At 47.0% G+C, this 50,977-nt stretch carries 44 protein-coding genes and 2 pseudogenes (1 of these 46 only partly in view); 20 read left to right on the top strand and 26 right to left on the bottom strand.

The genetic code is table 11. The features are described 5' to 3' along the window. On the bottom strand, positions 1–774 hold the 5' portion of the coding sequence (locus QGP82_RS05010; RefSeq protein ID WP_499057423.1) for an alpha/beta fold hydrolase. 30 nt of this gene lie to the left of the window's left edge; only the first 774 of its 804 coding nucleotides appear in the window; the start codon lies at positions 772–774; its stop codon lies beyond the left edge, outside the window. 58 nt (positions 775–832) lie between these two features. After that, the gene (locus QGP82_RS05015; RefSeq protein WP_499057425.1) at positions 833–964 is read right to left on the bottom strand and encodes a hypothetical protein; all 132 of its coding nucleotides are present in this window, start codon (positions 962–964) and stop codon (positions 833–835) included. Positions 965–1,103: 139 nt separating this feature from the next. Here QGP82_RS05015 and QGP82_RS05020 point away from each other — a divergent pair, with 139 nt between their 5' ends. The 6 genes from QGP82_RS05020 to QGP82_RS05045 all read left to right on the top strand — a co-directional run bounded on the left by QGP82_RS05020 (position 1,104) and on the right by QGP82_RS05045 (position 5,712). Beyond that, complete coding sequence (locus QGP82_RS05020) at positions 1,104–1,838, top strand: DUF5673 domain-containing protein (RefSeq protein ID WP_499057427.1); 735 nt, start codon at positions 1,104–1,106, stop codon at positions 1,836–1,838. 65 nt (positions 1,839–1,903) lie between these two features. Beyond that, positions 1,904–3,190, top strand: a complete 1,287-nt coding sequence (locus QGP82_RS05025; protein WP_499057429.1) for a S41 family peptidase — start codon at positions 1,904–1,906, stop codon at positions 3,188–3,190. A 60-nt stretch (positions 3,191–3,250) separates the two neighbouring features. Continuing rightward, on the top strand, positions 3,251–4,396 hold the full coding sequence (locus QGP82_RS05030; protein ID WP_499057430.1) for an acyltransferase family protein: 1,146 nt from the start codon (positions 3,251–3,253) through the stop codon (positions 4,394–4,396). Positions 4,397–4,424: 28 nt separating this feature from the next. Then, complete coding sequence (locus tag QGP82_RS05035; protein ID WP_499057431.1) at positions 4,425–4,676, top strand: hypothetical protein; 252 nt, start codon at positions 4,425–4,427, stop codon at positions 4,674–4,676. A gap of 98 nt (positions 4,677–4,774) precedes the next feature. Beyond that, positions 4,775–5,173 (top strand): hypothetical protein, encoded by a 399-nt coding sequence (locus QGP82_RS05040; RefSeq protein ID WP_499057433.1) that lies wholly within the window; start codon positions 4,775–4,777, stop codon positions 5,171–5,173. A 119-nt stretch (positions 5,174–5,292) separates the two neighbouring features. After that, positions 5,293–5,712, top strand: coding sequence for a nuclear transport factor 2 family protein (locus tag QGP82_RS05045; protein ID WP_499057434.1), 420 nt, complete (start codon positions 5,293–5,295; stop codon positions 5,710–5,712). A 59-nt stretch (positions 5,713–5,771) separates the two neighbouring features. Here the strand turns inward: QGP82_RS05045 and blaOXA are convergent, their stop codons facing one another. Beyond that, positions 5,772–6,620, bottom strand: coding sequence for a class D beta-lactamase (gene blaOXA / locus QGP82_RS05050; RefSeq protein ID WP_499057436.1), 849 nt, complete (start codon positions 6,618–6,620; stop codon positions 5,772–5,774). A 201-nt stretch (positions 6,621–6,821) separates the two neighbouring features. Between blaOXA and QGP82_RS05055 the strand changes: the two genes are divergently transcribed. Continuing rightward, a complete protein-coding gene (locus QGP82_RS05055) occupies positions 6,822–10,901 on the top strand; it encodes an NB-ARC domain-containing protein (protein ID WP_499057437.1) in 4,080 nt (1,359 codons plus the stop codon). Between the two features lie 130 nt (positions 10,902–11,031). Here the strand turns inward: QGP82_RS05055 and QGP82_RS05060 are convergent, their stop codons facing one another. Next, entirely contained in the window at positions 11,032–12,339 is a 1,308-nt protein-coding gene (locus tag QGP82_RS05060) for a hypothetical protein (protein WP_499057439.1), read from the bottom strand. 248 nt (positions 12,340–12,587) lie between these two features. On the opposite strand from QGP82_RS05060, the gene metG reads away from it, so the two are divergent. Together metG and QGP82_RS05070 are read left to right on the top strand one after the other, a co-directional pair. Beyond that, the gene (gene metG / locus QGP82_RS05065) at positions 12,588–14,264 is read left to right on the top strand and encodes a methionine--tRNA ligase (RefSeq protein ID WP_499057441.1); all 1,677 of its coding nucleotides are present in this window, start codon (positions 12,588–12,590) and stop codon (positions 14,262–14,264) included. Between the two features lie 121 nt (positions 14,265–14,385). Then, positions 14,386–15,405, top strand: a complete 1,020-nt coding sequence (locus QGP82_RS05070; protein WP_163671440.1) for an ABC transporter substrate-binding protein — start codon at positions 14,386–14,388, stop codon at positions 15,403–15,405. Here the strand turns inward: QGP82_RS05070 and QGP82_RS05075 are convergent. Beyond that, a complete protein-coding gene (locus tag QGP82_RS05075; RefSeq protein WP_499057443.1) occupies positions 15,374–15,685 on the bottom strand; it encodes a hypothetical protein in 312 nt (103 codons plus the stop codon). The two genes, QGP82_RS05070 and QGP82_RS05075, sit on opposite strands and share 32 nt — an antisense overlap. A 90-nt stretch (positions 15,686–15,775) precedes the next feature. Between QGP82_RS05075 and QGP82_RS05080 the strand changes: the two genes are divergently transcribed. The 4 genes from QGP82_RS05080 to QGP82_RS05095 all read left to right on the top strand — a co-directional run bounded on the left by QGP82_RS05080 (position 15,776) and on the right by QGP82_RS05095 (position 20,385). Continuing rightward, positions 15,776–16,645, top strand: coding sequence for an ABC transporter permease (locus QGP82_RS05080; RefSeq protein WP_490794857.1), 870 nt, complete (start codon positions 15,776–15,778; stop codon positions 16,643–16,645). A gap of 70 nt (positions 16,646–16,715) precedes the next feature. Next, complete coding sequence (locus tag QGP82_RS05085; RefSeq protein ID WP_163671442.1) at positions 16,716–17,501, top strand: ABC transporter ATP-binding protein; 786 nt, start codon at positions 16,716–16,718, stop codon at positions 17,499–17,501. Positions 17,502–18,350: 849 nt separating this feature from the next. Beyond that, complete coding sequence (locus tag QGP82_RS05090; RefSeq protein ID WP_163671443.1) at positions 18,351–19,307, top strand: RNA polymerase sigma factor, RpoD/SigA family; 957 nt, start codon at positions 18,351–18,353, stop codon at positions 19,305–19,307. Between the two features lie 136 nt (positions 19,308–19,443). Then, positions 19,444–20,385, top strand: coding sequence for an aldo/keto reductase (locus tag QGP82_RS05095; RefSeq protein WP_163671444.1), 942 nt, complete (start codon positions 19,444–19,446; stop codon positions 20,383–20,385). A 13-nt stretch (positions 20,386–20,398) separates the two neighbouring features. Here the strand turns inward: QGP82_RS05095 and QGP82_RS05100 are convergent, their stop codons facing one another. Further along, positions 20,399–24,049: a PAS domain S-box protein gene (locus QGP82_RS05100; RefSeq protein ID WP_499057445.1), complete on the bottom strand. Its 3,651-nt coding sequence runs from the start codon at positions 24,047–24,049 to the stop codon at positions 20,399–20,401. A 317-nt stretch (positions 24,050–24,366) separates the two neighbouring features. Between QGP82_RS05100 and QGP82_RS05105 the strand changes: the two genes are divergently transcribed. Then, the gene (locus tag QGP82_RS05105; RefSeq protein WP_499057448.1) at positions 24,367–25,179 is read left to right on the top strand and encodes a peroxiredoxin-like family protein; all 813 of its coding nucleotides are present in this window, start codon (positions 24,367–24,369) and stop codon (positions 25,177–25,179) included. A 6-nt stretch (positions 25,180–25,185) separates the two neighbouring features. Here QGP82_RS05105 and QGP82_RS05110 read toward each other — a convergent pair whose 3' ends face one another. From QGP82_RS05110 to QGP82_RS05120, 3 genes are all read right to left on the bottom strand, one after another. Further along, the gene (locus QGP82_RS05110; RefSeq protein WP_163671447.1) at positions 25,186–26,244 is read right to left on the bottom strand and encodes an aldo/keto reductase; all 1,059 of its coding nucleotides are present in this window, start codon (positions 26,242–26,244) and stop codon (positions 25,186–25,188) included. A gap of 474 nt (positions 26,245–26,718) precedes the next feature. Further along, entirely contained in the window at positions 26,719–28,104 is a 1,386-nt protein-coding gene (locus QGP82_RS05115; protein ID WP_499057451.1) for an aminoglycoside phosphotransferase family protein, read from the bottom strand. Beyond that, positions 28,091–29,125: an alpha/beta fold hydrolase gene (locus QGP82_RS05120; RefSeq protein ID WP_499057454.1), complete on the bottom strand. Its 1,035-nt coding sequence runs from the start codon at positions 29,123–29,125 to the stop codon at positions 28,091–28,093. The genes QGP82_RS05115 and QGP82_RS05120 overlap by 14 nt, the downstream gene beginning before the upstream one ends. A gap of 317 nt (positions 29,126–29,442) precedes the next feature. On the opposite strand from QGP82_RS05120, the gene QGP82_RS05125 reads away from it, so the two are divergent. Beyond that, positions 29,443–30,828, top strand: a complete 1,386-nt coding sequence (locus QGP82_RS05125; RefSeq protein WP_499057455.1) for a hypothetical protein — start codon at positions 29,443–29,445, stop codon at positions 30,826–30,828. Here the strand turns inward: QGP82_RS05125 and QGP82_RS05130 are convergent. The 11 genes and pseudogenes from QGP82_RS05130 to QGP82_RS05180 all read right to left on the bottom strand — a co-directional run bounded on the left by QGP82_RS05130 (position 30,794) and on the right by QGP82_RS05180 (position 37,927). Next, positions 30,794–31,714, bottom strand: a complete 921-nt coding sequence (locus tag QGP82_RS05130) for a sugar phosphate nucleotidyltransferase (RefSeq protein ID WP_499057483.1) — start codon at positions 31,712–31,714, stop codon at positions 30,794–30,796. The two genes, QGP82_RS05125 and QGP82_RS05130, sit on opposite strands and share 35 nt — an antisense overlap. 507 nt (positions 31,715–32,221) lie before the next feature. Further along, positions 32,222–32,731, bottom strand: a pseudogene (locus QGP82_RS05135) (GHMP family kinase ATP-binding protein); the annotation flags it as partial. 165 nt (positions 32,732–32,896) lie between these two features. After that, positions 32,897–33,355 (bottom strand): hypothetical protein, encoded by a 459-nt coding sequence (locus QGP82_RS05140; protein ID WP_499057458.1) that lies wholly within the window; start codon positions 33,353–33,355, stop codon positions 32,897–32,899. A 126-nt stretch (positions 33,356–33,481) separates the two neighbouring features. Beyond that, positions 33,482–33,766 (bottom strand): type II toxin-antitoxin system PemK/MazF family toxin, encoded by a 285-nt coding sequence (locus QGP82_RS05145; RefSeq protein ID WP_499057460.1) that lies wholly within the window; start codon positions 33,764–33,766, stop codon positions 33,482–33,484. Next, positions 33,763–34,002 (bottom strand): hypothetical protein, encoded by a 240-nt coding sequence (locus QGP82_RS05150; RefSeq protein WP_250565244.1) that lies wholly within the window; start codon positions 34,000–34,002, stop codon positions 33,763–33,765. Before QGP82_RS05150 ends, QGP82_RS05145 begins: the two co-directional genes overlap by 4 nt. Before the next feature lie 270 nt (positions 34,003–34,272). Beyond that, complete coding sequence (locus QGP82_RS05155; RefSeq protein WP_348918285.1) at positions 34,273–34,920, bottom strand: GNAT family N-acetyltransferase; 648 nt, start codon at positions 34,918–34,920, stop codon at positions 34,273–34,275. Positions 34,921–35,118: 198 nt separating this feature from the next. Beyond that, positions 35,119–36,039, bottom strand: a complete 921-nt coding sequence (locus tag QGP82_RS05160; protein WP_163671454.1) for an alpha/beta fold hydrolase — start codon at positions 36,037–36,039, stop codon at positions 35,119–35,121. A gap of 147 nt (positions 36,040–36,186) precedes the next feature. Then, the gene (locus QGP82_RS05165; protein WP_163671455.1) at positions 36,187–36,537 is read right to left on the bottom strand and encodes a DUF5615 family PIN-like protein; all 351 of its coding nucleotides are present in this window, start codon (positions 36,535–36,537) and stop codon (positions 36,187–36,189) included. A gap of 8 nt (positions 36,538–36,545) precedes the next feature. Next, a complete protein-coding gene (locus QGP82_RS05170; RefSeq protein ID WP_163671456.1) occupies positions 36,546–36,875 on the bottom strand; it encodes a DUF433 domain-containing protein in 330 nt (109 codons plus the stop codon). Positions 36,876–36,984: 109 nt separating this feature from the next. Next, positions 36,985–37,326, bottom strand: a complete 342-nt coding sequence (locus tag QGP82_RS05175; RefSeq protein ID WP_499057463.1) for an IS66 family transposase — start codon at positions 37,324–37,326, stop codon at positions 36,985–36,987. A gap of 280 nt (positions 37,327–37,606) precedes the next feature. Then, positions 37,607–37,927, bottom strand: a complete 321-nt coding sequence (locus QGP82_RS05180) for a winged helix-turn-helix transcriptional regulator (protein WP_348918299.1) — start codon at positions 37,925–37,927, stop codon at positions 37,607–37,609. 533 nt (positions 37,928–38,460) lie between these two features. Here QGP82_RS05180 and QGP82_RS05185 point away from each other — a divergent pair. From QGP82_RS05185 to QGP82_RS05195, 3 genes are all read left to right on the top strand, one after another. Then, positions 38,461–39,594, top strand: a complete 1,134-nt coding sequence (locus tag QGP82_RS05185; protein WP_163700492.1) for a YhaZ family DNA alkylation repair protein — start codon at positions 38,461–38,463, stop codon at positions 39,592–39,594. A gap of 367 nt (positions 39,595–39,961) precedes the next feature. Beyond that, a complete protein-coding gene (locus tag QGP82_RS05190) occupies positions 39,962–41,632 on the top strand; it encodes a di-heme-cytochrome C peroxidase (RefSeq protein ID WP_499057465.1) in 1,671 nt (556 codons plus the stop codon). 204 nt (positions 41,633–41,836) lie between these two features. Further along, positions 41,837–43,021, top strand: coding sequence for a cytochrome P450 (locus tag QGP82_RS05195; protein WP_499057467.1), 1,185 nt, complete (start codon positions 41,837–41,839; stop codon positions 43,019–43,021). A gap of 5 nt (positions 43,022–43,026) precedes the next feature. Here the strand turns inward: QGP82_RS05195 and QGP82_RS05200 are convergent, their stop codons facing one another. From QGP82_RS05200 to QGP82_RS05210, 3 genes are all read right to left on the bottom strand, one after another. Then, positions 43,027–43,344, bottom strand: coding sequence for a hypothetical protein (locus QGP82_RS05200; RefSeq protein ID WP_163671463.1), 318 nt, complete (start codon positions 43,342–43,344; stop codon positions 43,027–43,029). A gap of 240 nt (positions 43,345–43,584) precedes the next feature. Continuing rightward, the gene (locus tag QGP82_RS05205; RefSeq protein ID WP_499057468.1) at positions 43,585–44,271 is read right to left on the bottom strand and encodes a response regulator transcription factor; all 687 of its coding nucleotides are present in this window, start codon (positions 44,269–44,271) and stop codon (positions 43,585–43,587) included. Positions 44,272–44,279: 8 nt separating this feature from the next. Continuing rightward, positions 44,280–45,458, bottom strand: a complete 1,179-nt coding sequence (locus tag QGP82_RS05210) for a sensor histidine kinase (protein WP_163671465.1) — start codon at positions 45,456–45,458, stop codon at positions 44,280–44,282. 208 nt (positions 45,459–45,666) lie between these two features. Here QGP82_RS05210 and QGP82_RS05215 point away from each other — a divergent pair, with 208 nt between their 5' ends. Continuing rightward, positions 45,667–46,203, top strand: a complete 537-nt coding sequence (locus tag QGP82_RS05215; RefSeq protein WP_499057470.1) for a hypothetical protein — start codon at positions 45,667–45,669, stop codon at positions 46,201–46,203. A gap of 159 nt (positions 46,204–46,362) precedes the next feature. Beyond that, positions 46,363–46,509, top strand: a pseudogene (locus tag QGP82_RS05220) (winged helix-turn-helix domain-containing protein); the annotation flags it as partial. Between the two features lie 23 nt (positions 46,510–46,532). Here the strand turns inward: QGP82_RS05220 and QGP82_RS05225 are convergent. The 3 genes from QGP82_RS05225 to rsgA all read right to left on the bottom strand — a co-directional run bounded on the left by QGP82_RS05225 (position 46,533) and on the right by rsgA (position 50,585). Continuing rightward, on the bottom strand, positions 46,533–47,213 hold the full coding sequence (locus QGP82_RS05225; RefSeq protein ID WP_499057472.1) for a winged helix-turn-helix transcriptional regulator: 681 nt from the start codon (positions 47,211–47,213) through the stop codon (positions 46,533–46,535). A 224-nt stretch (positions 47,214–47,437) separates the two neighbouring features. Further along, positions 47,438–48,946 (bottom strand): catalase, encoded by a 1,509-nt coding sequence (locus QGP82_RS05230; RefSeq protein WP_499057485.1) that lies wholly within the window; start codon positions 48,944–48,946, stop codon positions 47,438–47,440. Between the two features lie 553 nt (positions 48,947–49,499). Next, entirely contained in the window at positions 49,500–50,585 is a 1,086-nt protein-coding gene (gene rsgA / locus QGP82_RS05235) for a ribosome small subunit-dependent GTPase A (protein WP_499057475.1), read from the bottom strand. Positions 50,586–50,977 lie beyond the last annotated feature (392 nt).

Consider the following 50,977-nt stretch of genomic DNA (forward strand, 5'->3'; position numbering starts at 1 on the left):
CGTTAAGACTTGATGATCAAATCCAGATGGATTCACCAAATTAGAAGGATCCATAGACTGTTCTAATATGACCAACTCACTGTTAGGTAGAGCATTAGCAATCTTTTGATTGATGCTAATAAATGATTCTCCCAGGTCTTTGCCAACAATAATCAGAGCAGGAACTGTGATAGTTTGTAACCTCTGCAAGACATCAATGCGATTAATAGCCTTTCTTGCTAATATCAGCTGTTGGAGATCTGCTTTTAAACTAACCTGGCCAAAATAGTCTTGAGCTAGCCTGGCATAGCTAGCTCGATATGTTTGGCAGATGCTTTTTGCCAGGAGTTGTTTGCCCAATAGTTTGAACAGGTTAAACCCAATGATTTGAGAAAAGCCTAATAGTTTTTCTTGAGGTGTACGCAGTTCCCCAAATGAGTCAGCAACGATCAGCCTTGTCACTACGTTGGGGTAGTTAACAACAAATGATTGAGCAATGACACCTCCCATACTCACGCCAATGATGGTACATGTTTCGATGGCAAGGTGGGCTAACAGCCAGTTGATTTGATTATGCCAGCTAGATAGCTGTGGAGTTGTTAACTTAGAGGATTGGCCATGGCCAAATAGATCTGGGATAAGCACATGGAATCCCGCATCTGCATAGGTTTGCATTTGTGGCTGCCACATCCCATGATCGGCACCAATCCCATGCAACAACAGCAGAGTCTCTGACGAACGATCGCCTAGTTCTAGATAATATGTTGTACTACTGTCTGGGTTTTGGACTATCACAATACTGCTTAATGATGAACGATGAATCTTAGCGACATTGCTGATCCTGGGGATGACTTTAGTTGTGAGACACCGGGTAGGATTGAGCTGCGGCCAGGGTCCTATGCAAAACCTGTTGTGACTCATGCATAAGTGGATGTTCGTTACTGCCAGCAACCAGTACGGTTGGTAGAGTAGAGTGCTTAACCATGGTGCTCGTGCATGGGGAGACTGAAAATATTAAGTGTCCTTCATGAAGAAAGTTAGGTCCATGTCAGAAGGTCATTGGTATGAATGACTTTTGTCATGGGAATTCGAAATAGAAGCTTTTAGGGTTGAAGGTATTGCCAATGATTAAGGAGCTGTTTATGGCTTTTTTGGGGTATATCGTTGTTGTCAGTCTGGCGTTACTGGGTAGCTATTTTCTATTGGCAAACGCTGTTGGTAAAGAAGCCGCCAATCGTAATATGGGCTACGCGCTGCCCTGGATTTTAGTGGGGGTTGCGATCGCATTCACCCCCTTCCTAATAACCATCGGCGGACAGTTGGTTTGGAGCTTTTTCTACATCAGCTATATCGTTAGCATTGGTGTGTGGCTATTTAGCTGGCCCGTGCGTAAACGTAAGGCTGGCAGCCTATTGCTTGACGCTGGCCGCACCTGGCACAATAAGATGCTGTTATGGATTGGCTTAGCAGAGGTTGTCGTTGCCCTTGTTATTACCTGGATTATGGTGACCTCTCCAGCTGGGATTTCAGATACTTCAAATGTGGTTGTATACATACCTCTTAAGATAGCCTTTTGGTGGACGTTGGCTATGTTAATTATCTCTCTTGGTCTGAACAAACTTGAACTAAGAGAAAATGGCCTGTGCTTTATGTATAATGCTATCCCCTGGCAGCGAATGAAGTCTTATTGCTGGGAGGTAACCCATCCTAATACGTTGACCATTCGAGTGCGACCTCGGGTAGTCTTTTTGCCTCACACCATGAGCATTAAGGTGCCTCAAGAACATCGCGATGCCATGGATCGAGTGCTCCAGACTCATATTCCCTTTTCTCCGCCAGATACGCTGGCACTTCCTTAAGACCTGATCGATACGTTTTTGGGGCTGGTAGCGTCTAATACCACGATATGTTTGAGGGCGAACTCATGATGCTTAGGCGAAATAAAATTTGGGTTCGGGGCCTGCTGATTGTCGCCTTGATTGGCCTTTTAATCGGCATGCTCCATCGGTTGACCATACCGGCTGCGTCGCAGCAACCAGATCTATTTGATACCGTGTGGGAAACCGTTAATGACAACTTTTATGATCCTGAGTTTAACGGTATTGATTGGGCAGCCACAGGGGAAGAGTATCGCCCTCAGGTGGCGGCGGCCTCGTCTCAGCAAGAAAAGGCGACTCTGATTAATGAAATGCTCGGTGCGCTGGACACATCCCATACCCATTTTTATACGCCGGATGAACCCGCCTATTATCAGTTATTGGGGATTTTCTATCCGCGGGTATCTGACTTCCAAACCCGCTTGGAAACGCGCTTTCCTGAAGGCAAGCTGGAGTATGCCGATATCGGTATTGTGACCCGTGAGAAAGCGGGTAAAACCTTTATCACGGGAATTTTTAAGGGTAGCCCTGCTGATCAGGCTGGGTTAAAGGTGGGCGACCAGATTCTCGGTGTGGACGGTGAGCCGTTTCATCCCATTCAGTCCTTTTTAGGGAAAGCGGAACAGCCCGTTAGCTTGCAGGTGCAGTCCTCGTTAAATGCTAGCAGCCAGAAAGAGATTACCATCACCCCCAAGCTGTATGACGGCATCACCATGTTCTTAGATATCATGGATGACAGTGTGGAGGTGATTGAAAAAGCGGGCAAAAAGATTGGCTATGTTCATATTTGGTCCTATGCGGGGGACCAGTATCAGGAAAAACTAGAACAGGAGCTGTTGTACGGTCGCCTCAGCAAGGCCGATGCGCTGGTGTTGGACCTGAGAGACGGTTGGGGGGGTGCCCCCCTGACGGCGTTGAATTTGTATACGGCCAGGGGACCTAGTCTGACCAGTATTGGTCGCGATCGCGCCCGTGTGACTCACCATAGCCAATGGAAAAAGCCGGTGGTCATGCTGGTCAATGGGGGCAGTCGAAGTGCAAAAGAGGTTTTGGCCTATGGCTTTCAGCAATATGATATCGGTCCGGTGGTGGGTACGACTACCGCTGGTGCTGTGACCGCCGGGCGAGCGTTTATTATGCCCGACGATAGTTTGCTATATGTGGCGGTGGCCGATGTCTATGTGGATGAAACCGTTCGTCTAGAAGGGGTGGGCGTCACGCCGGATGACGTGGTGCCCTTTCCCATTGAATATGCCCAGGGCAGTGATCCGCAGAAAGAACGTGCGATCGCAACTGCCATCACCGTACTGAATACACCTGTGTCACAGCGGTGAGAACCATAGCAGTGAGAATCATCACTGTCTGTCAGCAGCCGTAACCCTCGTGGGTGAGTCATGCACACACTTCCTTCAGCCCGACTAGTGTTTGTCGACAATTTGCGAGTCTTTTTAACCATGCTGGTGCTAGCCCATCATGCTGCCCAGCCCTATGGTCCAACCGGAGGAGCCTGGCCCATAGTTAATTCGGAACATGCTGCGATTTTAGGATCTTTTTTTGCAATCAATGCGGCATTTTTTATGGGCCTGTTCTTTTTTATTGCCGGATACTTAACCCCTATAGCGTATGAACGTAAAGGGGCACGGCGATTTCTTTTGACCCGGTTTCAACGATTGGGGATACCTTTAATATTTTTTAGCTTGGTTGTTTTTCCGCCTGTGCTACATCACCTGACAGCACCGTCAGACTCTTTTTTGACCTTTATCCGCCAAACCTATATTCACCCCCTCAAGATAGAAGTGGCCCACCTCTGGTTTTTGTTACACTTACTGGTATATGCCCTGGGCTACATCCTATGGCAGCAGGTAATGAGACGCAGAGCCACGGCGTCAGAGGCTATGGGGGCACCTTGGCCTGTGCCCAGCCATCAAACCATTCTCGCCTATCTGCTGAGCCTGACGATGGTAACAGCCATAGTGCGGATTGACTATCCGATTGATCGATGGGTGCAATTGTGCGGATTTTTACCCACAGAGATTGCCCATTTTCCCCAGTACGTCAGTCTCTTTGTATTAGGAGTTGTTGCCTATCGCTATAACTGGCTTAAACAAATGCCCAGAAGACAGGGCTTTATCTGGCTTGCCATAGGATTGGGGGCTGTCCTGCTGCGCTATGGCTATAGCCTCAGTCGCGGCAGGCTGCTGTTGCCTGCTCTCATTGCTGGCGGTGGTTTAGACTGGCGCTCTGTTGTTTGGAGTGCCTGGGAAGCCACAATTTGTGTTGGCCTATGCATTGGACTATTAGTTTTATTTCGTGAGAAGATTAATAGTCAGAACAAGTTTTTACAGATGCTTGCTGACAATGCCTATGCGGTTTATCTCATTCATCTGTTACTGATTATCTATCTGCAAGTGGTGATGGTTGCTTTACCCATCGGCCCCCTAGCTAAATTTGGTCTGGTCACCCTGATCGGTATTCCCCTGTGTTTTTTCGTTAGCGCTACCCTGCGCAGGTTTTCGTTCGCTAGACTTGTATTTCCCTAATTATTAGTTTGGAGCTAGATTTTCCACCATGACCCCTACTGAAAAAAACTCAGAGCCTCGTACTCTAACTGATTTTGCCTATCAGTTTTTATTAGGAGCCTTACTGGGATTCGTTGTGTCCCTATTGCCGTTGGCAGTCGTTAGACCCGATTTAACCACTGGGAACATTACAGCAGTCGTCATCATTGTGGTGTTGTGTGGCACGTTGTCGGCCCTATTTGGCAAACGATTTTTGAAGCCTATGATGAATTTTTTAGAATCCCTACCTCCCATCGCCTAAGTAAGCTTAACTAAAGTATGCTCCCCGTAGGGTAAGAATTAAAGGCTAGGCTAGCTAACTTTCAGCAACTCAATCTTAAAATAGTTGGAGCCTTACAGATGCATGGACAACGCATTGACCATGGGTTAATCGTCAGTTTGAATGTGTTGCTGTTATTTACAGTGGGCTTTGCTTTGGTAGCGTATCAGGTATCTCCTCTACGCGATCCCAGCTTTGTACCTCAGGTGACTAATGCTGGTGCCAGAGTTAGCTGGCTGAATCCTGAGCGATATTGGATCACAACAATAAGGATTTTAGCCATTGCCCTGGCCACTAATATATCGTTATTAACCTGGTCTCACTGGCGTGGCCATCGAAGTGGCCTGAGTTGGATAAATCGCAACCCACTTTCTGTCTTTCTCAAGGCTGTGGGTCTCTGTGGAGTATGGCTTGTAGTCTTTTCTGTTTCTTGGTATGGCGCTTTATTTTTTCTCCTATGGCAGTACATCCTCGATTGATTGGCCAATAACAATGACAAAAGTCATGGAAATATATGACCATGGACTCTGGGTGGTCCTTATTTGATTCGCTAGGGTATGAGCATTCTGCACAAAAGTCCCCTTCAGGAGTCAGAACCATGGCTAAGGAACATGCAAATGTAACTCTTTTAAAACGCTTAGACGAGTATTTAGACAATAGCAACATTGCTGGTGCATCAGGTCTGTTCTCAAAAGAATTTGTCTGGCATTTTTTCAATTCTCAGCTGCCTGACATGCAGGGTGATTATCTTGGGGTAGAGGGGTTGCAAGCCTTCTTTGAAAAGCTGGCTGTGATGACGGGGGGAACGTTTCACGTAGAGCCCGTTGCCATTATTCCCATTGGCGATGAGTTAGTGGTGACCCATGTGCAAGACACCATGACTCTGGACGGTCAGTCCATCAAGCTAGATGCCGTTGTTGTTTGGCGAATTGTCAATGGCTACATTGCGGAAGCGTGGGATATTCCAGCGATCCATACGATTCATGCACCCGAGCCACCTATAGCGACTGCGGCATAAATTGTCGAAAGTATAAGCAATTGTTCCGGGGCGCAGCAATGTGCGCCCCGACGATACGCCTATAATAAGTTGAGCATGGCCAGGCAACGTCGTGTGACTTCTGCCCTCAGGCTAGGATCTACCCCATCAAGCATATCGATATTGGTGGCAAAGAAATATACGTTGTTGTTTTGCTCCACATAGCCGACATACCAGCCGAGTTCTTCTGCCAGGGCCCAGCCTGTTTTGGCACGAATGGTATAGTCTGGCGTTTGCTCAACAATCATAATGTCTTTGACCATGGCCACTGTTCTTTCTGAGAATGGCAGGTCGTTGTTGTACAGACGACGCAAAAACTGAATCTGTTGTTGAGGTGTGATCCGGATATCGCCCGTGAGCCAAAACGTGTCAATCTCTTCTGCACTGCCGATGGTTTGATTGCCATAGTTAACGTCGGTCACCCACTGTTGCATGCGTTCATGGCCAACCCGGCGGGCGAGCACCTGATAAAACCATACGGCTGATATCTGAAACGCTGTTCTTAAGTTCAGGTCACGGTTCCATGTGGAATAGCTTCTTTCTACTCCATCCCAGGTGAGAATTGCCAGATCGTTGGCGATAACACCAGTCTCTAATGAAATCAGAGAATTGAGGATTTTGAAGGTGGAGGCTGGTAAGAAAGGGGTGGTGTTGCGATCGCGATTATACTCAAATGCCACATCCTGATTTTGATTATAAATAATAATTGACCCTTCTATGTCCAGGTCCTCGAAATGTTGTTGAAAGTCAGGTTGCACAAATTCGCGCCGAGCCTGGGCAATGGTCGATGTTGGTGGGGAAGGTGTGGCAGCAAATGAGGGGAGGGCTATCAGGCAACTACCTAGGGTTAAACAGCCGAGCCAATGAGAAATGTGAGAAATATGCTTCATAAATGTGTCTAGCCTTAAAAGGGGCTGTTGCATACTAGACCATTTACCGGAACGCCTCCATGACAAAGGTCATTTAACTTAACCGGAAACATACCTCAGCCGTTCTACATGTAACATGGCCTGGGTTGTAGCTTTGACATCGGTTATGTTAGGGAAAACTTAGCGCTATTAGTGCATTGTCCCTGGAAAAGTCTAGACTCTATGGCTCGTTACGCATTGGTTATTGGCATTTCTGAGTATAAAAGTAAACATCTGGCAAACTTGAGTAAACCAGCTGAAGATGCTGCATCGATTGCCACAATACTACAGAAATACGGGCAATGCGACAAAGAGCCGACCGTCTTAAAGGGAAACGTCACCACGCAGCAGTTGGGGAAAGCACTGCGCACTTTTTTAACCCAACAGGCTGCTAACAGTGAAGCCATCATTTATTTTACAGGCCACGGCATTAGTGTGGTCGACACCTTAGGTAATACCGAAGGCTGTTTAACCACCTCCGATTGCGACGTCACCGTCGATAGTGATGGCCAGGTCACTGATCAGAAGAAAGCGATTTCTTTCGATAGCCTCAATAAACTGATCCAAGCAGCCAATCTGAGTAATTTGGTAATGCTGATCGACACCTGCCACAGTGGCGATTTTATTGAGCGTACTCTGGTGAAGCAAAGCTTTTCTACATTTGGAGCCAAGCAAGACCATTATTTAATTACGGCTTGTCGAGGCTTTGAGGCGGCATTGGCAAAAAAGAATGATGACCACAGTCTGTTTACAGGAGCCATCCTCAAGGCGTTAGTGCCAGAAAATGCAGATGTTAATGGCAAAATCAGTAGCGACCGTTTATTTGATGAGGTGCGGCAAACGCTCAAAGGTGGTCGTCAAGAACCTGTGCGGTTTGGGACAGGACGATCTCTATCCATTGTGCAGTTTCCGCCAGACATGTTGCCGGATAGGGTGCCATCATCAGAATCGCAACCGGCTGTCAGGCAATCTAGTTTGCCTAGAATGCCATTGCAAATGCCCCCGTTACCGGATCACTTTGTTGAGCGTCCAGAGCATCAAAAGGAGGTAAAACAACAGCTGCTGTGTGAGGAGACTAAGGTTGGCACATTAGTGGTTAGCGCTATCTATGGTCTAGGGGGTATTGGCAAGTCAGTGTTAGCCTCAAAGTTAGCCCATGACAAAGAGATTCAGTGTCGGTTTTCGGATGGCATTTTATGGGCAACGCTGGGTCAAAATCCAGATATCTTGCCCTTGCTAAGCGGCTGGATTCAGGCTTTGGGGGACCATGACTATAAACCGACTGCGATTGAATCCGCATCCAATCATTTACGCACACTGCTGTACGACAAGCATATTTTGCTCGTGGTGGATGATGTTTGGAATCCTGCGCATTTAGATCCGTTTCGGGTGGGTGGTGGTGGCTGTTGTGTTTTAGTGACCACGCGGGAGGCCAGAATCTCAGATGCCCAGCGATATGACCTGGATGTGATGAGCGCAAATCAGGCTCTGGAGCTAATGACCCAGAAGTTATCGGGGACTTTGAGCGATGCGCATCGGCAGCAGGCATTTGCCTTTGCTGAGCGGGTGGGATATTTACCCCTGGCGTTAGAGTTAGCCGCGTCTCAAATTGAAGAAGGGGTGACTTGGTCAGAATTATTAGAAGACTTACAGGATGAAGTTGCTCGCTTAGAGACGTTGGATATCTATGGTCAAGCAGAGATACCTGATGATGCGAAGCGAAAGAAGTATAGTCTGCTGGCTTGTTTTAACCTGAGTTTGAAACAACTGTCGCCAGAGCAGCTGCAACAGTTTGCTTGGTTGGGGGTGGTGCCAGAGGATGTGAACCTCACCCAGGAGATGGCAGAAACGCTATGGCAGGTTACCTCTAGACAGGCTAGAGCTATCTTACGCACGTTTCGGAGCAAAGCGCTGTTGTTACAGGGGGCACAGCTAGCCGATGATACGCCCAGCTATCGAATGCATGACCTGATGCATGATTTGGCACAGCGGTTGTTGAGGAGTCCGCAAGGGCCGGAACGCGACGGAGAATTGCCAGGATTGGGATTAACAAAATCTGAGGCCCATGGGAAATTGCTGGAGCAGTATCGAGAGAAAGCGGAGAATGGTGAGTGGTATACGCTAAAAGATGATGGCTATATTTATGCCCATCTCACCTGGCATATGGAGCAGGCGGAACAAACCGAAGAGATTCATAAGCTGTTGCAGGTAAGCAATAAAGAAGGACGTAATGGCTGGTACGCAGCCTGTGATGCCATTGGTAAACCAGCGGGGTTTGTAAATGATTTGGGGCGGGCGTGGCAGCTAGCAGTGGAGGCTTATGAGAAATCTCCTGGTAACTCTGTTGCCTTGCTGTATCGCTATGCGTTAATTCGTGGATCGTTGAATAGTTTGGCGAGCAATGTGCCAGCCGAGATGGTGGGGGGATTAGTGAAACACGGATTTTGGCAGGCGGCTCAGGGGTTGGCCTATGCACAGCAGGCCCAGGACCCATGGCATAGGGCAGCATGTATTTCGGCGATTGTGCCTTATATGCCTGAAGCGCTGTTGCCCGAGGTGTTAAAAACTGTCGGACAAATTAACGATGCTGCTTATCGTTCTTATGCTTTAAGTAAGCTGGCGGAACAGTTTCCGAGCGTTTGGCCTGATGTACTTACAGAGATTCGACAGATTCACGATCGCTATGGAAGTCATCGAGACCAAACCGAGGGTTTCTCTTATAAAGGCTTGGCACTGGGCCGAATTGTTGCTCAGTTACCCTCCATCTATTTTTCTGAGGTCATCGATATTACCCATCAAATTAGCGATCCTTCTGATCGTGTAATGGTGTGGACTGAACTGGCTCAGCGGCAAGTAATACCCTGGTCAACCGTATTGGAGACAACCCGACAGATCAAAGATGAATCATCGCGCTCGCTTGCCCTGACTGAGATGGCCCAGTATCTGCCAGAAGCATTCTGGTCAGAAGCTCTGGCGATTACGCGACAGATCAAGGATGAATCATCGCGCTCAAATGCCCTGATTAAGATGGCCCAGCATCTGCCTGAACTCTGGTCAGAAGCCCTGGAGATTATGCGACAGATCAAAGATAAATCATCGCGCTCGCTTGCCCTGATTAAGATGGCCCAATATCTGCCTGAACTCTGGCCAGAAACCCTGGAGATTACGCGACAGATCAAAGCTGAATCATCGCGCTCGCTTGCCCTGATTGAGATGGCCCAGTATCTGCCGGAAGCATTCTGGTCGGAAGCTCTGGAGATTACGCGACAGATCAAAGCTGAATCATCACGCTCGAATGTCCTGATTGAGATGGCCCAGCATCTGCCGGAGCTCTGGCCAGAAGCCCTGGCGATTACGCGACAGATCAAAGCTGAATCATCGTGCTCGAATGCCTTGATTGAGATGGCCCAGTATCTGCCAGAGCTCTGGCCGGAAGCCCTAGAGATTACGCGACAGATCAAAGATGAATCTTTGCGCTCGCGTGCCCTGATTGAGATGGTCCAGTATCTGCCGGAGGTATTCTGGCCGGAAATCCCGGAGATTACGCGACAGATCAAAGATGAATCTTTGCGCTTGAGTGCCCTGATTGCGATGGCCAAGCATCTGCCGGAGCTCTGGCCAGAAGCCCTGGCGATTACGCGACAGATCAAAGATGAATCATCGTGCTCGTTTGCCCTAAGTGGGATGGCCAAGCATCTGCCGGAGGTATTCTGGCCGGAAGTCCTGGCGATTACGCGACAGATCAAAGATGAATTTTTGCGCTCGAATGCCCTGAGTGGGATGGCCAAGCATCTGCCGGAGCTCTGGCCGGAAGTCCTGGCGATTACGCGACAAATCAAAGCTGAATCATCGTGCTCGTTTGCCCTGAGTGGGATGGCCAAGCATCTGCCGGAGGTATTCTGGCCGGAAGCCCTGGCGATTACGCGACAGATCAAAGATGAATTTTTGCGCTCGCGTGCCCTGCGTGGGATGGCTCAGCACCTGCCTGAAAACCTTCGGCCCAAAGCCCTCGAGATCGTCTGGGCCATCAAAGATAAATACTATTGTTCTATTGCTTTACAGGCGTTTTTGCCCAACTTAGAACAGCTATCCATTCCTTTTACCGATTGGGTTAATGTCCTAAACATTTTGGCCTATCAAAATCGTGAAAAGCTCTTTGACGCATTGCCAAAAAGTAAACCGACAATCATTCGCCTCGGCAACGAGCAAGCATTTTTTGACATTTTGCAAGCCATCCGCGACGTTTGCCAACAATGGCCCTGAATCCCACAGTGTCACACAGAACCCTTCTATAGCTATTTAACCGCTTAGACGCTTGCGCTTAAATAATCACCCCATTACCCCATCACCCATCCACAGCCCCAACCTGGGTCTTTATTTTTGTGCAGTCCCCTTATCCAAACAGAATCGGCTGATTTTCTTCCCGCGCCTGATCGCCAGAATAGGGATAATCTAATGCCATATTCCCTTCTGGACTGCGTAGTCGGATTGTGCCAGCCCTATTACGTAATACACCCTGGTTTGTCGGGACAATAAACTTAAACACATCCCCCGGTGCCACCTCAATATCCGCCAACTCAAAGCGAGTGCCATTAGGTGCTACAACTTGCCAACCCAGTAACGAAGCCGTCTGTTGAGACGCATTAATAATCTGGATAAATTCTCTGCCACCTTCTGGATTCTGGGGATTGACCATAGCAGCAACAACCCTGAAAGGACTAGACTCTGTGTTGCCAGGTGGTTGATCTTTATCCTTATCCTTGTCTTTTTCCTTGTCATCACCATTGCCATTGCCAATATCAATCACATCGGCGCGGCGAAACCGAGGGAAAAAGGTGCGGATGGCATTACGGTTATTGTCCAGACGGTGCAAGTCAAGCTGATACTCAGCCCCATTGATCCGGGTGATTTTATTACTCTGGGTACGACACCTGACCAAGCCTAGGGCAATTAACCCCTCAGGGCTACAGCCAACAAAAAAGCCGCCAATGGGTTTATGCAAACGCTTAGTATTGTGACTGCCATCACCTAGTGGAGCATGCCACGTTAACTCTAAGGTAACAACCTCAGGAACCAGCACTCCCTTTTCAGGTTCCTTGGCTTTTTCATATCGAGTACCCAAATACTGGATTCTATCTTGACCATCATTGCCGGGTATAACGCTCTGGCCAGCATCATCTAGGTGGTACTTATACCAAAAATGATACCCGCCAGCTTGACTCGCTTTACTGGATTGTTCCCCCACAAAAACATGCTCAAAGCCTGATGCATCTTGTTGCCCACCAGCGATGCCCATGTCAAACCAGGTCTCTTTGATCATTGCTGCCATCAAGCTTTGAGAAATGGTTAAATCCAGAGAAGATTCTAAAAACTGTTGCGCCTTTTTAATCGGTGGCGTTGGCAGAATCGCATCAATAAAGTCCAGTTCTTCCTGGGTTTCGGCTGGGCTAACCTGTTCACGGACGGCGCGCTCAAGGGCATAGTTATCAAAAATTCGCTCACACAGCTGATAGGTTTCCAACTTATCGGCAGGGATAACCACTTCCTTGAGCACCCGGTGCTCAGCATCAACCTCAGTGGCGCGTTCATCCACAACTACATACCCCTGAGTTTCATCCCTGGCTTCACCAGGTCTGAGGGCAGGCACCCCATTTCCACCCTGGTCCGCATCCCAGATTTCTTGAAAAATATTGTCTGACATGGTTATTCCTGCCTCATATAGCGGGTGTTGTCATGGAGTGATTAATAATTTCAGTATGAAATTCGCCATAAAGCTTCGTCATGCCCCTGACGGGTACTTTTCATTACCCATGCGCAATTTTCTGAGAAATCGTCATTAGAGGGAGATCTGGATTGGCCGGTCTTAAAAAGGCTCGCTACTATTGAGCCAAAGCGATTAAACCGCTAGGGTGTATAGGGCACACCGGCTTACGATAAAGCAAACCTAGAATGCGATACCTGATCACCAGCGCACTTCCCTATATCAATGGAATTAAGCACTTGGGCAACCTGGTGGGATCGATGCTGCCCGCCGATGTGTATGCTCGGTTTCTACGTCAAGAAGGCGAAGACGTCCTATATATATGTGCCACCGATGAACATGGCACCCCAGCCGAAATTGCCGCCCTGGAAGCAGAGCTAGACGTAGCCGAATTTTGCACCCGCCAGTACGAAAAGCAAAAAGACATCTACGAACGCTTTGGCCTATCTTTTGACTACTTTGGCCGTACCTCCGCCCCAGAGAATCATGAGCTCACCCAGCACTTCTATCGTCAGCTGGCCGAACACGGCTTTATTGAAGAACGGGAAATCAGCCAGATTTACTCCCTAGACGACGAACGCTTTCTACCCGATCGCTATGTTACCGGTACCTGCCCCCACTGCGGCTATGATAAAGCCCGAGGCGATCAGTGCGAAAACTGCACCAAGGTGCTGACGCCGACTGAACTGATTGACCCCCGCTCCACCATTTCTGGTAGCACTAACCTGGAAGTCCGCAGCTCTAAGCATCTATTTTTGCTGCTGGATAAACTTAGTGACGAAGTGCGTGCCTGGGTCGAAAAGCAAGAACAGTGGCCCACGCTAACTAAATCTATTGCCCTCAAGTGGCTTAATGAAGGTCTACAGAGTCGAGGCATCACCCGCGACCTCAGCTGGGGTGTGCCCGTACCCGCTGACGGCTTTGAAGGCAAAGTCTTTTATGTGTGGTTTGATGCCCCCATCGGCTACGTATCGGCCACAAAAGCCTGGGGTAATGCCACCGGCAACGATTGGGAAAGCTGGTGGAAGGGTGGCGATGATATCCACTACACCCAGTTTATGGCTAAGGACAACCTGCCGTTCCACACCATTATGTGGCCCGCAACTATCCTTGGTAGCCGTGAGCCTTGGAAGCTGGCGGACTATATCAAAGGCTTTAACTGGCTCAATTATTATGGTGGCAAATTTTCCACCAGTTCAAAGCGTGGTGTCTTTTTAGACCAGGCCCTGGAGATTGCCCCGGCTGATTACTGGCGCTATATGCTGATGGCCAGTGCCCCCGAGTCGTCTGATTCTGCGTTTACTTGGGAGCAGTTTCAGAATCGTGTCAATAAAGAACTGGCGGATAACCTGGGCAACTTTGTCAACCGCATTCTCAAGTTCACGGCGTCTCGATTTAGTAAAGAATTGCCTGACGGTGGCACCCCTGGCGAAGCGGAAGCTGAGCTGCAAAAGACCTGTGGTGGGCTGGTGGAAAAACTGCGGGGCCATCTGCGTAAGCAAGAATTCCGCCGTGCTACCGAAACCTTAAATGCCCTATGGACAGCGGGTAATCAATATATTGATGTGCGTGCACCCTGGGCGCTGTTTAAGACCGATAAAGCAGACGCTGCTGTGGTGATTCGCACCTGTATTAATTTGATTCGGCTGTATGCGATCGCAAGTGCCCCCTTCATTCCCCACACCGCCGAGGCCCTGTACGATGCCCTCCAGCTCACCGACGACGAGCGCCATAGCACCATGGCCGATGCGGTGGACCTGACCATTCTGGCCGCTGGCCGTCCATTTGATGTGCCTGCACCCCTGTTTCAAAAGCTCGATGATGATCGCGTAGCTGAGCTTAAGGCCCAATACGGTGGAGAGTAGGGACAAGGCCCCACACCATCCATCCCCGCCTGGGAGAGCAGACCCCTCCGCCTACGGCACCTCCCCTTGGTAATGGGAGGATATCCTTAAAAATTCTTTTCCTTAAAAGACCAGATTAACCATGACAAGCACCCGCTTTTTAACCAAAACCCTAATCGCCCCTGGCTTGCTTTCAGCGACACTGCTCGGCTGCGGCACCATCACCGTTCAACAAAACGAATACGGCGATCCGGTTGCCACGGCTGATGTCCCCTATGTCGCTGTTACCCAAATTGTGGAACACCCGGCCCTTGATGCGGTGCGGGATGGTCTGCAGGACAAACTCAAAGAAGAAGGCTACGACGAAGCTGATAGTTCTCTTAAGTGGGCGTGGGAAAGTGCCCAGGGTCAGGCATCTAATGCAGCCCAGATTGCCCAGAAATTTGTAGGCGATAGTCCCAATGTGATTGTGGCCATTGCCACCCCCTCAGCCCAGGCGGTTGTGGGTAACACCGATACTATTCCCGTGGTCTTTTCAGCCGTAACCGATCCCGTCGCAGCGGAATTGGTGCCCAGTCTAGAAGCATCCGGTGGTACGGTAACTGGCGTCAGCGACTTGTCCCCGGTTGATGAACATTTAGCACTGATTGCCGATATGGTGCCCGGTGCAAAAAGCGTGGGTGTGATTTATAACGCGGGAGAATCCAACTCTGTCAGCCTGGTGAATGTGCTAAACACAGAAGCAGATGAGCAGGGGTTCACGGTTGAAGCAGCAACGGTATCGAGCTCTGCCGATGTGGCGACCGCAGCAGAAAGCCTGGTGGGTAAGGTGGATGCGATTTATATTCCCACTGACAATACGGTGGTGTCGGCGTTGGAATCGGTGATTCAGGTGGGCAATGATAACCAGCTGCCGGTGTTTGCTGGCGATACAGACTCGGTGGAGCGGGGGGCGATCGCAACTGCCAGCTTTGACTACTACGAAGTTGGTCGCCAAACCGGTGATATGGTTGCCCGCATTCTGGGGGGCGAGAGTCCTGGCGATATCCCTGTCGAGCTGGCCAACACCATAGATTTAGCCATAAATCTAGCCGCTGCAGAAGCCATGGGTGTCACCGTCTCTGACGCCATCAAAGACAGCGCCAACCAGGTATTTGAATAACGCATTGTGCCGGGGTACACCATGGTGTACCCCGGCACAATGGCCCTACACGCTCCGTATATCCTTCAAAATTCCCAACAAAAATAGGGCTAATCAACAGTTCAGACCTGGCCTTTTCTGTACCGACAGCAATGGCCATTGATAGATTGCGCTCCAGTGTCTGATGCAGGTAATCACTGGGCTGTACCGGCGGAAATCCTCGCAAACATGAACTCGTCTCAACTAACTTGAGCGCAAAATCAGTTTTTACTTTACGTAGTGTAAAGTCACTGTAGGCCATGGGACTACGATATCCTCCGATAATCTAGTCTATCCTAGGGGCTCAAAATGTTACGCCCCAGCCCATCTACGTTATACCGATTGTCTTTCCATGTCCCTTGTCGCATTCCTTGGAGCTATTGAAACGGGGTTACTCTATGGCTTTCTCAGCCTGGGCGTATACCTCTCCTTTCGGGTGCTTAAGTTTCCAGACCTGACGGTGGACGGTAGTTTTCCTTTGGGAGCTGCCGTAGTGGCCACCCTGATTACCCAGGGAGTAAACCCGTGGGTCGCGACAGCAGTGGCCATGGTGGCTGGGGCTTTGGCTGGTTTATGCACCGCCATTCTGAGCGTACGGTTCAACATCCTTAATCTCCTGGCCAGTATTCTCACCATGATTGCGCTGTATTCCATTAATCTGCGCGTTATGGGGCGACCCAATGTGCCCTTGCTAAACCAGCCCACACTGTTTGATGGGCTGGAAACAGTGCTACCCATCTGGGCAATTTTGCTCATTGGTTTAGGGTTAACCAAATTGGCCATCGACTTTTTCTTGACCTCAGATATTGGCCTGGCAATGCGGGCCACTGGCATGAACCCGATTATGGCCAGTGCCCAGGGCATTTATACCAACCGGCTGATCTTATTGGGAATGGCCATGAGTAATGCGTTAGCGGCCCTGTCCGGTGCCCTGTTTGCCCAGGTGAATGGCTTTGCGGATGTAGCCCTGGGCGTGGGTACGGTCGTGGTCGGCCTGGCCACAGTAATTTTAGGTGAGGCAATTTTTCCTAGCCGTACCGTACGCTGGGCAACGCTGGCGGTTATCTTAGGCTGTCTGATTTATCGCCTGGTGATTGCCATGGCGCTCAATGCAGATTTCCTCGGTTTACGAGCCCAGGACCTTAACCTGGTGACGGCCATCATTGTCGTGTTGGCCCTGGTATTGCCTCAGGCCAATCTGTTAGCCAGGTTTAAGCGCTAGATTTTCTAGTGAGCCACCCCCTTCCCTCTTCTCCCCTGCCCTCTTCCCTCTTCCCTCTTCCCCCTGCCCCATGATTTCCCTGAACGATATCCACGTCACCTTTAACCCTGGTACTCCCCTGGCGAAACCGGCACTGTTGGGGATTAACTTGGATATTGCCGCTGGGGAATTTATTACGGTTATTGGCAGTAATGGAGCGGGGAAATCCACCCTGCTAAATATTATTAGTGGCGACATTAGCTGCGATCGCGGACGCATTGCCGTGGGTACCGACGACGTGACAGCTTGGTCCACAGCGCGTCGAGCCACACTAGTATCACGGGTATTCCAGAATCCCCTGGCTGGCTCCTGTGCTGAGCTAACCATCGAAGAGAATCTAGTATTGGCCTTTCGGCGGGGAAAGCTGCGGGGCATGCGACCGGCGCTAAACAATCGTCTGCGAGACCAGTTTCGGGCGCGGCTGGCGAGTTTAGACCTGGGATTGGAAAATCGACTTTGCGATCGCATCGGCCTCCTTTCTGGCGGCCAACGTCAGGCCCTGAGTTTGGTCATGGCCACCCTGGCCCCAGCCACTATCCTGTTGCTGGATGAACACACCGCCGCCCTCGATCCCAAAACAGCCCACTTCATCATGAAGCTGACCGAGCAACTGGTCACTGAACATAACCTCACCACTCTGATGGTGACCCATAGCATGCGCCAGGCCCTGACCGTAGGCAATCGTCTGCTGATGTTGCACGAAGGCCGCGTTGTCTATGATGCCAGTGCCTCTGAGAAAGCCCACCTATCAGTTAACGACTTGCTAAACCGCTTTGCCAGTGATGGCCTCAGCGACGATAGCCTATTGCTAAGCTAAAGCATTAACAGCTATTGCCTTCACCCACTCACCCATCCCCCCCGCTCACCCATCCACCCATCCACATCTAATAGTGAGCAAACTTACACCACAGAGTACTCATTCCTGAAAAACACCTGATCCCAGGAGACACAAACCGTGGGTATTAACCCTATTCTTGCGGAGGCTCCATATTTCAAGACCAGCTAACCTTGACCTTATCTATATCAATTATTCAAAACTAAAAATTCAAACCTCATTGAAACAGTCGACAGAACGCCCATAAGCTAAAACGCCCTTAACACACATTGCTGACTAATTTCCTGATAGGTTGGCTCAAAATCATCTAACGGATGTCTATAGGGCTGATGCGCTGCCTCAAATTCCATTGAAATTCCTTAGAAAATGATCAATGACTTAATGCCGCTTTTGTCACGATTGATGCAGCCTAGCCCATATAGATCAATTATCTTAGGATTCACCTAAGCAAGACTTGACAGCCAAGAGTCGAAATTACAACAAAGGAATAAAAAAATATTTCTAATAAAAGTTACATTACTTAAATTATGCTAACCTAGGCTTACTACAAAGCAGCATCACTACTTCAGTTGAACAGCACGTATGGTTTTACCCCTAATGTAACAATCTAAGTTGTTATCACTGTAGTCTATGTAGTTTTATCTATATCTGTAAGCGTTTTTATCGCTGCGAAACATCCTGCGGATCGATACGACTGATGTTTCAAAAGTTCTCAGATATTTTCGTTACCCATACGTCTTTGTTTGCGTCGCATTTGTGAATTATGTCTGCCATTGCTCTTATTGAAAGGGCACTTTGATTTCTCTCTGTAGTCCGTGACTTCTCGTATTTATGAAAGCTGCTCAAACATCCAGCGATTTAGTTCGCACATATCTTAAGGAAATTGGGCGAGTGCCACTGTTAACCCATGAGCAAGAAGTTGTTTATGGAAAACAGGTTCAGCGCTTTGTTGCTCTGCAGGCCTACAGGACTGAGCTTGAGGCAAGCTTGGAGCGTGAGCCCAGCAAGTTGGAATGGGCTGAGGCTGCCGGTATATCAGTGGATGAGCTGACTCAGTCCATTGATGCTGGTGACCTTGCGAAGCGCCGTATGGTGGAAGCAAATCTCCGCTTAGTGGTGTCCGTTGCTAAAAAGTATATCAAGCGCAATGTGGACCTACTGGATTTAATTCAGGAAGGCACCATTGGTATGCAGCGCGGTGTGGAAAAATTTGACCCGCTCAAGGGATACCGTTTTTCTACCTATGCCTATTGGTGGATTCGTCAGGCCATTACCCGTGCAATTGCTGAGAAAAGCCGCACAATTCGCTTACCAATTCACATTACTGAGAAGCTAAATAAGATTAAAAAAGCCCAGCGTCAGCTGTCTCAGAAGCTAGGTCGGGCGGCTACGGTGGCTGAGCTAGCTGAAGAAGTTAAGCTGACCCCAAAGCAGGTCAGGGATTATTTAGAAAAGTCTCGTTCTCCGCTATCGCTGGATTTGCGCATTGGCGATAATCAAGATACTAATCTTGGTGATTTGCTTGAAGACCCTGGTCAGTCTCCTGAGGACTATGCGACTCAGTCGTTATTGCGTAAAGATCTAGATCGCCTAATGTCAGAATTAACCCCTCAGCAACAGCGTGTTCTGAATCTGCGCTTTGGCTTGGATGATGGTAAGAATATGACGTTGGCCAAGATTGGTGAGATGTTGAGCATTAGCCGCGAGCGCGTACGTCAAATTGAGCGGGAAGCGCTGACGCGTTTGCGGAAGCGTCAGGCTGATATGCGTGAGTATTTGGCTAGCTAAAGTGGAGACGTTGCACGCAACGTCTGTACATCAAAGATTTATCGGAGGATGCGCCAACAACGCATCCTTTGTTTTTGCTCAGGATGGAGATGAGAATGGGTAAAGTGGCAACGTTGTTTCAAGCGGTAAATATCAAATGGTGAAACTTGTTCCCAATGGTCCTGACATTGCCCCCTTAGGAGTGGGCACCTGGTCCTGGGGAGATTCTTTATTTTGGCAGTATGGCAAAGACTATGGTGCCAGTGATGTGCAGCAAGCATTTGATGCATCCCTGGCCGCAGGAGTGAGCTTCTTTGATACGGCGGAAGTGTATGGCTTGGGTAAGTCAGAGGAGCTGTTGGGCCAGTTTATCCAGGGGACAGCGACTCCCGTGGTCGTAGCAACCAAGTACTTTCCATTGCCCTGGCGGTTTAATACTCAGGCGGTGGCCGATGCGTTGACGGCTAGTTTGAAGCGACTACAACTGCCCATGGTGGCTCTCTATCAAGTCCATTGGCCCTTTGACTTTTTGATGGGTCAAAAAACTCTTATGAATGCTCTGGCGGACGAAGTTAAACAAGGACGCATTCAGTCCATTGGGGTGAGTAATTATTCTGCCAGCCAGATGCATCAGGCCCATAGTTATCTAGCCGAGCGCGGCATTCCTCTGGCCGTGAACCAGGTGCAATATTCTCTTTTGCACCGCAAGATTGAGTCCAATGGTGTGCTTAGTGCGGCCAAGGAACTCGGCATGACAATTTTGGCCTACAGTCCTTTAGCCCAGGGGCTGGTGACTGGCAAGTATACCGTGGAGACCTATCAGCCACCCACTGGAGCACGGCGAATTGACCCACGATTTAATCAGAACGGTTTGCGTAAAATTGAGCCGGTGATTTCTGTTTTGAAGGAAGTGGGTCAGTGCCATGATAAAACCCCTGCCCAGGTTGCTCTTAATTGGCTCATGGGCCAGGGGGATGTGGTGCCAATTCCAGGGGCCAAGAATGCTCAACAGGCAGAACAAAATGCTGGGGCATTGGGGTGGTCGATGATGCCAGAAGAGCAGGAAAAGATTAGGGCGGTGACTACACCCTGGTTGTAGCGTTTTGCGTTACTTACTGCCTGATGGGCAATGTAATCGTAAATGTCGTTCCCTGGCCCGTTTCAGTGTTGTAGGTGATCGTACCGCCATGGGTTTCGGTAATAATTTGATAGCTGATGGAGAGACCCAGACCCGTGCCTTTGCCCACTGGCTTAGTGGTGAAGAAGGGATTGAACAGGTGTTCGATGGCATTTTTGCGGATGCCTGGGCCGTTATCGGTGATTGCGATCGCAACCGCTGGATGCTTCAACTGCCCCAGTAATTGGGTCTGAATCCGAATGATGCTCGGCTCATTTTCCATCTGTTGCCAGGTGCGTGTTTGATCCAGTTCTTCCAGGGCGTCTACCGCATTGCTCAACAGGTTCATAAACACCTGATTGAGCTGCCCGGCATAGCATTCGATCTGCGGCAAATCGTCATACTCTTTTATGACTTGAATTTCGGGCCGCCAGCTCTGCGCCCGCAGGCGGGTTTGCAAAATAGTCAGTGTACTATCGATGCCGTCGTGTAAATCCACTTGCTTAATTTCTGCCTCATCCAGCCGGGAAAATAAGCGCAGAGATTTAATAATTTCGCGGATGCGTTCAGTACCCACTTCCATGGATTGAAATAATTTAGGCAAGTCATCTTTGAGAAAATCCAGTTCGATTTCATCAATGATGTTTACAATCTTAGGGGGGATGTTGGGATAATGCTGCTGATAGCTTTCGATCAGTGTGACTAAAGCTTGAGTATAGCTCTTGGCATGGGTGAGGTTGCCATAGATAAAGCTAACCGGGTTATTAATCTCATGGGCGACGCCAGCCACCATCTGCCCAAGGCTGGACATTTTTTCACTTTGCACCAATTGAGACTGGGTTTTTTGGAGCTGAGTCAGGATCGTCTCTAGTTCCTCGGCACGGGCACGACTTTGGGCCAGTAAATCTGCCTGGTTTAGGGCAATTTTGAGTTGAGCTACCACTGACTTAAGCAGGTCTACCTCGTGATCCTGCCAGGGGCGCACAGCTTGGCTGTGGATACAGGAAATAACGCCAAACTTTCCAGATTCTGCGTACACAGGCAGCACTAACATAGACTTGTTGCCTAAGGTCGTTAAGACCGCTTTCACCTCATCATCGTCTACGGTGGAGACGTCATCTAACTGTAAAATTTCCTGTTGCAACAATCTGTCTGTGAGGGCACCAAAACTGCTGGCAGCATGTTTGCCAATAAAGCTGGACAGTCCCGCTACCTGTACTTCAGACGTAATGTGCCAGTAACCATCATTGTTATGATTAGCCTCGATATACCATGCAAAATGACACCGATCTACCTCAAGAAACCGTTGGATCTCTTGAACTGCTGTGTCCAGAATATTATCAAGATTGAGGGATATACGAATCTGGTTGGCAATCTGGTTCAGTAGCTGTTCTCGTTGGGCCTGTTGTTGAATTTGCTCAGTGGAGGCCAGTAATGCTTGCTCGAACTGCATCCGTTCCATCTCTGCTCCAACTCGGGCCGCAAAAATCTCTAAAATAAATACCTGTAGCTCCACATCTTGTTCCATGGGCTCGGTATTGATGACAGAAATGTATCCCAAGAACTTGCCACCAGGGTTTAAGACTGGAATGCCAACATAACTCTCCGCATTGAGGGTGACGAGGACATTGTCTTCAGGAAATTGTTCTTTAATCGAGTGATCGTGGCAACAGATTGCATGGTTGTGGGCAACGTTATAGCAAGGGGTGCCCGCCAGGTTGTATTGGAAGTTCTCGCCAAAATCTGAACCATTCCAGAAAGCTAAGGTTTTACCAATTTGTTGATCTCCATCCTCAATTAGCTCAGCAATTAAGGCATATTGCATATTGAGGGCTAACGCTAAATGTTTAACGCAGGTTTTGAAGAAGGCTTCACCTGTCTGGGTGGCGGTTCCCTCTACAATCCAACGCAGGGCCTGTTCCTGATGTTGTCGTTCGGCTTCCAGTTTGACTCGCTGACTAATGTCCCGCAGGACACATAGGGCATGGGGTTGTCCTTGATAATTATAGGGAAGGCCTTTAATCTCAAGCCCAATTAAACTTCCATCTCGATGAATATTGGTTGTCTGGCCGCTAAAGGTATGGCCTGCTTGTACGGTGGTCAGGAATTCTTGGTAGATAGGTTGGGAATCTGGATGGATATAGGCTCCAGGGTGTGAGGGGATAGATGCTTGATCGACATAGCCATGCATTTGATAGTAGGCCGGATTAGCCTCTAACATTTCTCCTGTTTCCAAATTGACAATGGCGAGGCCATCGATAACAGTTTCAAAAATTTGACGATATTGAGCTTCTTTCTGACGTATTCGTTCTTCAGCCTGCTTTAAATCGCTGATGTCTCGCATGACTGAAGATAAAAACTCCAGGTTGCCATCCTCATCGCGATGGGCCAGGATAACCTGGGAGACAGGAAAGTCTTGTCCACTCTGACTACGTAGATACGATTCTCCTTGCCACATGCCCGTTTGGATTGCGGTTGGCAGCGCTTCAGTTTCGATCTTTTCCAGGATTTCTGGCGGATGACAGGCCTGAATTTTGACCTGCCCAAGGTCCTCGGCGGCAATTTCTAAGGCTGTTTGGCCAGCCTGATTCAGGTAGAGGTGGTTACCCTGGGCGTCACAAATGCCCACAATATCAGGGGTGGCTTCGAGAATGGATAGTAGCCGCTGTTGTTCTTTTTCGGCTCGCTTGCGATCGCTAACCTCAATGATCAATCCATCCCACAAAATCGAGTCATCTGCCATCTGTTCAGGACGGGCGATGGTTTGTACCCACTTAAGTTTGCCACTGGGAGTCATGATCCGATGCTCGTGGTGAAAACCAGAAAGCGTTAGGGCCGACACCTGAAGTGCCTGTTCTAGGGCATCGCGATCGCAACTGTGCACTAAATCAAAACACCGCACAAAATCGTCCGGTTCCAGCTCATGGATATCACGGCAGCCCTCAGACACATAGGGAAATGACCGGGTGCCATCCGCCTCCAGCCGAAATTGAAAAATCAGCCCCGGTAGGTTGGCCGCCAACTTTTGCAAGCGGGCTTCACTACTTTGGAGCTCCTGGGTGCGTTCATCAACCCGTTGTTCCAATGCTTCATTGAGCTGTTTTAGCTGGTTTTCAGCCTCAATTCGGGCTGTAATTTCCATATAGGTTCCTAAAATGCCAACAACGACACCCTGGGAATCATGCAGTGGAATTTTATTGGTTTCCAGCCAGTATTGATTGCCATCTGCCTGCCGTTGAGGTTCGATAAGGTTCAACTCAGGTGTATTTGACTCCATGACCTGGCGATCGCAGGCTCGAAACCATTCAGCTTCTTCCCGCTTCCAGGGCAGATCAAAATCAGTTTTGCCAACAATCTCGGCGGGAGATGCTAAACCTGCCGCCTTACTAAACTGCTGATTACAACCAAGATAAACAGAATTGTGATCCTTCCAGAAAGCGGCGGCTGGCAGGTTATCCAGGACCCAATATAGCGCCTGTGCCGATGGCTGTGTCTGCAAACTTTGCAGCTCATGGCGCACTTGCTGAAGCTCCTGGGTGGTGTGCTGATGTGCCTGGTGCTCTGCAGCTAGTTGAGCTCGAAGGGTTTGGTTAGCTGCTTCTAGCTCAGCCATTCGTTGCTGATAAGTTTCCAGATCTTTATCCATCAGTGTTTTGAATGGGAGCAGGGCGTTTTGCTTGTTAGCGAATAGGCAAATGTAACACCTGATAAATTTTTCCCTATTGTAAAATTGAGTTTGAACTTCAACTCGTCGTTGTTGCTAATTCTCCGTATGGTTTTATCTTTCTCCGTATGGTTTTATCTTTCAAGTCATAAGTTAGTAACTTATGAGGTTGATCGATTCATACTCTAAGTCATCAACGGCAAACTGCGCTTATTCAGTTTCCGAATCTATAAGCCAGGTATTGAGTTCCTTTTCAATGGGTTGCGTTACCGATCAGCGATGTTGGAGCAATTATTACAATGGCTGTAGATACATTTACAAACAATAAAACTCCAGCAGCTGTTTATGAGGTTTTACATCAGACTCGACGACAACGGGTCAGTGATGGTGCAGACACTGCATTGTTAATAAATGCTACCAAGCAGTTGGTGTTGGTATGGCCCCAGCTGGGCGACTTTGATAGTTTGGAGTATGCCTGGTGGCTGCGGCGCGGCGCTGAGCAGCTGATCCAAAAAGGAGTGGTGGTCCGGGCGGTGGGCATTGGCGATCGCAACTCAGGCAAGGCATTCTGTGCCTACACTGGTTTCCCCGAAGAGTCTCTACTGCTAGACCCAGACGGTACGCTTCACCAAGAGTTAGGCCTTTACCCAGGGCTAACATTATCGGTGCCCGGCTTTAATCAGCGCCAGAATGCTTGGCTGAACCTATTGCTGATGTGCGCTGGGATTGGCAGCCCTGGCACCTTATCGGAAGTATTTCGTGGCTATCTGGGCGATCGCAACGCCCCCCAGCTGATTGCAGACGATGACGTGGTGCAAGCAACACCCCTGCCACCCATCAAAGGAGAGTTTTTTAAACGGGCTGGCGGTAAAGGGTTTCAGCGGCCTTTTGAGTTGGCTACCCTGCGGTTACGAAATATGGCAGAGGTGCTGGGTAAATGGACTACCTATGTGCCGGATGTGAGCCACATTACCCAGCGGGGAGCAACCTACGTAATTGCTGATGGTGGGGTAATTTATCAACATTGCGATCGCAATATCCTCGGCTTTGCCACCAACATGGGCAACCCGCTTTCGTTTCTAGAGGACGTAAATTTTCCGACACCAGTGTAGGTCCCTCTAATCCGTTTGGCCAGAAATTTGATCGATGTGGCCAAACACATGGTTGAGCATTTCTTTGCTGGCCTGGGATAACGGCCCCCGTAACAACGAGCGAATGTTCTCTTCTAAATGTTGGCCATCGCCGGTGCCAAACAGCACAGAATGAACGCCCGGTTCATGGCGACAGAAGCGATACGAGGCATCAGCAAGACTTTCAGCTTCTCCACTTTTCATCAGAAATCCAAGGGGCTCATTGAGATCTATCTTATGGGGGTCAATGAGAGACTTTTCGATCATCTCATCGATTAACGGCTTTAAGGTTGCTGGGCTGGCGAGGACGCGCCGAACTGCAAATATGCTTAGAATGCCGATATTTTTTGCTAATGCTTTCCGTAAAACTCGTTCACGGGCAGATTGATTCAGGATATTAAACCCAAGCATAAAAACATCCCAGCAGTCATCTTCAACCGCACGACTCAGCATTTTATGCTCAGGATCCGAAGCAAACCCCTCCGTGATGCCAATAAATCTTACTTTTCCAGCGTCTTTAAATTTCAATAGGGCTGGTAAAAATTCAGCCTTCACATAGTCATAGTCACTAGGGCGAACCCCATGCAGATGATAGATATCGATGTAATCTGTATTTAACTTTTTAAGACTATTGTTTAACCCCGCTTCAAGTTCATTGGCACGAATCAAGGTTCTTGGCCTAAAACGACCACCGACAGAAATCTTTTTCTGGGTCGATAACACTAAATTAGAGCGCCCTCGATAGGCAATGGCCTCACCTATAATGTGCTCTGTTCCATAGGATTCTGCTGTATCCAATAAGTTAATACCCCAATCTAAAGCCCTATGAACTATGGCAATAGACTCATCCACAGGGCGATTATAGCCTTGACCTAAGCGGCTGTATCCTCCGCCACCTAAACCGGCCACACTCACCTTTAAGTTGGTATTGCCCAGAATGGTATATGCCATGGGCATATCCGGTGACTCACGGGAGATTTCTAAAGGGTCAGGCTTATATCGCTTATCTGCAATTTTAGTCTTAACTTTATCGAGTAGTGCCTGCATAATTAAACAATAATAGATATTTAAAACTACAGGTTTTGGTCACCTCTAAAGAGAATTTTCCGAAAAATCAGTAGAGAATTTAAATAAACAAAATAAAGAACTTACAGAAAGCGTGATTGCTAGCGCCCCGTATCGAAGGACATCCCCAAGGGAGTACGTCCCCAAGGGAGTACGTCCCCAAAGGAGTACGTCCCCAAAGGAGTACGTCCCCAAAGGAGTACGTCCCCAAAGGAGTACGTCTACAAGATGGTCCGTTGTTCATCGGGTTTGATGAATTCAGATTTGGTATCCTATGGCCCATAAAATCTGGAAAATCCCAAATTCAATTCAAAGAATTTTTATTCGTTTGCGTATCTGATTTGATTTAGATTAAGTTCAAGAAAAATATCCTGTTGTCGTTTGGTATAGCCTGCGACTATGGTGAGAGTATAAAATGTTTTGTATACATGCCTTTTATACCCGCTAGCTTGAGTATCAGCACATGCTGATGAGCTCCCGTAAAAGGTAAGGTAGAACATGGCTAACCTCAGGCCTTGTCCTTGCTTCTAGAGCCTTAATCATAGTTTGATAGGTGATGGCATGGTGCAATATACATAAAGGTTTTGCGATATTCCAGGCCGCTGATAAACGTTCAGGTGATTCATATTGTTGCCATTGTTTTAGATATTCATGTCGTAGACGCGTCATGCTTCGCTGTTGCCATAACCTTGTCACGTCGCTGAGTAGAGATATTTGTTTATCCGCAAGAGAGAACTTCAGCAAATCAAAAAAGGGATGGGATATGCAGGCATCTGTCCAATCAAAATACAAATAATGCTCCTGATGGAAGGCGACGTTGTTTAGGTGTAAATCACCATGTACCAATGTTTCAGGGATATTATAGCTAGCTAGTTGCGAGCATAAATCTTTGAGTTTTGGTGCGACGGCATGGAGCTGTTCAATTTCAACCTCAGCCGCTGATAATGCTGATAGGGTCTCTTCGTCGTTGATGAAGGGCTCAATCTGTGTATGCAAAACATGTAGCCTTCGATCTAAACAACCTGCAGCTAGCATGCGATCGCAATGCTGGGTTGCCTGAATTTGAAGATTAGCAAATGAACGATAAATATGTTCCTTTGTTCTAAGAGGAATCCGATGGCCGATGGGCTTACCAAAATCAGTTAGCAACATCCAATGATGTTGTGGATGAATAGCAAGCACAGTGGGTATTTGATCGAGGAATAAACATGCCAGTGTTTGAGTGACAACGGGCTCATCACAAAATAGCGGCACGTTTGGAGAGGCTGCTTTTAGGTATAGAGTCCCTTCTGCAGTTTTAATGCTTAAAACCCATGATATTGACCAGTTTCTGACACATTCTATGGCTGTGATTGATGAATACCCCAAGTCTTCTAGTTGCGCATCAACCCAGTTGCTAGCCTGCTGTAGGCAACCAGGTTTTGCCCAAGGAGGGCGAAGCGTTGGCGTTTGACCTGTTGTAAGCTCAGTCAAACATTGTTCGATCATTGTTTTGTGTTCAGGATGATCAAGCGCAACCCCTGCCAGGCTTGATACATCAAACCAGGTACCGATCTGTATTGTTTCACCAGGTGGATGTTGTTCTAATACATATATGGCTTGAACAGTGTGCTTGTTTTGATCAACTTCATAGCTGGCATAGTATAAGACATTAGTAGAGATGCCAAAATCTTTATTGACTGCATTTTTAACAGATGCCACATCATCAAATGAGAGGCCTTGATTCAGCTTAATGCAGGGTAGGGAATAGTTATCTCTATTTGACTGAAGTAAGACTTTAGAGTCTTTAACATCAATGAGTAGGAGATAAATGTAAGACTTCCAACCTCTAAAGAGCCTCATTATTTCCAGTACCATGATCCACAGGTTTACCTTCACGCTGAGCCATAACAACATCTTTGATGGCTTCTACGATAGCCTCCGGAGCCTCATAGGGAATGTTGTGTGATGATTCTGGGATAGTGCGATGATCTGAGTTAGTGGATAAGGTTGCAATTTCTGTCTGTAGGGTAGGCCATATTTCGGACCATGTTTTCCGGAGTTTAGCCATCCCATCCTCATCAAGTTGATAGGGTAACTCATCTGGAAAATGGCCTGCTGTAAGCACAACCATTGGCATATCTCCAAATGGACCAGTGGATTGTGCCTGAGCAAAAATGCTATCCATGGCTGCAATCTCATCAGCAATGCCTGTCATGCTCTCTGGTAGGTAATCATGAATTGCCTTACCAGCTTCTTTGGGGAGCGCGCTGGGAGCAGGAGGAGACTGTAGACGTAAGATGCCCAGTGTCGAAATAGTTCTGAGCAGCAGTGTTGGAGGATAGGCCATTATTTCCATGAGATCTTCAGGAAACCGTTGATTTTGTTCTGGGTGAGATGAGTCAACAAAAATAAGACCCTCAACTTCATCACTGAAATGGTCGGTAAAGACTCTGATTAGCAGCCCCCCCAGGGAGTGGCCCACCATCACATAGGGGGGAGATTCATGGGCGGCCATCAATAAGTTATGCAGGTCTTCCGCAATATGGTCTGCGTCTCTTGGCTGTTCTCGACGCTCACTCCACATAATTCCAGACTGGTCGTATGCGCACACACGACTCACCTGGCTAATGGCCGGTCGCACGGCTTCCCAAACTAGTGATCCACCTTCGTTAATGCCAGATTCTAAAACGATGGTGGGACTGCCTTCACCCGTACAATAAAGGTGGGATAGTTTTCCGTTGACTGCCACAAGTTCCCCAGGGGGAGAAAACGCTTGAGCGACCGCATGGCGCGACCATTGTTCATAAACAAACCCTGTTATTAGGGTCAGAAAAAGTATTGCAGCGACAACAAGGGTGAGACGTCTTAGCCATTTGATCATAGAAATATTTTGAGCTGAGTTGCCTTGTCTACTTATCTTTTATTCCATCGCTTGGAACAACTATCCTATCTTACAAGTTAGAAAACGTGATGGTGTGGTCTAAGTTTTTAGTATGCAGATGATACCTCAGGGACATTGTCAGGTTTTCTGCCATCGGCTACTAGTTGGTGGTCAGTGCTTTAGTTAGCTGAGTATTGCTTGTTCAGGTTATTGAATGGTCAACGTTGAGTCGGCAACTCTAACAAAATATACCGATTTGCATTCTTTAAATCTTGGTGTGTTAGCAATGGATGTATGGTACGTTCCTTATTAGCAATATGTTGCTCAGCATCAATGGCATCCCGACCATCCCTGATCTTACCCACCCCCAAGAGTTACAGGCGTTTGGTCAACAACTGTTGCTGGTGGGACGGTGGCTGCTCTGGATATTAGCCAGTTTTGGTATCGTACTGGCGGCTTTAAGATTTGCGCACCGGAGCGATCGCACTGGCTGGCTCACTCCAGTCATGTTCGGCTATGATCGCTTGCTGACGGTGGCCCTGCATAGCTTACTTGTGGTGACCATACTCGTCGGGGGCTATTTTCTCTGCGCCACCCTAGCTAATCGGTATCATCATTGGGAACAAGCCAAAATTGAACAGGTTGCCAGTAGTGTCGCTGGGGCCAGGGTAGAACAACGCGCTCCCTACGTGCGCTATATCATTGAAGAACCTTACACCACCATCACTTACATTGATGGGCAACCCACCGAAGTTGAAAGGCTACAGGAGATCGATCGCTTTTTATCGCCCAGTGCCTCTAATGTTGAGGTCACTCTGACTCAGGTCGTAGACCCCGCCACCGAGCGTTTGATTTATCAATCTGATTTTACCAGCCAGTATCAGGTGACCAATACCCTGGATGTTACCCAAGACTTCTTCTTTGAAGTGCCTCCACCAGATGGATACAGTCTATTGCAAGACTACCGGATAGAACGGGAAGGCCAGCGGTTAGAACCTGTAAACCAGGGAGAGTATCAGTTTCCGTTGCAGCTGGCCCCAGGAGAGTCCACCCAGTATACGGTTTCTTATCAGGCCCAGGGGGCACCCCGTTGGGTCTATAGCGCCTACGGGCGACTACTTTCTCAGTTTAGGTTAACGGTACTAGCTGATTTTCCCAATGCTGACTTTGCCAGCGGCATTGTGCCAACAGAGGCGAGTTTAGAAGGCCAGGGTACGAGATTTACCTGGCAGTTTGATGAGAATGTTTCGGTGCGTAATCCGTTTGGGGTATTTACGGCAACGCAGGGCATTCGTCAGACGGGGATATTACCGCGATTGTTATTGTTGGCTCCCGGTCTCTTTTTGTGGTGGTTGCTGCTGCTTTATTTGACGGTGCCGATGCGGTTGCAGGATGTTGCGATCGCAGCCGCCATCTTCTTTGCCTGTCTATTAAGCCTCACCTATGCCAGCCGCCTGTTTGATGCCCGCGTAGCCTGGGGGCTGTTATTGCCCTTCTTCTTGCTCTTCAGCATTGGGCTGGGAACCCAGCAAAGAAAGCGCTGGGGCGTGCTCACCATTACGCTGAGTGGTGCCGTTTTACCTGTTGCGGCTATGTTAGTACCCTATACAGGGTTAACCCTGGGCATCGCTGGTTTAATCTCAGTCGGATGGCTCATCGTTAGATATTTTAGGGAGTCTGAGACATCGCGTAATCGTACATAGTCTGCCGATAAAACTGAGGCATGCCCACGTCAAAATATTGCCCCTTAACTAGATAACCCACCATGCCAGATTCCGCCCGCAATCGCTCCAGGCAAGTGGTTAGCTGAAATTCTCCTTTAGACCGCAGGTTATTCTCTATTTCTGTTTGTAGAGCATCAAAAATTTCTGGCTTGAGCACATACATGCCAAAAACCCCTAAAAAGTCTGACTCTGGCATGCCGGGCACATGGAGATGGGTTTTGGCATAGTCCAGGTCAGGTTTTTCGTAGAGTTGGGTAATGTCTAGAATAGTATCTGGCTCTCGCCAGGTGCCGGTGACACAGCCTGCTTTGTGGATAATGTCTCCAGACATCACTGTTACCCCAACAACGCTGCTATTGGTTTGGGTAAAGGCTGCTAACACCTGTTGTGCGCAGGAGCGTTGCTCTTGGGTTTGATAGATGTGATCTCCCAGCAACAGCAGAAAGGGATCATTATTAACCCAGGTTTTGGCACAGTACACCGCATGGCCAAAGCCCTCTTGCTGGTCTTGAATGAGAAACGTAATGCGGTCACCCAGGCTTTGGAGATATTGGCTATATTTTTGATTTTCTGGAGAAAGTTTGGCCAATAGTTCTGGCTTGGGTGGATTTTGGAAAAATGCTTGGAAAATTTCCAGATCCCCTTTTTGGACAACGATACCAATTTCTTCAATGCCTGCTGCAATAGCCTCTTCTACAATTTTGAGGATAATTGGTTTTGCTCGGCCATCGTGATCAATAATCGGCAACAGTTCCTTTTTGACAACTTTGGTGGCGGGAAACATTCTTGTGCCAAAACCAGCTGCTGGAATAACGGCTTTCTTGATGGTTGACTGGGGAGAAATGGTGGAACTTAGGGCTTGCATTTCTGGAAAATCTCGTTGGATAATTGCGATCGCACCCAGTTGACTCTCTTGGTCTTTGGCCACTAACTGAGCTGTACCATCGCCTTGAGAGCCAACCCCCTTACCACCATAGATAAAGGGTTGCAAGGCTGGATGGGTGAGTAAACAATGGAGCTTGGGAGCCGTTAACTGGTCGGGGCAAGCTGGTGCCACATGGCGATCAAAGTCAGCTTGAACCTGGGTCATTAAAGTGCCTAGACGTTTTGCATCTCCTTGCCTGATAGCGCTAGCCGCTTGCTGAACAAATTTAGCATTGATAGTCCCTAGATATTGCTGAACCTGTTGGTGAATTTGATTTTTAGGATATGGATAACAATTATTTAAATCGCTCAGGATTTTTTGGGTATTTTTAGAGCCACCCAAATCAACCATCACTAAAAACAACATCTTTGGTACAGGCAGTGCTTCCAGGTTTACCCGCTTGCCATCAAAGGTCATCAAGATCGGTTTATTGCCAAAGGCACAAACCTGATCCATACGGCCACATAGGCTTGGTGTGGTTCTTTCGCCCAGGTAGGCCAGTTCCATTTCGTCTTGAATGGTTAGCTGTAGGTTGTACAGCTGATTAAATGCTCGCGCAATCAGCACACAGATGGCAGCACTGGATGACAATCCTTTTTGGATGGGCAAATCGGTCCGATAGTTATTGACTGCCAAGCCCTGGACCCCGTAGCGGCTCAAAATTTGATAAGCGGTACCAGCCATGTAGCTGGCGAATCCTCCTTGTTTGGCTTCTTCTAAAAGTACATCAGGCTGCATAGGTAATCGAATCGGTGCGCATTGACTGCCATCGTTGAGGGTGGCCTGGAAAATTAAATCTTGAGGATGGTGTTTGATGCTGGCGTAAATGCCTTGATTGGTGCCGACAACCAAGGCATAACCTTTTTCAATGTCAGGGTTAATTGTGCGATACGTTCCGGCCCAGTCGCTATGTTCACCAAACAGACAAAGGCGACCCGGTACAAACAAAGAAGTCATAAGGGATTGTGAATTAGCTTAATTGACAATGCTCCGAGTTCCGTGGCTGTTTCCTTTATCCCTATACAGCCTATACCGACGGGCAAATTGGTTATAAAGTGCAGTATTGTGCCCATCATCCCAGGTAGACATCGAGACTCTATCCCTGTCATTTTATAGAGAGTGTTAATTACTTTCTCCTACTTCGAGAACCTGTCCGTTTATGTCATAGTAGCCTTCACCATCTGCTTGCAATAGCCCTTGATATTGCTCAAAAAGCCACTCCCAAAGAGGATCAATTTTTTCAAGGGTTGCTTCCAATCCCCTGCCTTGCCAGAGCACCTGCAGTGCAATGGTGAAATGAGCATTCTGTAGCAAATGCTGGACTCTTTGGCGATCTCTAACCTCTTCGTTATCTATATCCTCAAGTAATTCTTCAAGCTCTTCATCCATTAGCTCTGAGCCACGACGATTAATTGCTAATGCTCCATAGACATCTGTTCCTAATAAGAGTTCTGCATATTCTTGCGTAGGAGCCTGATTAGCAAGACTATAGTTTGGGTCTTTACGCCTGAGGGCAGTTTCGATCATACCAAGGCTGATCTCTTTGTCTTCATTAACGATGTAGCGCATGTAATAGCCCATCGGTCGCTTCCTTAATAGCCAGAGTTTTTATGAAAGGAGATTTTTTATTTATCTATTTTGCACAGCTGATGCATCAACATGTCAACCTAATCTAAAGGTAGAGTTAACTAGATCGTCAATAACAGGCTAACCTTTAGATATTGCGCTGCTCGTACCCACCTTGACAGGGGCCCTTGGCGGTAATGGGAGCCCCGGTTGGGCTACACTCTGGCCTCTGTGACCTGGTGCGATCGCCTGGGATTGGCCAGACGTACTATTTGTTGTAAGAGGAATAGTAATTGTTGTCGTAGAAAACTTTGAAACCATGTCATTTTGGAAGATTATGACAGGGCGAATACCTGCTTGTTCAGAACCTTGAGTAGGATCGAGATTTGCCAGCCAGACTTCTCCACGATTCAACTGCTGGGTCATAATTGGTCTTCCTTAGCCAGCATGTCCGCGTAGTCGTCCATACCTGATTCTGCAAGCACACGGTCTTCCTCTGCAAACTCAGTTGCAAGGGGAGCTAAAAGGACCGGATCAAGGGTTATACGTTGCCGTTTTTCTTGAAATTGAAGAAAGGCAATAAACTCAGCAACTTGCTGAAGCTGCTCGTTAGTGAGCTTTTCAATATCCTGTTTGAGGGATTCACTAGTGGCTAGCAGCATAATATAGGCATCTATCGGTTTTCAGTTGCAAACCTATTATAAATAACCTGTACTAAGTACAACATTAGGAACTGTATGAATCGATTCGAACATCCTCACCAGGTACTAAGGCAGCAGGTAGTAATGCCGTTGCTGCATCTAGATATCTTCCGGTTAGGTTCCAAGAATCTTGAAGGCACATGCCTAGCAGCTCCCAAGTGACGCATAACCGCCCATTTAACCTGCGTTTTTCAGAGCGTAGCGGCGAAAAACGTCAGGTTGAAATGATTGTTAGCTGTTTTTTTTTAAGAAAGACCTAATCTGCATTTTAAATATCTCTTGACTGTATTGGATTTTCTTTTCTTTTTCCTTAAACTTTTTGTCAAACTCTATGACTTTCTTATGGTCAAAAACAAACACATCGCTTTGCTTCGCCTTCCATTCTTTATTTCCAAAGAATCCAGGCTGAAGCTCTAAAACTAGTAAACCTAAAGGATATTCTCCATCCATATTGCTGACCTGATAGTCAATACCATTTTTAAACCCATACTTACAGTAGTTATGAGGATCTCCATAAATAACAATTGCTGGAATATTCCTTTTTTCTACTAGCGATTTTGTCTTTTCAATTAATGCTGTACCTATGCCTTTCCTCTGATAGTCAGGATGAACACAGAAAGGGCCAAATGAAACGATTTGCACCTTCTCTAGGTCATTACTAAAAAGGTACGAATCTGTATACATGATTGAAGCTATTACATTTCCATCGATTTCTGCGACATAATCAAGTTCTTTAATAAAGTCTTTGTGATCGCGCAGTATATGACACAAATAGTGCTCATCACATCCTGGCGTATATAAATTCCAGAACGCTTCTCGTGTCAGTTCTTCGACTTTGAAATAATCATCTTTAGTTTCTAAACGAATATTAATATTCACAGTATTCCTTTTTCAGAGTAAAGCTTGCAGCTAACGTTATGCGGCGGCTTCATACTATATCAACACTAAAATACTTTCCGATTCTCTATCTCCAAACTGTCTGATGGCGGCAAAGTTATCTCTCAAAATCTGAACAATCTTTGACGTTGGGTTGTTATCAAATCAAGTACTTTTTGAAACCCTTGCTGTGCAGGGGGTCTACAATTTCTGATTAAGTCTAATGTCTTTAAACAAAGCCTCATACTCTGTTACTGGATGAAGATGGCCCCGTCCCTTGAAGACTCGCAGCACACTGCTCCTAATGGCCTGATGCTTATACTGAGCAAAGCAAAAGCTCGCAAAAAAGTCATCCGTTCCGTGCCAGATCTCCACCGGGTAGCTTATCTCCTCTAGGCGAAATCCCCAATCTCGATAACATCGGGTCGCATCGTCTGCAGGACCACGACTCCCTTGGGCAAAGCTCTCTTTGACTATGCTGCGGAAAAAGTGCGCATTATTGTCGGAACCAAGAATGAACGCTTTATCGTCGTCACTCATTGACGAGCGTAACAAGCTTGCGAAGCCTTGGTCGCTTAAATGTCGGGCAGCCAGCCCTATGAGCGCAAAGGGAATCTGAAACAAGAATTTGAAGCTTAGCGCGATCCTCAAGAAGAAGCGATCCAGGGGTGCCAGTGAGCTTCGCAGGTCTTCGACTTGAGCCACAGGTGCCCAGCCCGCCACATCGTAGGCAAAAAGCAGCCGATTAGGGATTGCATAGGCACAGGCATTGATGTACGTGCCACCCCCAGACAAGCCGATGAGACCGAATCGTTCGTGCGACCTATAATCAGCAAAGTCGATGACGTCTTTCGGCCAGTCGAGCACATGATAGTTCATTGCGTGAGAGGAGCGACCGCAACCCGGTCTATCGAGGGCGAAAATCTCAAAACCGGATGCGAGTGCCCATGGGTGAATCGGCGCTGCCTCAAATCGGGATCCCGGACACCCGTGAAAGTAATAAATGGGCGTTCCGCCTTCTTTTCCATAGCGGGCGAAAGCTAATATTCGCCCATCAGCAAGCGTGTGGCATTGCGTGTTGATGGCCTGGAAATCGATGTAAGGGAGTTGACGATCAATCATACGCTTCTATGCATGAGAGGGATGATTTCGACGCATAACGTTGCCCATCACCCGCCGCAGATAACTTTTGCATTACATCGACCCATTTTTGGCGGTCGGTGTGCATGGGCAACGTTATGTACGTTGTGCTTGATGTCAACTTTTCCTTTACAGGGGCAAATACAATACTACATCTTTCCATTCTGCCTGTTCGCTACAGTCTACCAGCAGTAGCAGCTCATCAATCGCCTGACGAATAGGCATTCGATCATTAATCACAAACATCCCTGGCATGGGTTCTTTTCGAACTAGACGCTCGTAAGCAAAATCTGGCATCGTCGCACGATCATGGGTGAGTAGGATACGTTCATTATCTGCAGCCCAGGCTAAAATTGCTGGATCGTCTATTTCCCTCAAACCAACATCTTGAACTCGAAGTAAGTCAAGGCTAGGTTGACGAAGTCGTAAGCCTCGAACAATGTCGCCATTAAAGTTTTCATCACTCAATAAACTCAACATATTCGCTATTAGGGGTTCTGTTGAGACAGCAAACGTGAGCGAATGAGACTCAGATCAGGTTGAATTGCAGACAAACGCTGCTGTACGGACTCAGCCAGCTTTGCTCGTCGATTCAAATAGGCTTCGACAGTATCCATATGTCTAAGGTAATAGCCAATCGTGTTATAGACATCAGATAAGGACAATGTATCGTAACGATTGACAATGGATTCCGGGGATGCCCCATCTTGGAACGCCCTGATTACAATTTCCAGCAAGACTCTTGAATTGCCAACTCTAACTGCTCCAGTTTCATCCTCGTGAAGAGGAGGAGCCTCACGCTCTAAAACAAGACTCATCAGTTAAATCCTATTCATCATCTGCATAATGATCGTAACTTAAATTCAAGGTCTTATCACTATTTCAAGGAACTTAAAATAGCCTTAAGGTATAGCATTACTCATCGATTTAAGTATGACTTTTTGCAGTTTGGGTTCTTTTCTTTACCTTGGGTGATTTAAAAGCATCAACATCTTTCTCACCTGAAACTAGAAACTTCAAAAATGATTTCTCTTGAAACTTACAAGTTTGCATAATTCCAAGTAGAGTCAGATATGAATTAGCACCAGTTTCAAAAAAATAGCCTGATATCTTTCTTTGAATAGCGATATGACGAAGAGCCCTTTCCGCTGTATTGTTATGCCATGGGATGGAGTCATATTCAAGAAATGTAAACAAACTCAAAGCTTTTCGGGGACATTGTGAATATGCAACAAATATTTCAGATGTGATAATTGGGATTTCGCTCATGGCAATATCTCAATTTTTCCTGCTGGGGCGACATAACAATTACTTAGAGGGAAACTTTCCACCTATCTATCCTACATGGCGGATTAGGTAGAAATATTTCTGCCTAAGATCCCTATATAGATGATTAGGTGGAAATATGTCAGTCTAATCTGCCAATATGGGTGATTAGGCTGAAAGTTTCAGTATAAACATCCGCCCTAGATGGAAATTGAGCTGTTTAAGATTTATTTATGGTCCAGGCTTGCTATCTAAGTGCCATATCACTGTCTGCGGCTGATTGCTATATTTTACGATTCATAAAACTTGACAGTGCTGTCCATGTTTCTGACATGAAATGATTGGCCCAACGACACATCTCTTGTAGTAAATGTAGTAGTCCTAATCCTTTTTCCGTAAGCTCATATTCAAACCGCTTTGGCCGTAGCTGATAGGGGATTTTGTTCACCAGACCAGTCTCTTCCATCAGCACCAGCCTATCCGTGAGTACATTGGTTGTGATCCGCTCTGGGGAGTCCAGAAACTCTGAAAAACGATTTTTGCCATTCAACATATCGCGGAGAATAATCAGCGTCCAATGTGTAGAGAGAGAAATACGCTTGATTTAAGGGTGATTTCTCGATAAATGTGTCACCCATCTGACGATTAAGACAGATAATGCGGCTAGAATCATACTCACTATCGTTACCTGTCTGGCGATAGGGACTACACCTATGCAGCCCCAACCCGAACAGCCAAAAACGATGTCAGCAAACTGAGCATAAAATGCAGCGGAAAATACCCCCAGAACGATGGCATTTAGCCCAGCACATAGCAACCGAATATAAATGGATTTGCGGCGGATAAACCATCCGACAATAACGCCTATGATTAAGGAAAATATCCAAGGGACAGCTACAAGGAAGGTCATGCTACCTATTCAATACTGGCTATTTTCAATGGTATGGTCTGAGAGTTCTGATCATGAATAATTTATGCAAAATTAGGTATGCCATTGTAGGGGCGCATGGCCATGCGCCCAATGCAGGACATCGGTAATTTGCCTGTATCTCGAAGGGTACACATCGGTGTGTCCCTACAAAAACAACTGATATCTTGAAAACCGTCTTCCTTGATGTGCCAGGAGAAATTGTATTCGTGAAAGCAAAATCTTCCTTTTCCCTAAAAGACCAGCTCTTTAACTCAGATAAGGTTGAATATTTAGCGACTTTGATGGTTCAGGCATTTCCTGATTTTGCTCAAGAAAAATTTCATCAGGATGTTGTTAAAGCCTTTCCTAAGCTGGAACTAAAGGAGCGTATTGCCCACATTTCAACCTGCTTGCATAGGTATTTGCCAGATGACTATGGGGAGTCGTTGGCAATTATCTTAAAGTCGCTGCCATCAGAGCTTGATCCTACTAAAACAGATGATGACTTTGGTGATTTTATTTTTGCGCCGTTCTCTCTGTATGTTGCCCTCCATGGCTGTAGCTCAGAGTATTTAGACGTATCCCTAAGTGGTCTGAAGGAGATTACGAAACGATTCTCGGCGGAATACGCTATCCGTTATTTTATTAATGCGTTTCCTGACGAAACGCTTGGTTTTTTATCGGATTGTGCGGATGACGACAATTATCATGTGCGCCGCTGGGCCAGTGAAGGTACAAGACCCAAGCTTCCTTGGGCGCAAAAGCTAACGATTGATTACCAAAAGCCTTTACCTATTTTGGAAAGCCTTTATGCAGATAAGACTCGCTATGTGACGCGTTCAGTGGCTAATCACCTGAATGATATTAGTAAGGTTGATCCAAACTTGGTGATTGATCTTCTGAAAAGCTGGATAAAAAGCAAACGACAAACAGAGAAAGAGATCTCTTTTATAACAAAACATGCTCTGCGGACATTGACTAAACAGGGGCATAAAGATGCCTTAAAGCTCATTGGATTTGGCAGTAAACCAGATATTACTATTACCAATTTTTCTACCAGCACTCCCCAAGTGAAGGTCGGTGATGCATTTGAATTTTCGTTCGATATTCGTGCTCATAAGTCCCAAAAGCTTTTGGTTGATTATTTGATGTACTTTGCCAATGATGGCAAAAAGAGGACCCAAAAAGTTTTTAAGATTAAGCAAGTTGACCTTAAGAAGGGTGAGGTCGTTGCCCTCAAAAAGAAACATCCTATGCGTTTGATGACGACAAGACGTTTAATGCTTGGCGAGCACCAAATTATTTTACAGGTTAATGGTCAAGCCTGTGGATCGCTGACATTTGAACTCATTGAGGCTTAAACGTTCATAAGTGCAAAAATCACGAGATTTACTGACCTTCAAACGATATGGGGGTGAGCTGTCATCCTAAGGCTCAGGTGATAGTGAACAAAGTCCTTCCCATCAAAAATCGTTGAAATTACGCAGGTGATGAATTTAAAAACCTCTTATAAGAGAGTTATTGCAAGTTGGGAGATGTTTATTCCGTAAAAATATAGTCGTATCACTTCCGATCGCACCACCCATTTTACCTTTGTGCAATGGACCTATCTAATCAATAGGCATAACTTTAGGCTGTCCAAATCATTATGAATAAATCAGTATGTTAAAGAAATTCTTCTAAATACTGACGGAGATGTTAACTAAAGTATTACATTGTCTTTTGGCTTTGATCCTTTTCCTATTCTCTTTCTATGGAGAGGCGTCAGCAAATATAAAACCCAAGGTTGCAGACTTAAACCAGGGTTGGTCACAGCAGGAAGTTCAATTTTTCAATCATGCTTCGGAGGGGACAAATCTTGCTCCCCTTGAATTCTTTCTCAATCTTCCTGATCCAAAAGCGCCGGATACAAAATTTATCGACAAACTCGGCCCAGGGTATGGTTTTATTCCGTCGAAGGAATCAGAGCTTAACCCATATGGATTGCCCATCGGGTTTGCCATCGATCAACGACCCGTACAGTTTGGTGATCGACCTTACGTAGGTATCACCTGTGCTGCCTGCCATGCTCGACAATTGACCTATCGTCCAAATGATGGTTCTAGGTCTAATTCACCATGGATACTGCCAGTTTATGGTGGGCCAGGGTTAGTGGATATTCCCCAGTTCTTAGAAGATTTGTATGGGGCTTTCTACACTCTGTTAGATGATGATGCTCAGATCAAAGCGTTTGCGACAGATGTTCTAGGAAACACTCCAACCCAGGTGGAACTAGACCAGCTAAAAGATGAAATTAGTGAATTTATTGGTCCCTATGGAGTTGCTACCGAGGTGATGGATCAGTTGCAAATTCCAGCGGCAGAGTTTGGCCCTGGCAATCTGAATGCCCTTACCCGAGGTTACTACAACAATGTTGGCATTATCGGCTGGATGGTTCGGAAAGGGATTATAAAATCTAGCGGTAAAACTCCCTTAAGGATTCAACTGGAAGGCAGTACCAATTATCCGCCCCTATGGTTTGCTCATCAAGACACATGGGCACAGTGGTTTGCTGAAATTCACCATCCGAGCGCCAGAAACTGGATTCAGTCTGTTTCCACATCGCCGATTCGTCCACCAAAGATGATCGAGGCGTTTAAAAAGAAAGTAATTCTAGAATCCATTGACTTCGATAATATTGAGAAAATACAAAACTCTCTTGAGAGACTACGCACTCCAAAGTGGCCTGAATCAGTCTTAGGGCAGTTCGATCAAACATTGATTGCGCAGGGTAAACCTCTATTCGAGCAGAACTGTGCCCAATGCCATACCAGAACCAGTGAACCGCCAAATCGGCTAGGCATACAGTTTAATCAGCGCTTATCATTCGATGTAGGCACGGATCCTGTTGCCTACCAAATATTTAATGAGCATGGAAAAGAGCGTGCAGACGGTCTGCTGGATTTATCTAAAAAAATATTGCGATTCCGTAAATTCAAACTCTGGAAAGAATTTGGTTACAGGATAGCGACAAACTATCAAAACCATGATTCGAAGGGTAGGCCTAATAAGTTTGCGATCGCAAAAGAACAGTACAGCAACTTAGACAATAATTCATCGGAAAAGAGCGGAGCCGTTTACTGGGCCTCTCCGTTGGCAGGCATCTTTGCCTCCTCTCCTTATTTTCACAATGGTTCAGTACCTACACTTTGGGATGTGCTGTCTGTACCTGAGCAACGCCCCACAACGTTTCAAACTGGAGGGAATGAGTTTGATCCAGATCATGTTGGGTTAAGGGCAGCAGGCTCCTTCCTCTACGACACCCGAGAGGAAGGCAAAAGTAATGGCGGGCACTTGTTTGGGACTGAACTTTCTCCCCATGACAAGACAGCATTGATTGAATATCTTAAATCCCTTTGATGCCCATACCGTCATCACAGAAAAACTATCCTCCATAGGCTGCTGGCATAGGCTGCTGGCATAGGCTGCTGGCGCAGTATTACGTTCAACCCATGGCAACAAATGATGAAAAGATACTTGCAGAAATTCTGCCCAAAAAATGGCTATCTTAAAAAGATTGGGCAACTACCATTGGAACAACGATGGCGGCAGGTGCGCGCATGGATGGATACTGAATCGCTTTCCCTATATGAAGAACTGCGAGAGTCTTGTCCTGTTCTGGAGCTACCAGAACTAACAATTGTTACCCGCTTTAGTGATTGCACATCTGTGTTACGTCAATACGATGTCTTTAGCGTGGCACTCTATAAGCCGAAACAAAGTGATTTCTGGATGTCGCAGGATGATACAGCGATCCATTGGCGAGAAAAAGCGATTATGCGCTCTGTGCTGGATCTTGAGCAGCTTGCCTCTACTCGTCAATATGTTGCGGCTAAAGCCTCATCACTGTTGCACAATGCTCAAGGTACGATTGATGTCGTGGGTGGACTGTGTCGAGCCGTATCCATTGCGTTTGTACAGGAGCAATTTGGCTTTGATGAAAGTGATCCTAACGATTTATTTGAGTGGTCATACTGGAGCCAATACGATGCGTTCCATAATCAAGCTTTTGATTCTGTAGTGGTCAAGGATCCTACTCAGATTGTGGCTAATCGTGAGGCGGCTGGTCAGAACTTAGGGGTCTATTTAATCAAACTGATTCAACGTAGAGGGGCAGAGCTAAAAGTTGGCAAGGATAACAATGATCCAGCAACACGATTACTGAAGTTGTCGATGTCAGGTGCTTTGGAAAAGTTTGACCCTGCCAGAGTCATTCGAAACCTGGGCGGATTGTTAATTGGAACTGTGGAGACGACATCCCATGCCGCTATCAATGCCCTGGTCGAGCTTTTTGAACGTCCTGAGATCCTTAAACAGGCCATAGCTGCTGCCCAAAAAGATGACCCCAGCGAGTTTGACGGTTATGTGCTGGAGGCATTGAGGTTTAATCCATCTTTGCCATACTTTTTCCGAGTTTGTGAACAGGAAACACAGTTGGCAACCGGCACCGACTATGCTCGCACAATTAAACCCGGTACAACTGTCATCGCTATTACCCATTCCGCTATGTTTGATGAGACGGCATTCCCACAGCCCCAGGTGTTTGACCCCACCCGTCCCGAAACTAACACATTTCACTTTGGTCAAGGCCTGCATGAATGCTTAGGGCGTCACATTGGCCGCCAGATGATTACAGAGCTTGTTCGACAGGTGCTTTTATTGCCAGGAGTAAAAGCTGTTAGCAAAGTGGACTATAAGGGCGGACCGTTTCCAGAAGAGTATCGATTGGAATGGTGTCATGAGGAATAAGAGCACTATTTTATCTCAGATAGACTACGAGGCTCATCAACAGGTTCAAGACCTGTGCAAATTGTTTCTAAGTTGATAATTCGTTCTTCTAATGCTTTTACAGTTTGTGTTAACTGGATGTCTTCTGGTCGACGTCTGCCAGGGCTAAGCCACACTGCAGCTGTCGCTCCTCCTGTGCTGAGAATTACCAGTAACGGTAAGATAATCCCACTGTTGGTAATAGCGACTAGGGGAATACATACACCCAACATGCCCATGGATAAAGTCCACATAGCAGCTGTTGCTCGAACCTTAGGATTTTTCTCTGTCAATCTGCGACCCATCGTATCCCCCTATAGCATCACTATGTTGTACAGCAGGTTAAGTGTTTATCTTAATTGCCCCTCTACGTTTCGTGCTCAAGATGCTTTAAAGGTCATAAAATTTCACAAGAGAATAGAGCCAGAAAATTCTTACCATTTGTTTAAAGCAGTTAAGAATTTGGCTCATCTAGCAAATGTTTAAGCATGACAGGATATCGGTTTAGGAAGTCTCTAGTCACTTTGAAATGCTCAGTCTCTTCTTTAATTTTCTTGAGGTAAGGTCTTGGCTCCATCATTTATTCGCAAGTGTTTTTGTGCCCAGAGTGCGATCTGAGTGCGATCGCGAAATTCTAACTGGCTTAACATTCGACTAATATGATTACGTACGGTGCCATGGCTCAAATGAAGGGTTTGGGCTATGTCCTTATTCGTTTTACCCTCTCCTAGAAGTTTAGCAATTTCCTGTTCACGCTCGCTCAATGAGTGTTTAAATTGATGTTCATTACTTTGCTCTGGCCGTAGAGTGATGCTGGGATTCAGCTGGGCAAATACTTTAGGGGCAATGGTTGGCCCCAACTGACTGTACCCTTGGGCCAAAACACGCACAGCATCCGCCAGCTGGTTAGCGGGAGTACTTTTCAGTAGATAGCCTAAAGCACCATACTGCAAGGATTGCCAAATATACTCGTCTTCGTCGAAAGTGGACAACACTAAAATACGAATCCAGGGATAACGTTGGTGAATGATGCGTGTTGCCTCGACACCATTACATAGGGGCATCCGCACATCCATCAAAATGACATCGGGCTGGTATTGCTGAGTGAGACTAATGGCCACTTTTCCATTTTCTGCCTGTCCGACCACTGTCAGATCTGATTCTAGGGACAACAATTCAGCTAAACCTTGTCGATAGTTTGTTTGGTCATCCACCAACAAGAGATTAATCATGGTTTAAATCAGGCTGCTGTCGTCAGCGGAATAGTAATGAGCAATGTAGTCCCCTGCTGGTGACCACTATTTATGATAAGTTGTCCGCCTAAAAGTTGCGATCGCTCCTTAATTCCCTGTAACCCATATCCTGAGGATTGAGTGCCGATGTCAAAACCACACCCATTATCATGCAGGGTGACGACAAGCTGATGATCCGCTGTCAGCATCGAAAGATGAGTCTGAGTCGCATAGGCGTGCTTTTGGACGTTGATTAACCCCTCCTTAGCCATTAGATAAAGCTGGTAGCTGAGCTGCTGAGGTAGCGGGGGTAGTTTAATGTCTAGGTTGATGGTAAAGGACGAACGTAGCTGCTCCGCCAATGTGTGGAGGGCCGTATTGAGCTCAAAGTTAGACTCGCGCATTGTCTGTAACGACTGACGCACCTCCGTCAAACACTGAACTGTAAGCTGTTGGGCAGTTTCCAATGTTTGTTGCAACTTAGTACTGTTGTTAGTCGCTTGGCTGTATCGTTGGGCAAGGGCTAACTGCACATCCAATGTGGTGAGGGAATGTCCTAAAGAGTCATGGATATCCCGAGCAATACGGGAGCGTTCCAATTGAGTTGCCAATGACTCAACCTCTTGGGTTAAGATTTGCGCTCGATATCGGTTCCGTTGCTCTGATGCAAACAAGAAACCCATCGTCACGACGAATACAGCAACTGTGATGGCTGTTGTTAGAGTGTTAATCAAAATCCTTTGGGGGTTCAAATAAAAGTCCAGACCGCGCAATTGGACTTCTTCAATGGCGGTGGGTAAACCCCAAGTAAATTGCATGATCCGTATGCTTGTGGTTGCAACTGTAGCAATGATTGCATCACTCATCGGCAACAACAAACAGGCTTTAATAATGAATAACTCAAACAAACTTGAAAATGAAATCCGAGAAAACTGCGCAATAATCAGTAGAGTCATCTCTAGGGCGACATAAAGACGACGCTGCTGTAGAGAAGCTTGGTTAGGAAACCGCAGACTCAAGGCGGCAACCATGCCAACAAACAGGGCCAGCTGCCAAGGTTGCCCAAACCGTGGGTCAATCTGAGCGCCCATCACATTGTCTATGACACATTGGATGAGAATGACCCACTCCACCCAGCGCATAATTTTTCGCACTTTTGGTGAGATGGGAACGGCTGTATGCGACATATCTCTGTGCTCTTTAGCTGTGTTTACAGAACCAATCTTGCCCTGAACGACTGATTCTGATTTGATTGTGCCTTATGACGGGTTGAATTCCGGCAAAATTCCCAAAGGGATGACAGATGTCATGGTGATGCATGACGGGGGTGACTTCGCAGGTTAGGAGAAATCAACCTACCGTAAAAACATCAAAGTCACCTTTGGAGTCAACGGTATGACAATCTCACGAAACGTATCATTGTTGGCAGGTTTTACGATTATACTCAGTGGTGCTTTAGGGCTTGCTGACAAGGCAGTGGCCGCACCCGCTGACATTTTCACCCCCGTACTTTCGACTATTCGTCAACAACTTCCTTCAGGGACAAGTTTACGCTTACCCGCCTATTTCCCTAATTCTTCAATTGATCTCTACCCTTATTTTGAATCTGATGATAATGGCTTTCGAGTCAATGTATCAGCTGACCCTAATTGTCGGGCATCTGCTTGTGCGTTGGGGTCCATCGGGGTGCTAACTGAAACAGAGTCTTGGCCCCCACCGGCAGATACGGTGTCGCCCATTGCCCTTACCTCTGAGCTGGATGGTTATCATCTGACCTGGGGCCAAGGGTTTTTCAAAACCCACAATATTCTTTGGCGGCAAGATGGGCAAATTTATGGTGTTGGTGCCTTAGATTCTGCAATCGATACCGCAGAATTGGTTGCGATCGCAGAATCCATGATTCGTGAGCAACCCATTACCAGTTCCAGGTAAGTGGCGTATACGTGACGGTGCTTGTGCCGGTTGTGCCTCAGTAAAAAGTGAAGCAAACAAGGGGGCAGATCACAACGTCTGCCCCCTTTCATTCGAAAATTGATAATAGGGACTGGCAACCCAACCTGAATTTTTTTCAGCTTAAATTCAGGCGATGGACTCAATCGTGTCTGGAGGTATGACTATGATCCAGGCTCTAACATTATTGAAGTGTACATTCGACATCTGCGCAAAAAGTTTGGCAGCGATTACATTGAAACAGTACGGGGCATGGGCTATCGCCTTAAAAGTCACCCCACCAGATAAGTCTTGCCAAGACCTACTGATCACTACGCCCCACGAGTGCTGAGAATGTAACCCACATTGCGTATCGTGCAGATAAACTTGCCTGCTGATTTTAGTTTTTGGCGAAGATACCGAATATAAACATGCAAAATATTCATACTTTCTCCTGGCAGAAAATCAGGCCAAACGCTATTCATAATCTGCTGATGGGTCAGCACCTGTTTAGGATGTTCCATAAAGTATTTCAACAGCTCAAACTCCTTTAAAGTTAGCGGAATCAGCTGTTTGTTGTAGTAAACTTCATAGGATTGAGTATCCAGCATTAAATTTTCGAAGGCAAAGATCGCCGTCTTTCTCTCCCACTCTACCCGTCGAATTCGGGCGCGCACTCGGGCCAAGAAATCGTCCATGTCCAGTGGAACAGGCAGATAGTCATTGGCACAAATATTCAAACTATCGATTTGGTCTTGGCTGTTACCATTACCTATCAGCATAATCGGTGTTTTCTTCATCGACGATGCCAAATAGCGACAGGGTTCCAAATCAAGTCTATTAGCAGTCGGCCAACCCATAATCAAAAGATCTGGGCGTAACTGCCAGACGGTCTCCATTGTTGCCATCCGGTGAGCCAGGAAGCTGATACGATATCCTTGCTGACATAGAATCGCGTCTAAAACTGTTTCCAGTTCTGGCTGTATGCCGATCAAAAGAATGTGAGTTTGCATGTTTCCTCAAGTTGAAAGTAAGGCAAATATACAGACGTTGCATACAACATCTGTATATTTAAGAATTAGCCGCAACGGTTTTTGGTCACCTCCGTAGATTGAAGAGATTTAAAAACGGTTCCCCTTTGCAAGCTACGGTGTACACACAAGTCCGAGATGTGTATACACGGCTGCCTTCGCAAGGGAAACCGCAAACAGGCATCGCTTTAGTCAGCTAGCAACACCTACTCAGACAACGTCGAAGCACGCTGCTTAACTGCATTAAGGTCAACAGCCACTGCCTTAGCTAATTTAGTCCCATAGTCCGCATCTGCTTTATAAAAGAACGCCGTCATCTTGGTGCGTAGGGCAGCATCTTTAACATCTCCCAAGTCTCCGGCTAAGTTAGAAACCAAATGCGCTTGCTCAGTTGCATTGAGTCCCCGATAGAAATCACCTGCCTGGGCAAAGTTCAATGTTTTCTCGATGGGTACATTCTGCGTTACACCAGCAATGGGTAACTGAGAGAAACGATAATCTTCGTTAGCCCCAAAGGTCTGTTGACGGTTAGGCTCGTAATTAACATCAGAACTAGAACGACCAATATTGCCAGGGCCTTCCTGATTACCGTTAATAACATCCACCTGTGGACGGTTAATGGGTAGCATCATGTGGTTAGCCCCTAAACGATGACGGTGAGTATCGGCATAGGAGAATAAACGCCCCTGTAGCAAACGGTCTTCTGAGGGTTCAATACCAGGGATGATATTGCTGGGTGCAAATGCAGATTGCTCGGTCTCTTGGAAAAAGTTAGTTGGCATTCGATTTAGTGTCATGGTACCCACTTTGCGTTCAGGCACTAAGTCTGTTGGCCAGATTTTGGTAGCATCCAAAGGGTTAAAGTCAAACTTGTCCAAGTCATTTGGGCTTAAGGTTTGAATATAAAGATCCCACTTGGGCGCATTGCCACGTCCTACCTGGGCATACAGATCAGCTGTGTAATGATTAAAGTCGTCTGCCTGCATAGCTTTTGCTTCCTCAGCAGTTAAATTATGTTCACCCTGTAAGCTCTTCCAGTGAAATTTAACGTACTGATAATCACCATTGCGATTCACAAGCTTATAGGCATGAACCCCATTGCCATCCATCTCGCGATAGCTTCTCGGGGTGCCCTTATCAGAGTAAACCTGAGACAACATGTGTGTACTCTCTGGCACATGGCTGAAGAAATCAAAGAAGCGGTTAGGGTCTTGTCGATTTGTAATGGGTGACGGTTTGAGAGAATGCACCATGTCGGGAAACTTAATCGCATCCCGAATAAAGAAGACAGGGAGATTATTGCCCACCAAATCCCAGTTGCCTTGGTCCGTATAAAACTTAGTCGCAAATCCCCGTGGGTCACGCAGCGTTTCTGGTGACCCTTTAGAATTGATCACGCTTGAAAAACGGACAAAGACTGGTGTTTTCTTGCCTCTGCCTTGGAAGGGTGCTGCCATCGTAATACTTGACAGGTCAGCCGTACTCACAAACTCACCATGCACACCTGTGCCGCGTGCATGGACAACACGCTCAGGAATACGCTCCCGATTAAACCGAGCTAGTTTCTCAATTAAATGCACATCTTGTAAGAGAACAGGCCCCCCTGAACCAGCGGTTTGAGAGTTTTGATTATCGCCAACAGGGGCACCATTATCACGGGTTTGTAAGGGAACCTGAGCGATGGCTAACGTGGACACGCTAGCCATCAATGCCATGGTGACTGTAAAGATCAAAATTGGCCGAGTTTTTTTGAGAAGTTTAGCCCAGAAACTTGGGGGTTTCATAGTGGTAGTGTCCTTAGTTTGTATCGTTAGACAAGCTAAAGCAGACTGTTGATAACAGCCTGAAAAGACTCTTCTAGAACAAGTTGACGAAAGAATGATGTACCTGATGATTCTGGCTAAGGGCACAGATCGTCTAAAAGTACAGTCAATCGCTCAATATCTTTGCCAGGAATTATCTTAGCTTTAGCTAACTATTGAATTAGATTCATATTTAAATCAGAATAATTCTAAAATAGGAATTCATCAATAGAGATGATTACCTATTTATCCAAATCATGAAATGTGTATGTTAGGGAGCTTAGGGATTGTTGGCAAAGCTCTGAAACTTTTTTATATCAAGTGTTAACTGCCACTCCTATGGGGTGTCAATTGGATTGTCAATGTATAGGAATGGCAGTAGTGATGGCCTGGAAATTGGCAATATTTAGTTACACAAAGCAGTTGTCACGCAAGCCGTGGGCATGAAAGCCGTGGGCACGTCCTATTACCTATCGCCCTGACTCTTTTTAAATTGTCGTATGGTTTGAGTGCGCGATTTCCAACGAGCTTTGCTGTTTTGCTGAGCTTGTTGGTGCTGTCGCCGGTGTAAATGGGCCTGTTCTTTTAGCAGCTTGTGATAGCTTCTCAGGCGTTTCTTAGATAAATCTCCTGAGGCTAACGCTGCTTGGATGGCACACCCCGGCTCTGACTGATGTTGACAATCGCGGAACCGACATTGCTGAGCCAGGGCTTCGACATCAGCAAAGGTTTCATCCACACGATTATCCAGACTATCCTCAGCCAGCCATAGCTGTAACTCACGCATACCCGGAGTATCAATTAAGAGAGCTCCGATGGGCAAGCGCAGCATAGTCCGAGAGGTGGTGGTATGACGTCCCTTACTATCGTCTGCACGTATTGCTTGAGTCGCCTGTAGGTTACTCCCCATCAGCTGATTTGTCAGGGTAGATTTGCCCACACCAGATGAACCGAGAAGAGCCAGGGTTTGCCCTACTTTAAGGTAAGGCTTTAATGCCTCCAGATTATTGTGTTGTAACGCGCTCAGGGTAATAATTGGCACGCCAAACGCGATGTCTTCCACAAGCCGACGCTTGTGGTCCAGGTCCTCACAAATATCGGCCTTATTTAGCACAATGACTGGACTAGCCCCACTCTCCCAAGCCATCACCAAATAGCGCTCAATGCGACGCAGGTTAAAGTCCAAGTCTAGACCACTGATCAGCAAAAGAGTATCTACGTTAGCGGCAACAACCTGGACATCGGTACGGTTACCGGCTGCTTGACGAAGAAATTGGCTTTTACGAGGTAGTACAGCCTCGATTAACGCTGGATCTGTTGGACTCTGGGGGTGAAGTACAACCCAATCGCCCACAGCTGGAAAGTCTGATGAGCTTTGAATCTGGTGTCTAAATCTGCCAGTTAGAGTTGCTGTTGTATCACCTTGTTCAGTATAGAGATGGTACTGACTGCGATGAACCACAGCAACACGTCCTACGCGATACCCTTGTTCCACGTAGGGTGCAAAGCTGCAAGCGAAGGTATCGCTCCAGCCTAAATTAGCTAAAGTCATGATAGGAAAAAATCCTCTAGGTCAACTGAGTCTGAGACCTACAGGGCATCTGCCCATAGGCCATAACCGTAGAGGAATGGTGCAAAGAAATGCTGTCAGGGATTATCCCAGCAGTTTCAAGGGTGCATTCCCTACGGATTTAGAGATGTAGCGACAAGGGTTACCGACTCAGACATAAAGGTTCAGCTCCTGAAAAGAGTAGAGAGAACAATTGCTAGTATAGCGGGGATGATGGCCTACTGTCGAGATATTGGTAAAGTTACACACCTAAGTTTTGCCCAAATTAATGGCGACTTGCTCTGAGGAGAGAAGGGTTTCCAGCCCCCGTATCCAAGGTCTGACCAGAGAATCCGCTGCATTGATTAGAATTTCAATTAAGTACCCCTGTGAGT

The organism is Leptothoe sp. LEGE 181152, from assembly GCF_032906605.1.
GTDB lineage: Bacteria > Cyanobacteriota > Cyanobacteriia > Phormidesmidales > Phormidesmidaceae > Leptothoe > Leptothoe turfae.

Bases quoted from the DNA above. Each gene is read 5' to 3' on its own strand.
- QGP82_RS05015 (WP_499057425.1), bottom strand. From the start codon at position 964: ATGGTTAAGCACTCTACTCTACCAACCGTACTGGTTGCTGGCAGTAAC.
- QGP82_RS05020 (WP_499057427.1), top strand. From the start codon at position 1,104: ATGATTAAGGAGCTGTTTATGGCTTTTTTGGGGTATATCGTTGTTGTC.
- QGP82_RS05025 (WP_499057429.1), top strand. From the start codon at position 1,904: ATGATGCTTAGGCGAAATAAAATTTGGGTTCGGGGCCTGCTGATTGTC.
- QGP82_RS05030 (WP_499057430.1), top strand. From the start codon at position 3,251: ATGCACACACTTCCTTCAGCCCGACTAGTGTTTGTCGACAATTTGCGA.
- QGP82_RS05035 (WP_499057431.1), top strand. From the start codon at position 4,425: ATGACCCCTACTGAAAAAAACTCAGAGCCTCGTACTCTAACTGATTTT.
- QGP82_RS05040 (WP_499057433.1), top strand. From the start codon at position 4,775: ATGCATGGACAACGCATTGACCATGGGTTAATCGTCAGTTTGAATGTG.
- QGP82_RS05045 (WP_499057434.1), top strand. From the start codon at position 5,293: ATGGCTAAGGAACATGCAAATGTAACTCTTTTAAAACGCTTAGACGAG.
- blaOXA (WP_499057436.1), bottom strand. From the start codon at position 6,620: ATGAAGCATATTTCTCACATTTCTCATTGGCTCGGCTGTTTAACCCTA.
- QGP82_RS05055 (WP_499057437.1), top strand. From the start codon at position 6,822: ATGGCTCGTTACGCATTGGTTATTGGCATTTCTGAGTATAAAAGTAAA.
- QGP82_RS05060 (WP_499057439.1), bottom strand. From the start codon at position 12,339: ATGTCAGACAATATTTTTCAAGAAATCTGGGATGCGGACCAGGGTGGA.
- metG (WP_499057441.1), top strand. From the start codon at position 12,588: ATGCGATACCTGATCACCAGCGCACTTCCCTATATCAATGGAATTAAG.
- QGP82_RS05070 (WP_163671440.1), top strand. From the start codon at position 14,386: ATGACAAGCACCCGCTTTTTAACCAAAACCCTAATCGCCCCTGGCTTG.
- QGP82_RS05075 (WP_499057443.1), bottom strand. From the start codon at position 15,685: ATGGCCTACAGTGACTTTACACTACGTAAAGTAAAAACTGATTTTGCG.
- QGP82_RS05080 (WP_490794857.1), top strand. From the start codon at position 15,776: ATGTCCCTTGTCGCATTCCTTGGAGCTATTGAAACGGGGTTACTCTAT.
- QGP82_RS05085 (WP_163671442.1), top strand. From the start codon at position 16,716: ATGATTTCCCTGAACGATATCCACGTCACCTTTAACCCTGGTACTCCC.
- QGP82_RS05090 (WP_163671443.1), top strand. From the start codon at position 18,351: ATGAAAGCTGCTCAAACATCCAGCGATTTAGTTCGCACATATCTTAAG.
- QGP82_RS05095 (WP_163671444.1), top strand. From the start codon at position 19,444: ATGGTGAAACTTGTTCCCAATGGTCCTGACATTGCCCCCTTAGGAGTG.
- QGP82_RS05100 (WP_499057445.1), bottom strand. From the start codon at position 24,049: ATGGATAAAGATCTGGAAACTTATCAGCAACGAATGGCTGAGCTAGAA.
- QGP82_RS05105 (WP_499057448.1), top strand. From the start codon at position 24,367: ATGGCTGTAGATACATTTACAAACAATAAAACTCCAGCAGCTGTTTAT.
- QGP82_RS05110 (WP_163671447.1), bottom strand. From the start codon at position 26,244: ATGCAGGCACTACTCGATAAAGTTAAGACTAAAATTGCAGATAAGCGA.
- QGP82_RS05115 (WP_499057451.1), bottom strand. From the start codon at position 28,104: ATGAGGCTCTTTAGAGGTTGGAAGTCTTACATTTATCTCCTACTCATT.
- QGP82_RS05120 (WP_499057454.1), bottom strand. From the start codon at position 29,125: ATGATCAAATGGCTAAGACGTCTCACCCTTGTTGTCGCTGCAATACTT.
- QGP82_RS05125 (WP_499057455.1), top strand. From the start codon at position 29,443: ATGTTGCTCAGCATCAATGGCATCCCGACCATCCCTGATCTTACCCAC.
- QGP82_RS05130 (WP_499057483.1), bottom strand. From the start codon at position 31,714: ATGCAAGCCCTAAGTTCCACCATTTCTCCCCAGTCAACCATCAAGAAA.
- QGP82_RS05140 (WP_499057458.1), bottom strand. From the start codon at position 33,355: ATGGGCTATTACATGCGCTACATCGTTAATGAAGACAAAGAGATCAGC.
- QGP82_RS05145 (WP_499057460.1), bottom strand. From the start codon at position 33,766: ATGACCCAGCAGTTGAATCGTGGAGAAGTCTGGCTGGCAAATCTCGAT.
- QGP82_RS05150 (WP_250565244.1), bottom strand. From the start codon at position 34,002: ATGCTGCTAGCCACTAGTGAATCCCTCAAACAGGATATTGAAAAGCTC.
- QGP82_RS05160 (WP_163671454.1), bottom strand. From the start codon at position 36,039: ATGATTGATCGTCAACTCCCTTACATCGATTTCCAGGCCATCAACACG.
- QGP82_RS05165 (WP_163671455.1), bottom strand. From the start codon at position 36,537: ATGTTGAGTTTATTGAGTGATGAAAACTTTAATGGCGACATTGTTCGA.
- QGP82_RS05170 (WP_163671456.1), bottom strand. From the start codon at position 36,875: ATGAGTCTTGTTTTAGAGCGTGAGGCTCCTCCTCTTCACGAGGATGAA.
- QGP82_RS05175 (WP_499057463.1), bottom strand. From the start codon at position 37,326: ATGAGCGAAATCCCAATTATCACATCTGAAATATTTGTTGCATATTCA.
- QGP82_RS05195 (WP_499057467.1), top strand. From the start codon at position 41,837: ATGGATACTGAATCGCTTTCCCTATATGAAGAACTGCGAGAGTCTTGT.
- QGP82_RS05200 (WP_163671463.1), bottom strand. From the start codon at position 43,344: ATGGGTCGCAGATTGACAGAGAAAAATCCTAAGGTTCGAGCAACAGCT.
- QGP82_RS05205 (WP_499057468.1), bottom strand. From the start codon at position 44,271: ATGATTAATCTCTTGTTGGTGGATGACCAAACAAACTATCGACAAGGT.
- QGP82_RS05210 (WP_163671465.1), bottom strand. From the start codon at position 45,458: ATGTCGCATACAGCCGTTCCCATCTCACCAAAAGTGCGAAAAATTATG.
- QGP82_RS05215 (WP_499057470.1), top strand. From the start codon at position 45,667: ATGACAATCTCACGAAACGTATCATTGTTGGCAGGTTTTACGATTATA.
- QGP82_RS05225 (WP_499057472.1), bottom strand. From the start codon at position 47,213: ATGCAAACTCACATTCTTTTGATCGGCATACAGCCAGAACTGGAAACA.
- QGP82_RS05230 (WP_499057485.1), bottom strand. From the start codon at position 48,946: ATGGCATTGATGGCTAGCGTGTCCACGTTAGCCATCGCTCAGGTTCCC.
- rsgA (WP_499057475.1), bottom strand. From the start codon at position 50,585: ATGACTTTAGCTAATTTAGGCTGGAGCGATACCTTCGCTTGCAGCTTT.